At 70.4% G+C, this 55,823-nt stretch carries 53 protein-coding genes (2 of these 53 only partly in view); 34 read left to right on the forward strand and 19 right to left on the reverse strand.

The window, feature by feature from the left end; translation table 11 throughout:
• The 5 genes from ACT54X_RS03065 to ACT54X_RS03085 form a co-directional block, all read left to right on the forward strand.
• Positions 1–1,328, forward strand: the 3' portion of a protein-coding gene (locus ACT54X_RS03065; RefSeq protein ID WP_476344954.1) for a methyltransferase domain-containing protein. It extends 1,273 nt beyond the left edge of the window; only the last 1,328 of its 2,601 coding nucleotides appear in the window; its start codon lies off the left edge, out of view; its stop codon occupies positions 1,326–1,328.
• Positions 1,329–1,416: 88 nt separating this feature from the next.
• Entirely contained in the window at positions 1,417–2,583 is a 1,167-nt protein-coding gene (locus tag ACT54X_RS03070; RefSeq protein ID WP_294369654.1) for an EscU/YscU/HrcU family type III secretion system export apparatus switch protein, read from the forward strand.
• Positions 2,584–2,600: 17 nt separating this feature from the next.
• Positions 2,601–4,673, forward strand: a complete 2,073-nt coding sequence (gene flhA, locus ACT54X_RS03075) for a flagellar biosynthesis protein FlhA (RefSeq protein WP_476345105.1) — start codon at positions 2,601–2,603, stop codon at positions 4,671–4,673.
• Positions 4,674–4,734: 61 nt separating this feature from the next.
• Positions 4,735–6,249, forward strand: a complete 1,515-nt coding sequence (flhF, locus tag ACT54X_RS03080; protein WP_476344956.1) for a flagellar biosynthesis protein FlhF — start codon at positions 4,735–4,737, stop codon at positions 6,247–6,249.
• Between the two features lie 47 nt (positions 6,250–6,296).
• Positions 6,297–7,016, forward strand: coding sequence for an RNA polymerase sigma factor FliA (locus ACT54X_RS03085; protein ID WP_294369901.1), 720 nt, complete (start codon positions 6,297–6,299; stop codon positions 7,014–7,016).
• Positions 7,017–7,050: 34 nt separating this feature from the next.
• Here the strand turns inward: ACT54X_RS03085 and ACT54X_RS03090 are convergent, their stop codons facing one another.
• The 8 genes from ACT54X_RS03090 to ACT54X_RS03125 form a co-directional block, all read right to left on the reverse strand.
• Positions 7,051–8,259 (reverse strand): NADH:flavin oxidoreductase/NADH oxidase, encoded by a 1,209-nt coding sequence (locus tag ACT54X_RS03090; RefSeq protein WP_294369659.1) that lies wholly within the window; start codon positions 8,257–8,259, stop codon positions 7,051–7,053.
• Positions 8,256–9,215: an MBL fold metallo-hydrolase gene (locus tag ACT54X_RS03095; RefSeq protein ID WP_476344958.1), complete on the reverse strand. Its 960-nt coding sequence runs from the start codon at positions 9,213–9,215 to the stop codon at positions 8,256–8,258. Before ACT54X_RS03095 ends, ACT54X_RS03090 begins: the two co-directional genes overlap by 4 nt.
• Before the next feature lie 40 nt (positions 9,216–9,255).
• Positions 9,256–9,966 (reverse strand): ABC transporter ATP-binding protein, encoded by a 711-nt coding sequence (locus tag ACT54X_RS03100; protein ID WP_234192335.1) that lies wholly within the window; start codon positions 9,964–9,966, stop codon positions 9,256–9,258.
• 10 nt (positions 9,967–9,976) lie between these two features.
• Complete coding sequence (locus ACT54X_RS03105; protein WP_476344961.1) at positions 9,977–11,794, reverse strand: branched-chain amino acid ABC transporter ATP-binding protein/permease; 1,818 nt, start codon at positions 11,792–11,794, stop codon at positions 9,977–9,979.
• Positions 11,791–12,714: a branched-chain amino acid ABC transporter permease gene (locus tag ACT54X_RS03110; RefSeq protein WP_476344963.1), complete on the reverse strand. Its 924-nt coding sequence runs from the start codon at positions 12,712–12,714 to the stop codon at positions 11,791–11,793. The genes ACT54X_RS03105 and ACT54X_RS03110 overlap by 4 nt, the downstream gene beginning before the upstream one ends.
• A 66-nt stretch (positions 12,715–12,780) precedes the next feature.
• A complete protein-coding gene (locus ACT54X_RS03115; RefSeq protein WP_354318693.1) occupies positions 12,781–13,980 on the reverse strand; it encodes an ABC transporter substrate-binding protein in 1,200 nt (399 codons plus the stop codon).
• Positions 13,981–14,050: 70 nt separating this feature from the next.
• Complete coding sequence (locus ACT54X_RS03120) at positions 14,051–14,827, reverse strand: SDR family NAD(P)-dependent oxidoreductase (protein WP_354318694.1); 777 nt, start codon at positions 14,825–14,827, stop codon at positions 14,051–14,053.
• 44 nt (positions 14,828–14,871) lie between these two features.
• Positions 14,872–16,638 (reverse strand): FAD-dependent oxidoreductase, encoded by a 1,767-nt coding sequence (locus ACT54X_RS03125; RefSeq protein ID WP_476344965.1) that lies wholly within the window; start codon positions 16,636–16,638, stop codon positions 14,872–14,874.
• 139 nt (positions 16,639–16,777) lie between these two features.
• On the opposite strand from ACT54X_RS03125, the gene ACT54X_RS03130 reads away from it, so the two are divergent.
• Positions 16,778–17,599, forward strand: a complete 822-nt coding sequence (locus ACT54X_RS03130; protein ID WP_234192340.1) for an IclR family transcriptional regulator — start codon at positions 16,778–16,780, stop codon at positions 17,597–17,599.
• An 80-nt stretch (positions 17,600–17,679) separates the two neighbouring features.
• Here the strand turns inward: ACT54X_RS03130 and ACT54X_RS03135 are convergent, their stop codons facing one another.
• The 3 genes from ACT54X_RS03135 to flgA form a co-directional block, all read right to left on the reverse strand.
• Positions 17,680–18,081, reverse strand: a complete 402-nt coding sequence (locus tag ACT54X_RS03135) for a hypothetical protein (RefSeq protein ID WP_234192341.1) — start codon at positions 18,079–18,081, stop codon at positions 17,680–17,682.
• Between the two features lie 5 nt (positions 18,082–18,086).
• Positions 18,087–18,386, reverse strand: a complete 300-nt coding sequence (flgM, locus tag ACT54X_RS03140) for a flagellar biosynthesis anti-sigma factor FlgM (RefSeq protein WP_294369665.1) — start codon at positions 18,384–18,386, stop codon at positions 18,087–18,089.
• Positions 18,387–18,527: 141 nt separating this feature from the next.
• Positions 18,528–19,304: a flagellar basal body P-ring formation chaperone FlgA gene (gene flgA, locus ACT54X_RS03145; protein WP_234192343.1), complete on the reverse strand. Its 777-nt coding sequence runs from the start codon at positions 19,302–19,304 to the stop codon at positions 18,528–18,530.
• Positions 19,305–19,595: 291 nt separating this feature from the next.
• Here flgA and flgB point away from each other — a divergent pair, with 291 nt between their 5' ends.
• From flgB to ACT54X_RS03205, 12 genes are all read left to right on the forward strand, one after another.
• Positions 19,596–20,033, forward strand: coding sequence for a flagellar basal body rod protein FlgB (gene flgB, locus ACT54X_RS03150; protein ID WP_294369669.1), 438 nt, complete (start codon positions 19,596–19,598; stop codon positions 20,031–20,033).
• Positions 20,034–20,193: 160 nt separating this feature from the next.
• Positions 20,194–20,634 (forward strand): flagellar basal body rod protein FlgC, encoded by a 441-nt coding sequence (flgC, locus tag ACT54X_RS03155; protein WP_017757311.1) that lies wholly within the window; start codon positions 20,194–20,196, stop codon positions 20,632–20,634.
• 40 nt (positions 20,635–20,674) lie between these two features.
• Positions 20,675–21,340, forward strand: coding sequence for a flagellar hook assembly protein FlgD (locus ACT54X_RS03160; protein WP_294369674.1), 666 nt, complete (start codon positions 20,675–20,677; stop codon positions 21,338–21,340).
• A 14-nt stretch (positions 21,341–21,354) separates the two neighbouring features.
• Positions 21,355–22,554, forward strand: a complete 1,200-nt coding sequence (gene flgE / locus ACT54X_RS03165) for a flagellar hook protein FlgE (RefSeq protein ID WP_294369677.1) — start codon at positions 21,355–21,357, stop codon at positions 22,552–22,554.
• A 22-nt stretch (positions 22,555–22,576) separates the two neighbouring features.
• Positions 22,577–23,311 (forward strand): flagellar basal-body rod protein FlgF, encoded by a 735-nt coding sequence (flgF, locus tag ACT54X_RS03170; RefSeq protein ID WP_294369680.1) that lies wholly within the window; start codon positions 22,577–22,579, stop codon positions 23,309–23,311.
• Positions 23,312–23,339: 28 nt separating this feature from the next.
• Complete coding sequence (flgG, locus tag ACT54X_RS03175) at positions 23,340–24,122, forward strand: flagellar basal-body rod protein FlgG (RefSeq protein WP_294369682.1); 783 nt, start codon at positions 23,340–23,342, stop codon at positions 24,120–24,122.
• Positions 24,122–24,808 (forward strand): flagellar basal body L-ring protein FlgH, encoded by a 687-nt coding sequence (locus ACT54X_RS03180; protein WP_476344970.1) that lies wholly within the window; start codon positions 24,122–24,124, stop codon positions 24,806–24,808. Before flgG ends, ACT54X_RS03180 begins: the two co-directional genes overlap by 1 nt.
• Before the next feature lie 34 nt (positions 24,809–24,842).
• Positions 24,843–25,967 carry a flagellar basal body P-ring protein FlgI gene (locus ACT54X_RS03185; RefSeq protein WP_294369688.1) on the forward strand — a complete coding sequence of 375 codons (1,125 nt, stop codon included), beginning with the start codon at positions 24,843–24,845 and terminating at the stop codon, positions 25,965–25,967.
• A 16-nt stretch (positions 25,968–25,983) separates the two neighbouring features.
• A complete protein-coding gene (locus tag ACT54X_RS03190) occupies positions 25,984–26,838 on the forward strand; it encodes a glucosaminidase domain-containing protein (protein ID WP_295376576.1) in 855 nt (284 codons plus the stop codon).
• Positions 26,835–28,718 carry a flagellar hook-associated protein FlgK gene (gene flgK, locus ACT54X_RS03195; RefSeq protein WP_476344973.1) on the forward strand — a complete coding sequence of 628 codons (1,884 nt, stop codon included), beginning with the start codon at positions 26,835–26,837 and terminating at the stop codon, positions 28,716–28,718. Before ACT54X_RS03190 ends, flgK begins: the two co-directional genes overlap by 4 nt.
• Positions 28,719–28,735: 17 nt before the next feature.
• The gene (gene flgL / locus ACT54X_RS03200) at positions 28,736–29,932 is read left to right on the forward strand and encodes a flagellar hook-associated protein FlgL (RefSeq protein WP_476344975.1); all 1,197 of its coding nucleotides are present in this window, start codon (positions 28,736–28,738) and stop codon (positions 29,930–29,932) included.
• A gap of 34 nt (positions 29,933–29,966) precedes the next feature.
• The gene (locus tag ACT54X_RS03205; RefSeq protein WP_476344977.1) at positions 29,967–31,208 is read left to right on the forward strand and encodes an HDOD domain-containing protein; all 1,242 of its coding nucleotides are present in this window, start codon (positions 29,967–29,969) and stop codon (positions 31,206–31,208) included.
• 85 nt (positions 31,209–31,293) lie between these two features.
• Here ACT54X_RS03205 and ettA read toward each other — a convergent pair whose 3' ends face one another.
• Positions 31,294–32,955, reverse strand: a complete 1,662-nt coding sequence (gene ettA / locus ACT54X_RS03210) for an energy-dependent translational throttle protein EttA (RefSeq protein ID WP_476344979.1) — start codon at positions 32,953–32,955, stop codon at positions 31,294–31,296.
• 326 nt (positions 32,956–33,281) lie between these two features.
• Between ettA and ACT54X_RS03215 the strand changes: the two genes are divergently transcribed.
• The 4 genes from ACT54X_RS03215 to ACT54X_RS03230 all read left to right on the forward strand — a co-directional run bounded on the left by ACT54X_RS03215 (position 33,282) and on the right by ACT54X_RS03230 (position 37,838).
• The gene (locus tag ACT54X_RS03215) at positions 33,282–35,081 is read left to right on the forward strand and encodes a DEAD/DEAH box helicase (protein WP_294369701.1); all 1,800 of its coding nucleotides are present in this window, start codon (positions 33,282–33,284) and stop codon (positions 35,079–35,081) included.
• 125 nt (positions 35,082–35,206) lie between these two features.
• Positions 35,207–35,686 carry a MarR family winged helix-turn-helix transcriptional regulator gene (locus ACT54X_RS03220; RefSeq protein ID WP_294369702.1) on the forward strand — a complete coding sequence of 160 codons (480 nt, stop codon included), beginning with the start codon at positions 35,207–35,209 and terminating at the stop codon, positions 35,684–35,686.
• A 2-nt stretch (positions 35,687–35,688) separates the two neighbouring features.
• Positions 35,689–36,363 carry a GNAT family N-acetyltransferase gene (locus ACT54X_RS03225; RefSeq protein WP_294369704.1) on the forward strand — a complete coding sequence of 225 codons (675 nt, stop codon included), beginning with the start codon at positions 35,689–35,691 and terminating at the stop codon, positions 36,361–36,363.
• A 224-nt stretch (positions 36,364–36,587) separates the two neighbouring features.
• Entirely contained in the window at positions 36,588–37,838 is a 1,251-nt protein-coding gene (locus ACT54X_RS03230) for an MFS transporter (RefSeq protein WP_294369706.1), read from the forward strand.
• A 21-nt stretch (positions 37,839–37,859) separates the two neighbouring features.
• Here ACT54X_RS03230 and ACT54X_RS03235 read toward each other — a convergent pair whose 3' ends face one another.
• From ACT54X_RS03235 to ACT54X_RS03245, 3 genes are read right to left on the reverse strand one after another with little or no spacing between them, the layout of a single operon-like run.
• A complete protein-coding gene (locus ACT54X_RS03235) occupies positions 37,860–39,233 on the reverse strand; it encodes an L-serine ammonia-lyase (protein WP_476344982.1) in 1,374 nt (457 codons plus the stop codon).
• Positions 39,234–39,240: 7 nt separating this feature from the next.
• Complete coding sequence (locus ACT54X_RS03240; protein ID WP_294369710.1) at positions 39,241–40,410, reverse strand: M20 aminoacylase family protein; 1,170 nt, start codon at positions 40,408–40,410, stop codon at positions 39,241–39,243.
• Positions 40,411–40,424: 14 nt separating this feature from the next.
• Entirely contained in the window at positions 40,425–41,768 is a 1,344-nt protein-coding gene (locus ACT54X_RS03245; RefSeq protein ID WP_294369712.1) for a DUF3100 domain-containing protein, read from the reverse strand.
• Between ACT54X_RS03245 and ACT54X_RS03250 the strand changes: the two genes are divergently transcribed.
• The 4 genes from ACT54X_RS03250 to ACT54X_RS03265 all read left to right on the forward strand — a co-directional run bounded on the left by ACT54X_RS03250 (position 41,767) and on the right by ACT54X_RS03265 (position 44,221).
• Positions 41,767–41,940, forward strand: a complete 174-nt coding sequence (locus ACT54X_RS03250; protein ID WP_294369715.1) for a hypothetical protein — start codon at positions 41,767–41,769, stop codon at positions 41,938–41,940. The two genes, ACT54X_RS03245 and ACT54X_RS03250, sit on opposite strands and share 2 nt — an antisense overlap.
• A 5-nt stretch (positions 41,941–41,945) precedes the next feature.
• On the forward strand, positions 41,946–42,881 hold the full coding sequence (locus tag ACT54X_RS03255; RefSeq protein ID WP_476345107.1) for a LysR family transcriptional regulator: 936 nt from the start codon (positions 41,946–41,948) through the stop codon (positions 42,879–42,881).
• A gap of 99 nt (positions 42,882–42,980) precedes the next feature.
• Positions 42,981–43,742 carry an aldolase gene (locus ACT54X_RS03260; RefSeq protein ID WP_294369717.1) on the forward strand — a complete coding sequence of 254 codons (762 nt, stop codon included), beginning with the start codon at positions 42,981–42,983 and terminating at the stop codon, positions 43,740–43,742.
• A gap of 149 nt (positions 43,743–43,891) precedes the next feature.
• Positions 43,892–44,221: a hypothetical protein gene (locus ACT54X_RS03265; RefSeq protein ID WP_234192362.1), complete on the forward strand. Its 330-nt coding sequence runs from the start codon at positions 43,892–43,894 to the stop codon at positions 44,219–44,221.
• 4 nt (positions 44,222–44,225) lie between these two features.
• Here the strand turns inward: ACT54X_RS03265 and ACT54X_RS03270 are convergent, their stop codons facing one another.
• The 3 genes from ACT54X_RS03270 to ACT54X_RS03280 form a co-directional block, all read right to left on the reverse strand.
• Entirely contained in the window at positions 44,226–45,659 is a 1,434-nt protein-coding gene (locus ACT54X_RS03270) for an MATE family efflux transporter (RefSeq protein ID WP_294369719.1), read from the reverse strand.
• Between the two features lie 82 nt (positions 45,660–45,741).
• On the reverse strand, positions 45,742–46,989 hold the full coding sequence (locus ACT54X_RS03275; RefSeq protein ID WP_294369720.1) for an MFS transporter: 1,248 nt from the start codon (positions 46,987–46,989) through the stop codon (positions 45,742–45,744).
• The gene (locus ACT54X_RS03280) at positions 46,982–47,452 is read right to left on the reverse strand and encodes a MarR family winged helix-turn-helix transcriptional regulator (protein WP_294369721.1); all 471 of its coding nucleotides are present in this window, start codon (positions 47,450–47,452) and stop codon (positions 46,982–46,984) included. Before ACT54X_RS03280 ends, ACT54X_RS03275 begins: the two co-directional genes overlap by 8 nt.
• A gap of 50 nt (positions 47,453–47,502) precedes the next feature.
• Here ACT54X_RS03280 and ACT54X_RS03285 point away from each other — a divergent pair, with 50 nt between their 5' ends.
• The 5 genes from ACT54X_RS03285 (at position 47,503) to gloA (ending at position 52,162) form a co-directional block, all read left to right on the forward strand.
• Positions 47,503–48,048 (forward strand): PaaI family thioesterase, encoded by a 546-nt coding sequence (locus tag ACT54X_RS03285; RefSeq protein ID WP_294369724.1) that lies wholly within the window; start codon positions 47,503–47,505, stop codon positions 48,046–48,048.
• Between the two features lie 162 nt (positions 48,049–48,210).
• Positions 48,211–49,263, forward strand: coding sequence for a Fe(3+) ABC transporter substrate-binding protein (locus ACT54X_RS03290; RefSeq protein ID WP_294369725.1), 1,053 nt, complete (start codon positions 48,211–48,213; stop codon positions 49,261–49,263).
• A gap of 22 nt (positions 49,264–49,285) precedes the next feature.
• Positions 49,286–50,959 carry an ABC transporter permease gene (locus ACT54X_RS03295; RefSeq protein WP_294369909.1) on the forward strand — a complete coding sequence of 558 codons (1,674 nt, stop codon included), beginning with the start codon at positions 49,286–49,288 and terminating at the stop codon, positions 50,957–50,959.
• Complete coding sequence (locus ACT54X_RS03300; RefSeq protein WP_294369727.1) at positions 50,956–51,651, forward strand: ABC transporter ATP-binding protein; 696 nt, start codon at positions 50,956–50,958, stop codon at positions 51,649–51,651. Before ACT54X_RS03295 ends, ACT54X_RS03300 begins: the two co-directional genes overlap by 4 nt.
• 94 nt (positions 51,652–51,745) lie before the next feature.
• Positions 51,746–52,162 (forward strand): lactoylglutathione lyase, encoded by a 417-nt coding sequence (gloA, locus tag ACT54X_RS03305; RefSeq protein WP_114804430.1) that lies wholly within the window; start codon positions 51,746–51,748, stop codon positions 52,160–52,162.
• A gap of 45 nt (positions 52,163–52,207) precedes the next feature.
• Here the strand turns inward: gloA and ACT54X_RS03310 are convergent, their stop codons facing one another.
• A complete protein-coding gene (locus ACT54X_RS03310) occupies positions 52,208–53,161 on the reverse strand; it encodes a LysR family transcriptional regulator (RefSeq protein ID WP_294369728.1) in 954 nt (317 codons plus the stop codon).
• 127 nt (positions 53,162–53,288) lie between these two features.
• Between ACT54X_RS03310 and ACT54X_RS03315 the strand changes: the two genes are divergently transcribed.
• The 3 genes in view from ACT54X_RS03315 to ACT54X_RS03325 are tightly spaced (at most 48 nt apart) and all read left to right on the forward strand, a layout consistent with a single transcriptional unit that may run on beyond the window.
• Positions 53,289–54,227, forward strand: a complete 939-nt coding sequence (locus tag ACT54X_RS03315) for a dihydrodipicolinate synthase family protein (RefSeq protein ID WP_294369729.1) — start codon at positions 53,289–53,291, stop codon at positions 54,225–54,227.
• A gap of 48 nt (positions 54,228–54,275) precedes the next feature.
• Positions 54,276–55,241 carry a Bug family tripartite tricarboxylate transporter substrate binding protein gene (locus ACT54X_RS03320; RefSeq protein WP_294369912.1) on the forward strand — a complete coding sequence of 322 codons (966 nt, stop codon included), beginning with the start codon at positions 54,276–54,278 and terminating at the stop codon, positions 55,239–55,241.
• Positions 55,231–55,823, forward strand: the 5' portion of a protein-coding gene (locus ACT54X_RS03325) for an SDR family NAD(P)-dependent oxidoreductase (protein ID WP_476344989.1). 130 nt of this gene lie beyond the right edge of the window; the window shows 593 of its 723 coding nt (coding positions 1–593); it begins with the start codon at positions 55,231–55,233; its stop codon lies beyond the right edge, outside the window. The genes ACT54X_RS03320 and ACT54X_RS03325 overlap by 11 nt, the downstream gene beginning before the upstream one ends.

Below are 55,823 nucleotides of genomic sequence, written 5' to 3' on the forward strand. Positions count from 1 at the left end.
CCTGGCGGCGCGTGGCCGGCGCGGCCCAGGCCCCCATCGCCCGCGGCTTGGTGCTGGCCATGCACTGCGTGCCTGCCAGCGTGGACCCGCGCGTCGAAGCCTTCTGGCTGGCGCTGGCAGAGCAGTTGGCCAGCCAGGGCCTGCGCCTCGTGCTCCTGGCCACCACGGCCATCGAGACGCCAAGGCTGGACGCCCTGCCGATCCCCTTCGCGCTCACCGACTTCGCCCGCTGGCGCGGCCAGCCCTCTCAGGGCATCGCCATCGAAGAGCAGGACATCCTCGACACCGTGGCCTGGTACCGCTGCAGCTATGCCGAGGCCGAAGACGCGCAGCGCGTGGCCCATGAGTTCCTGGGCGATGTGCTGGACCAGCTGCGGCCCTGCGCCGTGCTGGGCTGGCAGAGCCTGAACCCGGTGACGCGCCGCCTGCGCCACCTGAGCCGTGCGCGCGACATCCCCTTCTGGTCGGTGGAGCGCGGTTGGCTCAAGTACACGCTCATGGTCGACACGGGCGAGAACAACGGCCTGAGCGAGCAGACCACCAGCCTGGCGCTGGGCCATGCCGCCGCCACCTGCGCCGAAGAGCCAGGCCAGGTTGCCGCACTGGTCGAGCGCATGCGGACCATCGACTCGCCCGACCGCTACGACGCGCCCGCCGAACTCGACCGGGCGGCCGCAAGAAGCGCCTGGGGCATCGGCGACGAGGACTGGGTGCTCGCCTTCTTCACGCACGGCGAGCCCAGCCTGCACGGCCGTGACCAGGACTGCCTGGCCGACCTGCACGATTGCAGCCACGCCAGCCTGCAGGCGCGCGTGGACGCCCTGTGCGAACGCGTGATGGCCGACGGTCACTGGCTGCTGGTGCAGGAGCATCCCTTCAACGTCGCCGCCGGACGCGTGCTGGCCTTGCCGGCCCATCCGCGCATCCTGCGCGTGCAGCAGAGCACGGCCACCGTATTCGGTGCGGCTGACGCCCTGCTCTTCACGCTCAGCACGCTGCAGTTCGACGCCGTCTTCACCGGCAAGCCCGTCGGCCTGCTGGCGCGCAGCCTGCTCGCCCCGGTGGAGGGCATGCCCTGGATGCGCGAGGCCGCACAGGCCCAGGACTTCCTGGGCCTGCTGCGCGACACCGCGGCCTGGCCGGCCACGCAACAGCGGCTGCTGCAGCGCCTGGCGCACTGGCAGGCGCAGGCGCTGCTCGATCTCCATGGCGACGCGCTGGCACCCGCGGCCGGCCGCCTTGCGGCGCACCTGTCGCAGTTCGAACGGCCGCTGGACGGCGGCTTCGACCAGCGCGTGGACCGGCTGCTCCAGCGCTGGGGCGGCTGAATAAGGGGCACGGGCCGCCCCTTATCCGGCTTTTGAAACATCACCCGCTGCCGAGAATGCCCCGAACCGCCCACCGCCGTTCGCGCCCATGTCATCCAGCAGCCAGGACAAGAAGCTCCCCGCCACGCAGCGGCGCCTGGACCAGGCCCGCCGCGACGGGCAGGTGCCCCGCTCGCGCGACCTGACCCACCTGGCCGTGGTGGGCACCGGCGCGGTGGCGCTGCTGCTGCTGGCCCCCACCGCCTTCGGTGCGCTGCGCGACGCGCTGGCCGCGGCCCTGCATTTCAATGCCGCCGATGCCATGCGCCCCGCCGCCATGGGCGAGCGGCTGACGCAGCTGGGCCTGCTCGGCATCGCGGCCTGCGTGGGCTTTGCCGCCATCGTCATCGCGGCCTCGGTGATCGCCACGCTGGCCACCGGCGGCTGGGTGATGAGCGCCAAGGCCATCACGCCGGACCTCGATCGGCTCAACCCCTTCTCCGGCCTCGGCCGCCTCTTCAGCAAGCAGCAGGCGAGCACCGTGCTCAAGCTGGTGCTGCTGTCGGCCATCCTGGCCTGCGTGGGCTTCGTGTACGTGCGCGGGTCCATGGACGCGCTGGCGCGCATGGTGCTGATGCCCGCCCCCGGTGCCCTGCCCTACTTCGCCGACTGGCTGGTGCAGGGCACCGCGCTGGCGATGCTGGTGCTGGTGGCCGCCGCCGTCGCCGACGTGCCGCTGCAGGGCTGGCTGCACCGCTCACGCCTGCGCATGTCGCACGAGGAGGTGAAGCAGGAGCACAAGGAGACCGACGGCAACCCGCACGTCAAGGGCCAGCAGCGCAAGGCCGCGCGCGCGATCCTCCAGCGCGCCAGCATCACGGCGGTGCCGCGCGCCGACTTCGTGGTGATGAACCCGACCCACTTCGCCGTGGCCTTGCGCTACGACGAGACCAACATGGCCGCGCCGCACGTGATCTCCAAGGGCTCAGACCTGCTGGCCATGAAGATCCGCGACATCGCCAAGTCGCACGACATCCCGGTCATCCAGTCGCCGATGCTGGCCCGCGCGCTGTATGCCCATGCCGAGATCGACCAGCCCATCCCCAGCCAGCTCTTCACCGCCGTGGCGCAGATCCTCGCCTATGTGTACCGCCTGAAGGCCGCCATCGCCGGCCGTGGCGCCTGGCCGCAGACCGTGCCCGAACCGGTGGTGCCGGCCGAGCTCGATCCGCTCAACGACCCCAAGGCCCTGGCCGACCTGGAGGATGAGGCATGAACGCCCTCCAGCGCACCATGCAGGGCCTGTTCGGCGACGGCCCCGACTCCGCCGGCCTGCAGCGACTGGCCGCGCCGCTGCTGGTCATCGCCATCCTGGCGCTGATGGTGCTGCCCATTCCGGCGTGGATGCTGGACGGCTTCTTCACCCTCAACATCGCCGCCGCCCTGATGGTGATGATGGTGGCGGCCTATATGACGAAGCCGCTGGACTTCGCCGCCTTCCCCACGGTGCTGCTGCTGACCACGCTGATGCGCCTGTCGCTCAACGTGGCTTCCACCCGCGTGGTACTGCTCGAAGGCCACACCGGCCCGGGCGCGGCCGGCGCGGTGATCGAGGCCTTCGGCCACTTCCTGATCGGCGGCAACTTCGCGGTCGGCCTGATCGTGTTCGCCATCCTGGTGGTCATCAACTTCGTGGTGGTGACCAAGGGCGCGGAGCGGATCGCCGAGGTGTCGGCCCGCTTCACGCTCGACGCCATGCCCGGCAAGCAGATGGCGGTGGATGCCGACCTCAATGCCGGCACGATCAACGAGAAGGAGGCCCGCCGCCGCCGCGCCGAAGTGGCGGAAGAGGCCAACTTCTTCGGCGCCATGGACGGCGCCTCCAAGTTCGTGCGCGGCGACGCGATGGCCGGCATCCTGATCCTGGTCATCAGCGTCGTGGGCGGCTTCACCGTCGGCGTGCTTCAGCACGGCATGCCGGCCGGCGAGGCGGCCAACAGCTATGTGCTGCTGGCCGTGGGCGACGCGCTGGTGGCGCAGATCCCGGGGCTCCTGATCTCGGTGGCCGCGGCCATGGTGGTCTCGCGCGTGGGCAAGGAAGACGACGTGGGCCGGCAGATCGTGCAGCAGGTCTTCACCTCGCCGCGCGCGCTGGGCCTGACGGCCGCCATCCTGCTGCTGCTGGGCAGCGTGCCCGGCATGCCGCATGTGGTGTTCCTGAGCATGGCCGCGCTGCTGGGCTGGGGCGCATGGACGATGGCGCGCCGCCGCCGCATCGAGGCCGAGACGCCCAAGCCCAGCGAGCCACCGCCCGAGGCCGACGCCACCTGGGCCGACCTGCAGCCGGTGTCGCTGCTGGGCCTGGAGCTGGGCTACCGCCTGATCACGCTGGTCGACAAGAACCGCCAGGGCGACCTGCTCACCCGCATCAAGGGCGTGCGCCGCAAGTTCGCGCAGGAGGTGGGCTTCCTGCCGCCGGCCGTGCATGTGCGCGACAACCTGGAGCTCAAGCCCAGCGCCTACCGCGTGACGCTGCGCGGCGTGGTGGTGGCCGAGGGCGAGGCCTTCCCGGGCATGTTCCTGGCCATCAACCCCGGCGGCATCGGCACGCCGCTGATCGGCACCGCCACCACCGACCCGGCCTTCGGCCTGCCGGCCACCTGGATCGAGGCCCGCTATCGCGACAGCGCACAAATGGCGGGTTTCACGGTCGTTGATCCAGAGACCGTGATGGCCACCCATCTGTCACATTTGATGCAGACCCAGGCAGGACGCCTGCTCAGCCGATCCGAAACACAGCAACTCGTGGAACACGTCAGCCAGTACAGCCCCAAGCTGATCGAGGAAGTGGTGCCCAAGCTCATCCCGATCGCCACCTTCCAGAAGGTGCTCCAGCTGCTGCTGGAGGAAGGCGTGCACATCCGCGACATCCGCACCATCGTCGAGACCCTGGCCGAGCATGCGGCCGTGGTGACCGATGCCGTGGAGCTGGCCCGCCGCGTGCGCGTGGCACTGGCACCGGCCATCGTGCAGCAGATCTACGGCCCGGTGAAGGAGCTGGACGTGATCGCCATCGAGCCCGGCTTCGAGCGCCTGCTGATGCAGGCCCTGGGCAACGCACAGGGCCCGGCACTGGACCCCGGCGTGGCCGACACCTTCACCCGCAGCGCGGCCGACATCGCCAACCGGCAGGAAGAGCGCGGCGTGCCCGCCTGCCTGCTGGTGCCCGACGCCATCCGCGGCGCCATCGCCCGCCTGGTACGCCGCACGGCGCCTCGGCTGGCGGTGCTCTCGCACAGCGAGATCCCCGAGACCCACACCATCCGCATCGGGCCCATCCTGCGCGGTGGCGGCGCGGCCGCCTGACGCGCGCCGTGCCCCCCGCATCGCCCCCATCGTCCGCCTTCAGCCGCTGCCCGCCTGAATCATGAACATCCAACGCTTTCTGGCCCCGACCGCACGCGAAGCCATGGCCATGGCCCGGGCTGCCTTCGGCGACGACGCGCTCATCCTGTCGAACAAGCAGACCGAGCAGGGCGTGGAGGTGATGGCCGCGTCCGAGGAGTCTCTGGCCGGCCTGCAGGAGGCCGCCTCCGCGCGTCCTGCGGCGGCGTCCGCGCCGGCCGCCCCGGTGACGCCTGCTGCAGCGGCCGTCGTGCCCCCACGCACGCCCAACCTCGCGGAGACCTCGGTCGAGGAAGACGCCAACCGCCTGGCGATGAGCACCCTCTCCTTCCAGGACTTCGTGCGCGAACGCATGCTGCGCAAGCAACTGGGCGACGCGGCCGCATCGACTGCCGCCGCCCTGCCCGCCGGCCCGGCCGCGGTGGCCGCGCCCAGCCAGGCCGCCGGCGCGCGTGCGGCAGCCCCCGTGGCCGCGATGCCCTGGAACCCCGCCGCCGCACAGCGACCCGCGCCGCTGACCGGCATGCCCTTGTCCGCGCAGCGCCCGGCAGTTGCTGCCGCCGCCGAACCCGCGCCGGCCGGGGCGATGGTTCCCGCCCAGGCCCTCTCCGAGGTGATGGCCGAACTGCGCGCCCTGCGCCAGATGGTCGAGACCCGCTTCGAGGCGCTCTCCTGGCTGGGCCGCGCGCGCCAGGACCCGGCGCTGGCCGATCTGATGCTGCGCCTGGTACGCGCGGGCTTCTCGGCACCGCTGGTGCGCGCCGTGCTGCAACCCATCGCTGCCGGCACCGACGCCGCCGCGGCCGAGGCCCATGTGCTGGCCACCTTCACGCGCCTGCTGGCCATCGACGAGCAGGCCGTGCCGCTGGAGGACGAAGGCGGCATCCTGGCGCTGGTGGGCGCGACCGGCGTGGGCAAGACCACCGCCATCGCCAAGCTCGCCACACTGTGCGCGCGCAACCATGGCGCCGCCAGCGTGGGCCTGATCACGCTCGACACCCAGCGCGCTGGCGCCCATGAGCAACTGCGCGCCTTCGGCCGCAGCATCGACGTGGTGGCCCACCGGGCCCATGACACCGCCGCGCTGCAGGAGCTGCTCGCCCTGCTGGCGCACAAGCGGCTGGTGCTGATCGACACCGCGGGCCATGCCTCGCACGATCCGCGCCGCCAGCAGCAGATGGCGCAACTGGACCTGCCCGGCGTGAAGCCGCTGGTCGTGCTCAACGCCGGCGCCCAGGGCGACGCACTGGACGAAGTGGCCCAGGCCTTCCGCGAAGATGGCGCGCGCCACGCGCTGCTCACCAAGGTCGACGAGGCGGTCAAGCTCGGCCCCGCGCTGGACGTGCTGATGCGCCATGGCCTGCAGTTGCGCGGCCTGGGCTGCGGCCAGGTGGTGCCGGACGACTGGCGCATGCCGCGCACGGCCGAACTGCTGCGCGAGACCTTCAACGCCCCGTTGCGTGGGGCCTTCGAGCCCCGCTGCGTGGACGACCTCGACCTTCTGCTTTCCCCGGCACAATGCAGCACTCGGCGCTGAACCACGGGGACCGACCCGCCATGCTCGCCGCCGCCGCTCTCCAGAAGATGTACACCGCCAAGGGCCGCCTCGACCGCGACGCATTGATCCGCCAGTATGTGCCGCTGGTGCAGCGCCTCGCCCACCACATGGTGGCCAAGCTGCCGCCCAACGTCGAGGTGGACGACCTGATCCAGGTCGGCATGATCGGGCTGGTCGACGCCCTCTCGCGCTTCGACGCCACGCAGGGCGTGCAGTTCGAGACCTTCGCCACGCAACGCATCCGCGGCGCCATGCTCGACGAACTGCGCGACGGCGACTGGATGTCGCGCGGCTCCCGCAAGAGCCAGAAGCAGATCGAGCAGGCCGTGGTGCGGCTGGAGCACAAGCTGGGCCGCGCCCCGCACGAATCCGAGATCGCCGCCGAGCTGAACATGCCGCTGGCCGAATACCAGTCGCTGCTGGGCCGCGTGCGCGGCACCCAGCTGCTGTACCTGGAGGACATGGGCGGCGAGGGCCGCGACGACGAGGAGGCCTTCCTCGAACGCCATGTGGCCGACAACGAGGCCGACCCCATGAGCGTGCTCAAGGACCAGCGCCTGCGCAGCGCGCTGGTCGCGGCCATCGAGTCGCTGCCCGAGCGCGAGCGCTACATCATGGGCATGTACTACGAACACGACATGAACCTCAAGGAGATCGCGGCCGTGCTCAGCATCACCGAATCGCGGGTGTGCCAGCTTCATAGTCAAGCCGTCGCGCGGTTGCGCGCCAAGATGCGCGGGCACTGACGACGCGAGCGCCTGAAGAGCGCCGCGTGGCCTCTCAGCCAGCGTGCTGAGATCCGGCAGCTTCCTCGGATCGCGCGCGCGCCAACGCTGGCGCGCGCTTGGCCAACCAGACGCCGTGCCGCACCGGCCAGCGCCGGAACTGCGGATCGGCCCCCAGGGCCTGGGCCGCGTGGTGGGCCCAGTACGGGTCCCACAGCGCCTCGCGGCCGAGCGCGACCAGGTCGGCCTGGCCGTCGCGCAGCACCGCCTCCGCCTGCTGTGCGTCCACGATCATGCCCACGGCCTGCGTCCTCACACCGGCAGCCTCGCGGATGCGTGCGGCGAAGGGCACCTGGAAGCCCAGCCCACGCGGCACGGGCAGCGCCTTCGTCTCTTCGGTGAGGCCACCCGAGGAGCAGTCGATCACGTCCACGCCACGCTCGGCCAGGGCGCGGGCGAGCAGGACCGAGTCCTCCAGCCCCCAGCCACCCACGCTGCCATCGACCGCCGACAGGCGGCAGAACAGGGGCTTGGCGGCGGGCCACACGGCGCGCACCCGCGCGGCGATGTCCAGGGCCAGCTTCATGCGCCCCTGCAGGCCGCCGCCCCAGGCGTCCTGCCGCTGGTTGGCGTGGGGCGAGAGGAAGGCGGCGACCAGATAGCCATGGCCGAAGTGCAGTTCCACCACATCGAAGCCCGCGCGGTCGGCGCGCACGGCGGCCTGCACGAAGGCCTCGACCACCGCCTCGATCTGCGCCTCGTCCATGGCCTCGGGCGCCGACCAGCCCGGTCCCGCCGGCAAGGCGCTCGGGCCCAGACGGGTCCAGGGCAGACGGTCGGCCTGCATCTGCGCATCGCCGAGCGCGGCGCCACCCTCCCACAGCGGCTGGCTGCCGGCCTTGCGGCCGGCATGGGCCAGCTGCACGCCGATGGCTGCGCCGTTGTCGTGCACGAAATCCACCACGGCCTGGAGGGGCGCGATCTGGCTGTCGGACCACAGCCCCAGGTCGGCCGTGCCGATGCGCCCGCGCGGGTCCACCGCCGTGCTCTCGGTCAGGATGAGGCCAGCACCGCCCAGCGCGAACTTGCCCAGGTGCACCAGATGCCAGGCCCCGGCCTGCCCGTCCTGGGCGGCGTGCTGGCACATGGGCGAGATCACCACCCGGTTGGCCAGGGTGAGGCCGCGCAGCTGGAGGGGCTGGAAGAGCCGAGGCCCCGACGCGTCCGGCGTCCCGGCACCAGCGTCCATGGTGGCGCCGGTCAACCTTCCAGCGCCTTCCACATCTCGAGGTCGCGCTCGGCGGTCCAGATGCGCGGGTCGGCGTACTGCGTGGCCTCGTCGTAGCAGCGGGTCACGTCGAAGGGCATGCAGTGGTCGAAGATCACCCAGTGCCCGTACTTGGGCTTGAGCGCGGCATAGGTGGCGCGGTAGACGGCATTCAGGTCCTGCCCCGCCGCCACGCCGGCCTGCACGCTGGCGTACACGTCGGCGATGAACTGCCGCGTCTCGGCCAGGCCCTGGGCCACTTCCTGCGGCGTGGTGAGCGCGGCGCCACGGCCCGGCACCAGCACCTGGGGCTTCAGTGCCTCCACGCGGCGCAGGGTTTCGGGCCAGTCCTTGAAATAGGCGTCGCCCGCATAGGGCGTGGCGCCGAACTCGACCAGGTCGCCCGACAGCAGCGCCCCCTCGCTCGGCAGCCAGGCGACGGTGTCGCCCTTGGTGTGGCCGCGGCCCAGCTGCAGCAGTTGCACCTCCAGCTTGCCCAGCCACAGGGTCATGCGGCCGGTGAAGGTCATCGTGGGCCAGGTCATGCCGGGCGGCACGGTCTCGACGTTGCTGAACAGGCGCGGGAAGCGGGCGATCTCGCTGGCCTTGTCGGCCTCGCCCCGCTCCACGATGAGGTCGTAGGTGTCCTGGCTGGCGATGATCTGCTCGGCCCCGTAGGCACTGGCGCCCAGCACACGCACCGCGTGGTAGTGGGTGAGCAGCACGTAGCGGATGGGCTTGTCGGTGACCTCGCGGATGCGACGGATCACGTCCTGCGCCATCGCGGGCGTGGCCTGGGTGTCGGCCACCAGCACGGCGTCGTCGCCGATGATCACGCCGGTGTTGGGGTCGCCCTCGGCGGTGTAGGCCCAGGCATGTTCGGAGATCTGGGTGAAGCTGATCTTCTTTTCTTCCAGGTCGGCCTGGCTGGCGAATGTCTTGGTGGCGGTCATGGGGGTCCTTGGATGAAGGGGAATGGGACGGGGCGGAAGGTCAGTGCGCGCCCAGGTAGGCGGCCCGCACCTTGGCGTCGCCCAGCAGCGCGCGGCCAGCGCCTTCGAGCGTGATGCGGCCGGTTTCCAGCACGTAGGCGCGGTCGGCCACGCCCAGCGCCTGCCGCGCCATCTGCTCGACCAGCAGGATGGTCAGGCCCGAGCGGCGCAGTTGCCGGATGGCCTCGAAGATGTCCTTGATGATCAGCGGCGCCAGGCCGAGCGAGGGCTCGTCCAGCAGCAGCAGGCGCGGCTCGCTCATCAGTGCGCGGGAGATGGCCAGCATCTGCTGCTCGCCGCCGGACAGCGTGCCCGACAGCTGGTGCTGCCGCTCGGCCAGCCGCGGAAAGCGCTGGAACTCGCGGGCGATGGCAGCCTCGACGGACACCGGGTCCTTGCGACGGCCATAGGCGCCCAGCATCAGGTTCTCGCGCACCGTCTGGTCGGCGAACACGCCCCGGCCTTCGGGCGACATGGCCACGCCCATGGCCACGCGCCGGTGCGGCGGCACGCGGGCCAGGTCCTCGCCGTCGAGCAGGATGCGGCCACCGGCCACGGGTTCCAGGCCGCAGATGCTCTTGAGCAGCGTGCTCTTGCCCGCGCCGTTGGCACCGATGATGGCCACGACCTCGCCGGCGCGTACCTCCATGCTGACGCCCTTGACGGCCTCGATGGCGCCGTAGGACACCTGGACGGATTCGATCTTCAACATGGCGGGCTCCTCAGGCGGCGCAGCGTTCCGGCGCGGGGACGGGCTCCGGCTGCGCCTCGGGTTCCGGTTCATCGGTGCCGAGGTAGGCCTCGACCACGCGCGGATTGCACTGCACCTCGGCCGGCGTGCCTTCGGCGATCTTGATACCGTAGTCCAGCACGATGACATGGTCCGACACGGCCATCACCAGGTCCATGTGGTGCTCCACCATCAGGATGCTGACGCCGCAGCGGCCGATGCGCAGCAGCAGCTGGCCCAGCTCGGCGGTCTCCTGCGGGTTGAGGCCCGCGGCCGGCTCGTCGAGCAGCAGCAGCTGCGGCTCGGTGGCCAGCGCCCGCGCCAGCTCGGCGCGCCGCTGCAGGCCGTAGGGCAGGCGGCCGGCCGGCTGGTGGGCCAGATGGGCCAGGTCCACCAGCGCCAGCAGCTGCAGGGCACGCTCGCGCGTGGCCGTCTCCTCGCGCCGTGCCGCCGGCATGCCCAGGAGCGAGGCGAAGAAGCCGTTGCGCATGCGGCTGTGCCGGCCCAGCATCACGTTGTCGAGCACCGAGAGCTCAGCGAACAGCCGCAGGTTCTGGAAGGTGCGGCCCATGCCGAGGCCGCAGATCTCGTGCACCGGGCGGCCCGCGATCTCGCGGCCCAGGAAGCGGATCGACCCCGCACTGGGCTCGACCACGCCGGTGAGCATGTTGATCATCGTGCTCTTGCCGGCGCCATTGGGCCCGATGAGGGCATGGATGTGGCCGCGCTGCAGCCGGAACGACACGTCCTGCGCCGGCTTGACGCCGCCATAGGCCTTGGTCAGCCCGTGCACCACCAGCAGCTCGCCGTCGGCCTGCGGCCCGATGCGTGGAACCGCCGCAGGGCCCGTCGGGGCGGGCGCCTGCGCCGGTGACAGTGCGGCACCGCGGCCGACCTTGCGCCGGAACAGGCCCGTGACCCCGCCCGGCATGGCATAGAGCGCGAAGAGCAGCAGGAAACCGTAGAGGAAATGCTGGGCCGACGGCCAGCGCGACAGCGCGGCATCCACTGCCGTCAGCACCACCGTGCCCACCAGCGGCCCATAGGTGGAGCCGGCCCCGCCGAACAGCACCAGCAGCAGGATGAAGATGGACAGGTGAAAGGTGATGAAGTCGGAGTTGATGTACTGGTTCTGCTGCGCCACGAGCGCACCCGCCACGCCGCAGGTGACCGCGGCCACCACGAAGGCGATCACCTTGGCCCGGTACACCCGCACACCCACCGACGACGACGCGATCTCGTCCGCCTGCAGCGACAGCAGCGCCCGGCCGAAGCGGCCCGCCAGCAGGTTGCGCAGCAGCAGGTGCGTCAGCGCGCACAGCACCACGCCGAACCCCACCCACTGCGCCGAGCTGAGCGGCTGACCGTTCCAGGTGACCGGGCGGATACCGTAGATGCCCTGCGCGCCGCCGAAGACGTCGGTCCACTCCCCCACCAGCTTCTCGACCACGATGCCGAAGGCCAGGGTCACCATCGCCAGGTAGGGGCCCTTGACGCGCAGCGACGGCAGCGCGATCAACACGCCGCACAGGGCCGAGACGGCCGCGGCGGCCAGCAGCGCCAGCCAGGGACTGATCTCGGTGCGGCTGGTGAGCAATGCCACGGCGTAGGCGCCCGCGGCGAACAGTCCAGCCTGGCCCAGCGACTTCTGCCCGGCAAAGCCGACCAGCACGTTCATGCCCGCCGCGCACAGGTAGTAGACGCACATCATGAACACGATGCGCAGGTAGTAGTCGTTGTCGACCAGTGCCGTGGCGCCGATGACGGCGGCGGCCGCCAGCAGCACGCCGACCAAATGCCGGGCGTTCATACCTTCTCCACCATCGGCTTGCCGAACAGGCCCGTGGGCCGGAAAGCCAGCACCAGGATGACCAGCGCGAACACCGCCACCTCGCGCCACTGCGCCTGCCACAGGTTGACCAGCGACTCCAGCACGCCCAGCGCAAAGCCGCCGATGACGCAGCCGCGCGGATTGCCCAGGCCGCCGATCATGGCGCCCGAAAAGCCCTTGAGTCCCACCGTCAGGCCCATGAAGAGCGAGGCCTGCGCGATGGGCGCCAGCAGGAAGCCCGACAGGCCCGCCAGCGCCGAGCTGGCGACGAAGGCGCCGATCATCACGGCCTGCGTATTGATGCCCATGAGGCTGGCGACGTTGCCGTTGGCCGCCACCGCGCGCATGGCCTTGCCGATCATGGTGCGGTTCATCACCCAGTCGAAGCCCAGCATCACCACCACCGCCACGCCCAGCGTGAGCAGCTCCTGCGGGCGCACGCCCACGCCCAGGATGCGGATCACCGAGTCGCCCACCGGGCCCGGCACCACCACCGGCTTGGGCCCCCAGATGGCCAGGCCGATGCTCTGCAGGATGACGCCGAAGCCCAGCGTGCTCATCACCCAGGCCATGCCCGGCCGGCCGGCAAAGGGCCGCACGCCCACCATGTACAGCAGCCACCCCAGCACGCCCATCACACCCAGTGCGCCGGCCAGGGCCAGCAGCTGCGCACTGGCCCCGGGCTGCGCGCTGCCGAAGCTGGTGGAGCTCACCGGCAGCCCCAGCACCAGGAAGAGCGCACTCATGCCGATGAAGGCGCCGGCGGAGACGAACTCTCCGTGCGAGAAATTGAGCGTCTTGGTGGTCGTGAACGTGATGCTGAAGCCCAGCGCCACCAGCGCGTAGGCACCGCCCACGGCCAGGCCGCTGAGAATCGCCTGCAGGAGCGCCTCTGTCATGTCTGCCTCCGAAGAAAGAGCCGGTCCGGCCGTGGCCGGACCGCGATGCCGCCCGACGGCAGCGCCTTACTGCTTGAAGTCCGCCTGGGCCAGGCCGCCGATCACGGGGTCGGTGTAGGGCATCAGCTTGCCGTCCTTCCAGCGGATCCAGACCAGGTCCTTGGCGGTCAGGGCCTCGTGGTTGGTCTTGCTGAAGGGCTTGTCGTAGGTCTTGAGCACGCCTTGAACCGGTGCCTTGAGATCCTCCAGCGCGGCGCGCACGGCCGGACCGTCGACGCTGCCGGCCTGCTTCGCCGCCGCGGCATACAGCATGACCGAGTCGTAGCCATGCAGCGCGAAGGAGAAGGAGCCCGGCGCCTTCAGCCGCGCACCGATGCGGTCGAACAGCTTCTGCTGCACCGGCGTGCGGGTTTCGCTCACCGTGCGCATGAAGATGGGCTTCTCGGCCAGCGCCTTGCCCGCCGCGTCGTAGAAGGTGATGTTGTCGGCCGCCCACGAGGTGAGCACCAGCGGGAAGTAGTCGATCTTCTCCATGCTGCGCACCAGCTGCGCGATGGGCGTGCCCTGGGCCCAGACCACGACGGTGTCCACGCCGGCCGACTTCATCTTGCCCAACTGCGAGGTCATGTCGGTGTCGCCGACGCCGAAGCGCTCGGTGGCCGCGACCTTGATGCCCTGCAGCTTGGCGATCTCCTCCATGTCCTTCAGGCCGCCCTGGCCGTAGCCGGTGGTCTCGGCCATCAGGCCCACCACCCTGGACTTCTCGGCGTTCTTCTTCACATAGGCCATCAGCGCCGCCACCTGCTCGCGGTCCACCATCGAGACGCGGAACATGTAGTTGTCGGCGCCGGGGCTCATGGGCTTGGTGATGTCGGTGCCCGAGCCCACGTTGCCGATCACCGGCACCTTCTTCTGGTTGGCGATGTGCTTCCAGGCCATGGCATTGCCGGAGTTGGTGGGGCCGAACACCGCCGCCACCTTCTCGTTGTCGACCAGCTCGCTCATGTTCTGGATGGACTTGGGTGGCGCCGAGGTGTCGTCGCGCGTCACCAGCACCAGCTTGCGGCCGAGCACGCCGCCGGCCGCGTTGATGTCGGCGATGGCCGCCTCCATGCCCAGCACCGCGGCCTGGCCGCTCTGCGCGGAGGGCGAGGCCGAGAGGTCGCCGTTGTAGCCCAGCTTGATGTCCTGCGCGCTGGCGGCCGCGGCAGCGGCGGCCAGGCCGGCGGCGAGCAAGGCCCGCTTGAAGAAGGTCGGAAGGCGCATGTCTGTCTCCTGCTGTGTTGTTCGAAGGGAAAGGGAACCCGGCGTGTTCCCGCGTGATGCCGGTGTGCGATCAGGCCGCGAGGAAGCCGCCGTCCACCGGCAGCGTGACGCCGGTGACGTAGCTGGCCATGGGCGAGGCCAGGAACACGACGGGCCCCACCAGTTCCTCGGGCTGCCCGACGCGGCCCATGGGCGTGCGCTGCATGAAGCGCTCGAGCCGCTCGGGCGCCTCGCGGGTGTAGGCCGTCATCGGCGTCTCGATGACACCGGGCGCGATGGCGTTCACGCGCACGCCGTCGCGCGCCAGTTCCACGGCCAGCGCCTGGGTCATGAGCCGTACCGCGCCCTTGGAGGGCGAATAGCCCACCACGCCCGGGATGCCGACGCTGGCGGCGATCGACGCCACGTTGATGACGACCCCGCGGGTGCGCCGCAACGCGGGCAGCCAGGCCTGGGTGGGATGGAAGGTGCCCATGACGTTCACGTCCAGCGTGCGCGACAGGTTCGACGCGGCCTGCGCGCTGTCCATGCCCTCGCGCACCAGGATGCCGGCGTTGTTGACCAGGATGTCCAGGTCCGCCACCTGGGCCGACACCGTGGCGGCCAGCGCGGCGCAGGCCTCGGGCGAGGTGACGTCGAGCCCATAGGCGCAGGCCCGGCCGCCTGCGGCCTCGATCTCGGCCGCGACGGCCTGCGCATTGCCTTCGTGCAGGTCGGTGACGACCACGGTGGCGCCGGCCCGGGCCAGGCCGCAGGCGATGGCCCGGCCGTTGCCCTGCCCGGCCCCGGTGACGAGCGCGGTCCGGCCCGCCAGCACACGCGGTGCCGTGAGTTCTGAGATGTCCATGGAGTGAAGGAAGGAAGCGTCGAGGGAAAGTGCAGCCGCCGTGCTCAGGCCGGCAGCGTGTCGAACTGTGCGAAGGCGGGCGCCAGCGCGGGCGTGGCGGCGGGCGCACCCAGCTCGCCCTGCCGGGCCAGCACATTGCCCACCACGTAGCCAAAGGTCAGCGCCGGGCCCAGCGTGATGCCCGCACCGGGGTAGTTGCCGCCCATGACGCTGGCCGCGTCGTTGCCGACTGCGAACAGGCCCGGAATCGGCCGGCCCTGCTGGCTCAGCACGCGGCAGCTGGCATCGGTGGCCAGCCCCGCGAAGGTGCCGATCTCGCCGACCACCAGCCGGATGGCGTAGAAGGGCCCGTTCTGGATCGGCGCCATGCAGGGATTGGGCTTGACCAGCGAGTCGCCCTGGTAGCGGTTGTAGGCGGTGCTGCCCTTCTGGAAGCGGCTGTCCTTGCCGCTGGCGGCGTCACGGTTGAAGGCCTGTACCTCCTCCTGCAGGGCCGCGGGCGGCACCTCGATGACACGGGCCAGTTCCTCCAGCGTGCGACCACGGCGCAGGTAGCCGTTGCGCAGGTATTTGCCGATGGGCAGCGGGAACGGCGCCACCGCACCCATGCCGTATTCGCGCAAGTGTTTGTGGTCGCAGACGAGCCAGCAGCTCACCGCCGGCAGGCCCGCGCAGGCCTTGACCAGGCGCTGCACGAAGTCGTGGTACGACAGCGCCTCGTTGGCGAAGCGGCGACCGTCGGGCGTGACGGCGATGACGCCCGGCTTGGCCCGGTCGATGAAGTGGGGCATTACGCCCTGCGAGCCGTCCTTGCGCTGCAGGACCGAGGTGGGGCACCAGGCCGCCGCATTCGGGATGGTCGGATCGACCCAGCCACCCACCGATTCGCCCAGGCGCAGGCCGTCGCCGGTGTTGAGCGGTGGCGAGGGCGTGAAATGCTCCCGCCCTGTGGGCGCATGCGGAAAGAGCTGCTTGCGGCGCTCCACGTCGTAGGGAAAGCCGCCGCAGGCCAGCACGACGCCACGGCGCACCCGCACCTCGGTAGGCACGCCGTCGCGCACGACGGTGGCGCCGACCACGGCGTCGCCCTCCACGAGCAGCTTGCTGACCGGCGCGTTCAGCCACACGGGAATGCCCAGGTCCATGCCGGCCTTGGCCAGCCGGCCGGCCAGCGCATTGCCGTTGGTCAGCGTCATGCCGCGGCCATGGCGCAGCACGTCCAGCAAGTGGCCGCCGAAGCGCCGTGCCACATACAGGAAGGATTCGAGCGACTTGAAGGCCCGCAGGAAGTGCCACAGCTCCTTGCCCGAGCCCAGCATCATCCCGAACACCGTGAGCTCGGGCACCGGCGGCGCCAGTTGCGCCACGCGCTCGCCCAGCTCGCGGGCGTCGAAGGGACGGGTGACCATGGAGCGCCCGCCCGGCTGGCCGCCGGGCGCCTCGGCGTGGTAGTCGGGGAACACCGGCGGCATGTCGAACTGCACGCAGGTGTTGCGGGTGAAGAAATCGATGGCCTTCGGGCCGTTCTCCAGGAAGGCGTCGACGCGGGCCGCGTCGAAATGGGTGGTCGCCTCGTGCTGCAGGTAGGTCCGTGCGGCGCCGGGCGGTTCGTGGATGCCCTGCTCCGTGGCCAGCCGGGTGCCGGGAATCCACAGCCAGCCTCCCGACCGTGCCGTGGTGCCGCCATACAGCGGGGCCTTGTCCACCACCAGCACCTTGAGCCCCTGGTGCGCCGCCGTCACTGCGGCGGACATGCCGGACGCGCCGGTGCCGACCACCAGCACGTCGTAGATCTCTTGTCCTTCAGTCATTCGCCATGTCTCCTCGGCCCACACGGTTCAGGAGGAACGCGTTGCCGTGCCGTTAGTATTGAGCTAACGCATCTTTCTCAATCTAATCGTTTACCCTGGGAGAATGGGTTTGATAAGATCGAAGCGTTAGGAGACATCCATGGGCCTTTCGGACAACGACCCGGGCGAATCGAACGCGGAAAAGGAACGGCGGGGCATCCAGTCGGTGGAGGCCGGCGGCCAGCTGTTGCTGGCGCTGGGCGCACATGGCCGGCCCATGCCGCTGCGCGAACTGGCCAAGGCGGCCGACATGGCGCCGGGCAAGGCGCACCCCTACCTCGTGAGCTTCTCCAAGCTGGGGCTGGTGACGCAGGAGGCCTCCACCGGCCATTACTGGCTGGGGCCCACGGCCATGCAGCTGGGTCTGGTGACGCTGCGCATGCTCAATCCGGTGCGCGAGGCGGTGCCCTTCGCCGAAGACCTGGCCCGCGAGACGGGGCACAGCGTGGCGCTGTCGGTATGGGGCAACCAGGGGCCGACCATCGTGTTCCTGTTCGACGCCATCTACCCGCTGCACACCAACATCCGCACCGGCACGGTGATGTCGCTGGCCTCCACGGCCACCGGCCGGCTGTTCGCGGCCTACCTGCCGGCGCGGCTGATCGAGGAATCGCTGCTGGAGGATGCGCGCCGCCTGGGCCCGGACATCGCCCAGCCCGCCGAACCCGACAACCTGCAGGCCCTGCTGCAGGAGGTGCGCGAGCACGGCGTCTCCCGCGCCGTCAACAACCCCACGCCGGGGGTGTGCTCTTTCGCGGCGCCGGTGTTCGACTATTCGGGCAACATCGTCCTGGGCATCACGCTGATGGGGCGCTCGCGCTCCTTCGACACCGACTGGAACGGCACCCAGGCCAAGGCTGCCAAGGCCTGCGGGGCCGCGGTGTCACGGCGGCTGGGCCACCAGTCGCTGCGGCCGACCTGAACCGGACGCCCATGAAAAAGCCCCGCGCCATCCGGCCGGGGCTTTTTCATGGGGCGCGCCGGACGGGCGCGCGGACCGGCTCAGTGCATGCCGGCCGAGGCACCGCGCGCCGCGGCGCCGAACATGGCGCGCTGGCCCAGGCCGGCGCCATAGGTGGGCATGTCCTGTGTGCCCAGCAGGGCCGACAGGCTGCGCTCCACGGCGGCGGCGCGGCGGGCGATGCCGGCACGCATCACGCGCAGCCGCTGGGCGACGCCTTCGATGCGGTCGCGGAAGTCGGCGTCGAACACCTCGGCCGACAGCGCCGACTCCAGCACGTTGCTGAAACCGCTGGCAACCTGGCGCATGCCGTTGCAGGCGGCCTCCAGCGCCGGGGCGTCGCCTTCGAGCAGGCGGGCATCCACGGCGTCGAGCTGGCGCTCGACTTCCTGCAACAGCTCTTCGGTGGACTCGCGGGTGTCGATCATCAGGGGGGCATGCATGGCGTTCAACCTCTTGTGCGGCTCAGCATTTCCTGAGCGTTGGCGAGCATCTTGTCGGCCACGGCGCCGGCATCGACGGTGAAAGTGCCGTTGGCGATGGCTTCGCGCATCGAGGCGACCTTGGCCTCGTCGATGCCCGAGCCCGAACCGGTGCGGCCGAGCGACTGCACCGTGGACGACACGTCGACCGACACCCCGGCCTCGGCCCGGGCGCCACCCGACTCCGCCGCGGTGGTGGCGGCGCGGTCCGACCGCACCGCACCGGTGGCGATCAGGCCGACTTCATTGCTTGCACCGACTTTCATGACTGGACTCCATGCGCCCTTGGAAGGGCAGCGTCACTGTTTTTCGGCGGCCTCCCGGGGAACTTGAGGACTTTTTTTCGACTTTCTTCGATCGCCCGCGTCCGCAGATGTCCACGACGCGCGCGTTCGTGAAGCGCATTCCTAGAGCGCCATGCGCACCGTCCCGGCGTCGACCACCTGTCCGGTGGCGATGCGTCCGTTGGGCATGCGCACGCGCACCGCCTCGCCCACCCCGCCCGCACTGAGGGCCTGGCCCTCGGTGCTGACCTCGAAGCCGCGCCCACCCGCCAGGATGCGGACCGAGGCGCCCGCCTGCAGCACCTGCTGCGTGCGCACCATGGCCTGGCGGATCGGCTGGCCGGCCGCCAGCGCCCGGGTGGCGACGCGCCCCACCCACTGGGCCGGATCGGCCACCACCGGCGACGCATCCGCGGCCCAGTCGGCCTCGGCCTGCACGGCGTCGCCCGCCTGCAGCACCGCCCCCGGCGCCACGCCGTCGCGCAGCACCCAGGCCGGGCCGATGGCCTTGACCGTCACGGGCAGGAAGACGTTCCAGCGCACGGCGCCGTCCACGCAGCGCAGGCCGAGCCGGCTGCGGCCCCACAGGCGCTGGCCGGGTGGCAGGTAGGGCTCGACGCTGGCGCAGGGCGCCAGGCGCAGCCGGCTGTCCAGCGTGCCAACGCTCACCTCCATGCGCAGGGGCGCCATGTCGGTGCCGGCGGCGCCGCGGCCCTGGGCCACGGCATCGTCCACCCAGTGCTGGGCGGCGGCCACGAAATCGGCGCCCATCTCGCCGCCGATGCCCGGCAGCGTACCGGCGCCGCCGGGGGTCTGGGCGAGCGCCGGAGCCAGGGCGGCCAGGGCGAGACCCAGGGCGGCGGCCAGGTTCTTCAGGAAGCAGCGGTGCGAGCGGGACATGGCAGGACGGCGGCAAGGGTCGGCCGGGGCCGGGGGCAAGAAAGGCGCCGACCGGGTGCACGGACACCGGCGGCATAGCGCCATGGCTAGGCGCGCAGGCCGGCCATTGGCGGGATGCGATGCACTGTAGACAGGGGCCCGCCGTGCCAAAGCCGGAAACAGCCCGGAAAAGCCGCCTTTGTTCCCGCCATTCGCCCCGGGGCCTCCCGCCCACAATTTCCGCACGGTGGCGTCCGTCCCTTCACGGGGTGGCACACCGCCCTCCTCCCTTCGCCACACCAAGGATCACGCATGCTGGACAAGCTGACGCAGTCGATGGACTTCCAGGGCCAGGCACTGATGCTGCGCGCCGAGCGCCAGCGCGTGATCGCCGGGAACATCGCCAATGCCGACACGCCCGGCTACGCCGCGCGCGAGCTGGACTTTGCCGCCGCGCTGTCCGAGGCCACCGCCGGCGACCGCAGCGGCGCCGCGGGCAGCCCGGCGCAGGCGACCGCGGCCGACGATGGCCGCAGCGACGGCCGGCACTTCCGGCTGGCGCCGCGCACCAGCGATGCCGGCGGCAGCCTGGCCTACACCGCCCAGGTGCAGCCCGCCATGGACGGCAACAGCGTGGACTTGGACCGCGAGCGCGCCGCCTTCGCCGACAACGCCGTGCGCTACGAGGCCACGCTGCGCTTCCTCAATGGCCAGGGCAAGACGCTTCTGTCCGCCATCCAGGGGCAATGACATGGAACACCCCCAATCTGCGCGCTTCGCGCTCCGCCGACCCCCTCGAAGGGGCGCGCCCGGCGGCCCGGCAAAGCCGGTTCCGCGGGCGCTCTGGCATGGCCTGCTCCGCGGCCGCTCGATCCACCCGACAGACCACGAAAGATAGGGCGCGGCCGCCATGTCCATGTTCTCCATCTTCGGCATCTCCGGCAGCGCGGTGAGCGCGCAGTCGCAGCGCCTGAACGTCGTGGCCAGCAACCTGGCCAATGCGGACGCCACGGCCGGGCCGGACGGCAAGGCCTACAAGGCGCGGCAGGTGGTCTTCCAGACCGTGGACCTGGGCGATGCCGGCGCCGAGGGCGACCCCACGACCGCGGGCAAGAGCTATTCGGCCGGCGTGCGCGTCGACGCCGTCACCGAACGGCAGGACCCGGGCCGGCGCGTGCACGAGCCCGGCAACCCGCTGGCCGACGCCGACGGCTATGTCACCTATTCCAACGTCAACGCGGTGGAGGAGATGGTCAACATGATCTCGGCCTCGCGCTCCTACCAGAACAACGTCGAAGTGATGAACACGGCCAAGAGCCTGCTGCTCAAGACGCTGCAACTGGGCCAGTGACCCGCATCCCCGACATCGCCACCGCCGCAGGAACCTCCGCATGAGCACCGTCACCGGCACCACCGCCAGCAACAGCACCACCGGCAGCACGGGCGGCGCCTCGTCGCTCGCCTCCACCTCGGCCGCGGACCTGCAGGACCGCTTCCTGAAGCTGCTGGTCGCCCAGCTGAGCAACCAGGACCCGATGAACCCGATGGACAACGCACAGCTGACCTCGCAGATCGCGCAGATCAACACCGTCACCGGCATCGAGAAGCTCAACAGCACCGTCAGCGGCCTGGCCACCCAGGCCTCGACCACGCAGACCCTGCAGGCCGCCGCCGTGGTGGGCAAGAACGTGCTCACCGAAGGCAAGACGCTGGCCTACAGCAGCGACGGCAAGACGGCCATGGGGGCCGTCGTGCTGGACGCGGCCGCCACCGAGGTCACGGTCAAGGTCACCAACGCCGCCGGCCAGGTGATCGATACCAAGTCGCTGGGCGCGCTGCCGGCCGGCGAGCACGACATCACGCTCGACGCCTCGGGCTATCCCAGCGACCAGGAGCTGAGCTTCAGCGTCACCGCCACCAACAAGGGCGATGCCGTGGGCAGCACCACGCTGATGTACGACAGCGTGACCTCGGTGAGCACCACCAGCGACGGGCTGACGCTCAACCTCAGCCGCAACGGCAGCAAGCCGTATTCCGCCATCTACTCGATTCTCTGACCCAGGAGCCTTCCATGAGCTTTCAGCAGGCCATCGCCGGACTCAACGCCGCCAGCCGCAGCCTCGACGTGATCGGGCACAACATCGCCAATGCCGGCACCACCGGCATGAAGTCCTCCCGGGTCGAGTTCGCCGAGGTGTATGCGGCCGCCGCGGCCGGCACCAACAGCGTGACCGGCGGCATGGGCGTGATGGTGGGCAACGTGTCCCAGCAGTTCACGCAGGGCAACATCAACGCCACCAACAACGCGCTCGACCTGGCCATCAACGGCAACGGCTTCTTCGAGGTGACGATGCCCGACGGCAGCGCCGCCTACACCCGCGCGGGCAACTTCAAGAAGGACGCCTCCGGCACCATCGTGACGGCCACCGGCGCCAAGCTGATGGGCTATCCGACGGATGCCAAGGGCAACCGCACCAGCTCCACCCTCCAGACGCTGGTGGTGCCCACCGGCACCGTGCCGGCCAAGCGCACCTCGGCCGTCAGCGCCGACATCACGCTGGACGCATCGGCCGCCGTGTCCACCAGCACCGCCGACCTGTCCAAGTACAGCACCTCGATGACCGCCTACGACGCCCAGGGCCTCAAGGTGGAGGTGGGCATGTATTTCCAGAAGACGGCGAACAACACCTGGAACGTCTACACCAGCGTCAACGGCAGCACGCCGTCGGCCTCCACCCCCTTCCAGATCGGCTTCGACGCCTCGGGCAACCTGACCAGCGGCGGCACGCAAACGCTCACGCTGTCGTCGCCCAACGATCCCACGCAAACCTTCACCGCCTCGCTGGACCTGAGCAAGCTCAAGCAGGTCAGCTCCAGCTTCACGGTCAACGACCTGACGCAGGACGGCTACACCGCCGGCCAGCTCACCAGCCTGACCATCGACGACACCGGCACGCTGATGGCGACCTATTCCAACAACCAGACGCAGGCGGCCGGCCAGGTCGCACTGGCGGACTTCCGCAATCCGCAGGGCCTGGGCATCACCGATTCCGGCTACTGGTTCGAGACCACCGCCTCGGGTCAGCCGCTGCTGGGCGCGCCGGGCGAAGGCGTGTTCGGCTCGATTCAGAGCAAGGCGCTGGAAGACTCCAACGTCGACCTGACCGCCGCGCTGGTCGACATGATGACCACGCAGCGCGCCTACCAGGCCAATGCCCAGACGATCAAGACGCAGGACCAGGTCCTGCAGACGCTGGTCAACCTCCGCTGATCGACGGACGGGCTGAGCACGCATGGACCGCCTGATCTACACCGCGATGACCGGCGCCAGCGCCGCGGCGCAGCGCCAGTCCGTGCTCGCGAACAACCTGGCCAATGCCTCGACGCCGGGCTTTCGCGCCGAACTGGCCAACTTCCGCGCGGTGCCGCTGCGCGGCGACGGCGCCACCACGCGCGTGTTCGCCATGGAGACCACCACCGGCTACGACAGCCGCCCCGGCGCGCTGCAGCGCACCGGCCGCGACCTGGATATGACGGCCCAGGGCAACGCCTGGTTCGCCGTGCAGGGCCTGGACGGCACTGAGGCCTACACCCGCAGCGGTGCCTTCCAGATCTCGCCCGAAGGCGCGCTGACCACGAGCAGCGGGCTGCTGGTGCTCTCGGACGGTGGCTCGCCCATCGACGTGCCGGCCGGCGCCAACCTCACCGTAGGCGCCGACGGCACGATCAGCGCGCAGCAGACCGGCCAGCCGGCCGCGGTGCTGGGCCGCATCAAGCTCGCCACGTCCGAGACGCCGCTCACCCGCGGCACCGACGGCCTGTTCCGCCCCGGCGAGGGCGATGTGCTGCCCGCCGATGCCAATGCGCGCCTGGAGACCGGCGCGCTCGAAGGCTCGAACGTGAACCCGGTCGAGACCATGGTCGGCATGATCGCCGCCGCCCGCCAGTTCGAGCAACAGATGCGCCTGCTGCAGACCACCGAAACCGCCGACAAGTCCGCCGCCCAGCTGCTGAGCGTGCAGGGCTGATTCCACTTCACACCGCAGGCACACCGCCATGATCAATTCGCTCTGGATCTCGAAGACCGGCATGGAGGCCCAGCAGACCCAGCTGGACGTCATCTCCCACAACCTGGCCAACGTCTCGACCACCGGCTACAAGCGCGCCAACGCGGTGTTCCAGGACCTGATGTACCAGAACCTGCGTCAGGTGGGCGCCAATGCCAACGAGCAGACGCAGCTGCCCACCGGCCTGCAGCTGGGCCTGGGCGTGCGCACCATCGCCACCAGCCGCTCCTTCACTCAGGGCAGCCTGCAGTCCACCACCAACCAGCTGGACATGGCGATCAAGGGCAACGGCTTCTTCCAGGTGACCATGCCCGACGGCAGCACCGGCTACACGCGCGACGGCTCGTTCCAGGTGGATGCGCAGGGCCGCATCGTGACCTCCTCGGGCCTGCCGATCGCCAACGGCATCACCGTGCCGACCACCGCCACCAGCGTGAGCGTGGCCACGGACGGCACCGTCACGGCAACGCTGCCCAACAACGCGACGCCGCAGAACATCGGCACCATCGCGCTGGTCAACTTCATCAACCCGGCCGGACTGGAGCCGCGTGGCGACAACCTCTTCGCCGAGACGGCGGCCTCGGGCCAGCCCAATGGCGGCACCGCGGGCACCAATGGCCTGGGCACGGTGGTGCAGGGCATGCTGGAGACCTCGAACGTCAACGTGGTCACCGAGCTGGTGTCGATGATCCAGACGCAGCGGGCCTACGAGATGAACTCGAAGGCGATCCAGACCAGCGACCAGATGCTGCAGAAATTAGGACAGCTCTGATGCACCGCCTGCTTGCCCTGATCGCCGCAGCGCTGGCCGTCGCCACACTGGTGGGCTGCTCGACCCTGGCCAACACGCCGCAGGTGGACATCCCCGACACGCGCCCGCAGATCACCTATCCCACGCAGTTGCAGACACCCCGCGCGGCCACGGGCAGCCTGTACCACAACGCGAGCTACCGGCCGCTGTTCGAGGACCGGCGCGCACGCATGGCCGGCGACACGGTCACCATCAACATCGTGGAGACGCTGACCGCCAGCCAGAAGTCCACGTCGACGGTGAACAAGAAGGACAGCCTGAGCGCGGGCGTCACCGCCCTGCCCTTCATCAGCGCCAACTCCTTCACCCGCGCCAGCGCGGCCGGCAACTCCGCCACCGACTTCGCCGGCAAGGGCGGCACCGAGGCCGCCAACACCTTCTACGGCACCATCACCTCGACGGTGGTGGATGTGCTGCCCAACGGGCATCTGGTGGTGGTGGGCGAAAAGCAGATCGGCGTGAACCAGAACGTGGACGTGCTGCGCTTCTCGGGCACGGTGGACCCGCGCGCCATCGGCCCGGGCAGCGTCGTCAACTCGACGCAGGTGGCCAATGTGCGCATCGAGTCGCGCGGCCGCGGCGCCCAGGGCGAGGCCCAGGTCATGCCCTGGCTCAGCCGCTTCTTCATGAACGTGATGCCCTTCTAGCGGCAGCCGCGACGCACGACAGGATCGAGGGGAAATGAACAACACGACGAAGACCATCCACCGCCTGCTGGCGGGTGCCGCACTGGGCCTGGCCCTGCTGGCGCCGGCGCAGGCGGTGCGCATCAAGGAAGTGGCCGCCGTGCAGGGCGTGCGCAGCAACCAGCTGACCGGCTACGGCCTGGTGGTGGGCCTGGATGGCACCGGCGACCAGACCACGCAGATGCCCTTCACCACGCAGAGCGTGGCCAACTACCTGCAGCAGTTGGGCATCACGCTGCCCGACAACCGGGCCAGCCAGCTGCAGCTCAAGAACGTGGCGGCCGTGATCGTCACGGCCCAGCTGCCGGCCTTCGCGCAGCCGGGCCAGGCGGTGGACGTGACGGTCGCCTCCATGGGCAATGCCCGCTCGCTCAAGGGCGGCATGCTGGTGGCCACGCCGCTGCGCGGTGCCGACGGCGAGATCTACGCCATCGCCCAGGGCAACGTGGTGGTGGGCGGTGCGGGTGCCGCGGCCGCCGGCAGCAAGGTGCAGATCAACCACCTGAGCGCCGGCCGCGTGCCCGAGGGCGCGCAGGTGGAACGGGCCGTGCCCACGCCCCTGCTCGATGGCGACACCATCAACCTGGGCCTGAACGCGGCCGACTTCCAGACCGCCAGCCGCGTGGCCGAGGCCATCAACCGCCGCATGGGCAGCGGCATGGCCCGCGCCATGGACGGCCGCACGGTGCAGGTGCGTGCGCCCGGCGACTCGGATGCACGCGTGAGCTTCATCGCCCAGCTCGAAGAGTTGACGCTGGAGCAGGCCGCGCCCGCGGCCAAGGTGGTGATCAACGCGCGCACGGGCTCCATCGTGCTGAACCAGGCGGTGACGCTCAACCCCTGCGCCATCGCCCATGGCAACCTGTCGGTGACCATCAGCTCGCAGCCGGTGGTGAGCCAGCCGGCGCCGCTGTCGGGCGGCCAGACGGTGGTGGCCCAGCAGGCCGCCATCCAGATCAAGCAGGAGCCGGGCATCCTCTACCAGGTGCCGGCCTCGCCGCAACTCGCCGACGTGGTGCGCGCGCTCAATGCACTGGGCGCCACGCCGCAGGACCTGCTGGCCATCCTGCAGGCCATCAAGGCCTCGGGCGCGCTCAATGCCGAGCTGGAAGTGATCTGACGCGGCCCGCATCGCCATGAGCATCGGCACCTCCACCTCCAACAGCCTGGCCGCCGACGCGCGCTCGCTGGACGCGTTGAAGTACGCCACGGGCAACGACCCGAAGGCGGTGCGCGAAGCCGCCAAGCAGTTCGAGTCCCTCTTCATGCGCGAGCTGATCAAGAGCATGCGCGAGGCGACCACCAAGTCGGGCCTGCTCGACAGCGACGGCGAGAAGCTGGGCACCGACCTGCTGGACCAGCAGCTGTCGGTGCAGCTGTCGGGCCTGCCGGGTGGCCTGTCGGACGCCATCACGCGGCAGCTGACGCAGCAGATCCAGGGCAGGCAGGCCCCCTCCACGCTTTCGCTGGCCGCCATGGGCGGCATCGGCAAGGCGCCGGTGTCGACGACGGCCAGCCAGAGCGGCTTCGTGGCCCGCCACCAGGACGCAGCCCAACGCGTGGCGCAGGAGACCGGCATCCCTGCCGCCTTCATGATCGGCCAGGCCGGCCACGAGACGGGCTGGGGCCGCAGCGAGATCCGCAACGCCGACGGCAGCAGCGCCAACAACCTGTTCGGCATCAAGGCCACGGCCGGCTGGACGGGCAAGGTCGCCACCGTGACCACCACCGAGTACATCCACGGCGAGCCGCGCAAGGTGAAGGCGAAGTTCCGCGCCTACGACTCGCCCGAGGAATCCTTCCGCGACTATGCGCGCCTGATCGGCGAGAACCCGCGCTACGCGCAGGCCCGCGCCAACACCCATTCCGCCCAGGCCTATGCGGCGCAGCTGCAGAAGGCCGGCTATGCCACCGACCCGGCCTATGCCCGCAAGCTGGGCCGCGCCATCCAGGCGACGCAGGCCCTTCAGCAGCGGCTGCAGACCACATGAGCTCCCTCCTCAACATCGGCCTGTCCGCGCTGCAGGCCAACCAGGCGGCGCTGACCACCACCGGCAACAACGTGGCCAACGCGGGCAGCGTGGGCTACTCGCGGCAGTCGGTGGTGCAGCAGCAGGCCATCACCACACCCACCGGCAGCGGCTACCTGGGCAACGGCGTGCGCGTCGTCACGGTGGAGCGCGCGTACAGCAGCTACCTCACGCAGCAGGCCAACCAGACGGCCGCCGTGTCGGCGGCGGATTCGGCCCGCTCGGGTCAGCTGGCCTCGCTCGAGTCGGTGTTCCAGACCGGCAGCGCCGGTCTGGGCTCGGCGATGAATTCACTGCTCAATGCCTTCACCAACGTCGCAAGCGCCCCCACCGATTTGTCGGCACGCACGGTGGTGCTGACCCAGGCGGGCGCGCTGGCGTCGCGCTTCTCCAGCGCGCAGAGCCAGCTCGACGAGATGGGCCAGTCCACGCTGGAACAGCTGGGCACGGCGGCCGACACGGTCAACCGCCTGGCCGCCTCCATCGCCAAGATCAACGGCCAGATCCAGCGCGCCCGCGGCACCGGCCAGGAGCCCAACGACCTGCTCGACCAGCGCGATACGCTCATCACGCAGCTCAACGCCCAGGTGCAGACCAGTACCGTGCAGGCCGACGACGGCACGCTGTCGGTCTTCGTCGGCAACCAGGCGCTGGTGCTGGGCAGCAGCACCGGGCAGGTGTCGGTGGGCACGGCGGCCGACGGCAGCACCACGCTCGACATCGCGCGCGGCAGCGTGGTGGCCCACCTGGACGCCGACGCGCTCGGCGGCGGCGCCGCAGCGGGCCAACTGCGCTTCCTGAACGAGGACCTCCCGGACACCCGCAACCTGCTGGGCCGGCTGGCCCTGACCATGACGACCACGGTCAACGCCCAGCATTCGCTGGGCGTGGGCCTGAACGGGGAGACGGGCAACAAGCTCTTCGGCGACATCGGCCTGCCGACCTCGACGCCGGCCGCCACCAACACCGGCAACGCGGTGTTCGCGGCCACGGTGAGCGACGTATCGGCGCTCGTGCCCTCGTCCTATGCGCTGAGCGTGCAGCCCGACGGCAGCTACCAGGTGCGGCGCCTGTCGGACAACACGGTGAGCAGTTTCGCCAGCCTGCCCGCGCAGATCGATGGCCTGTCGCTCAATCTGCAGTCCGGTGCCGGCGCACCGGGCGACGTCTATCGCATCGAACCCTTCGCGCAGGCCGCGGGCAAGGTGGCGGTGGCGCTCGGCTCGGCCAGCGCGGTGGCGGCCGGCAGCCCGGTGCAGGCCAGCACCGGCACCACCAACACCGGCAGCCTGGCCGTGTCGGGCGTGTACGCCAGCGCGCAGAACGCCAACCTCACCGCCACGGCCACCCTGACCTTCAATGCCGACGGCACCTACAACATCAGCGGCACCGGCACGGGCAACCTGAGCAACCAGCCCTACACCGCGGGCGAGGCGATCTCGGTCAACGGCTGGTCGCTGACGCTCACCGGCGTGCCCAAGGCGGGCGACACCGTGACCGTGCAGGCGGCCACCGCGTCGATGACGGCGCAGAACAGCGGCAATGCCAAGGCCCTGCAGGGGCTGGCCGACCAGAAGGTGATCGACGGCTCGCCGCTGTCGGACGGTTATGCCGGCCTGATCGCGCGCGTGGGCGTGCGGGCCCAGGGCGCCAAGTACGCGGCGCAGGTGTCCTCGGCCATCGCCACGAGCACCGAGACGGCACGGGCCAACAGCACCGGCGTGAACCTGGACGAGGAAGCCACCAAGCTGCTGGCCTACCAGCAGGCCTACCAGGCCTCGGCACGGGTGATCCAGATCGCGCAGAACATCTTCGACTCGCTGCTGTCCAGCGTGCGCTGAGGGCAAGGGGCCACCGCATGACCATCCAACGCATCTCCACCCCCAACCTGCGCGAGACGGCCATCCAGCGCCTGGCCGAACGCCAGGCCCAACTGGCCGACCTGCAGGAGCAGGTCAACACCGGCAAGAAGATCAACCGCCTCAGCGACGACCCGCTGGCCGCGGCGCAGGCCGAGCGCGCCACCACCCGCGTGGCACGCGTCGAGACGCAGCAGCGCGCGCTGCAGGCCCAGACGGCCTCGATGACCAGCGTGGAGTCGACGCTCGGCGATTCGGTGACCGCCCTGCAGTCCTTCCGCTCGCTGCTGGTGCAGGCTGGCGGCGGCGCGCTCTCGGAGACCGACCGCCAGTCCATCGCCCAGCAGATGACGGCGCTGCGCGACCAGTTGCTGTCGTATGCCAACACCACCAATGCCGACGGCCTGCCGCTCTTCGGCGGCCTGGGCAGCACCGCCCGGCCCTTCACCGATGCCGGCGGCACGGTGAGCTACCAGGGCGTGTCGGGCCAGGCCGCCGCCTCGGACAGCAGCGTGCCCGGCGTGCTCGATGGCTTCGCGACCTGGATGGATGTGCCCACCGGCAACGGCGTGTTCGAGGTGAACCAGGCCACCGGCACGACCCAGGTGCACACCGACACCGGCCAGGTGCTGGACCCGGGCGCGCTCACCGGCCATGCCTACCAGGTGAAGTTCTCCGTCGCCACCGACGGCACGACCACCTACGACGTGCTCGACACCAACACCCAGCAGGCGGTGGTCTCCGGCGCCGCGTACAAAAGCGGCCAGGCGATCAGCTTCGGCGGCATGTCCTTCACGGCCAGCGGCACGCCGGCCAGTGGCGACACGCTGGAGGTCAAACCCTCGGGCAGCCAAAGCCTCTTCGCGATCATGGACCAGGCCATCGCGGGTGTGCGCAGCGCGGCCAATGGCCAGGTCACGCAGGCCGTCTCGCGCGGGCTGGCGCAGGTGGATTCGGGCCTGGCCAAGCTGTCCGCCGCGCGCAGCCAGGCCGGCGAGTTGCTCAACCGGGCCGATACCATCGGCGACCGGCTGACCACCCGCAGCGACCAGCTCGAGAAGGTGCGTGCCGACGCCGAGGATGCCGACCCTGTCAAGGTTCTCTCGGATATCAGCAGCCAGCAGACGATGTACTCTGCCGCCCTGGGCACCTATGCCCAGATCCAGAAGCTCTCTCTCTTCAACTACCTGAGCTGAGGCCTGTCGCCAGGCTTCCTCCCTCTTCCGCATCGTGGCCCAATCCGTTCTCGGCAGTCTCACCCTTTGCTACCAGCTTCTTTGGAATCGCAGGCGCGACATGGCGGGGATACGGCTGCTGGCCTACGAGGACGGTGAACATGCCGACGGCGGCCATCTGCTGCGCAGCCTCACCGAGATGTGGATGGCCGAATCGCCCAAGCTGCTGGTGGCGCCGCGCTCGCCCCGGCTGCTGCACGGCGTGCTGGAGCAGGCCGATGGCGAGTCGCCGATGGTCGAGGTGCCGGTCGACTGGCTGGCCGACGAAGCCCTGGCCCTGGCCGCCACCGAGGCCCGCCGCCGCGGCGCCGCACTCATCGCCTCGGCCGGTCCCGGACCGCGGCGCACGGACTTCCCGGGCCGCAGCTCGCCCCGCGTGATGGAGCTGGAGGTCGACCATGCGGCCGCCGCCCTGCAGGCCGTGCTGCGCGCGCGCGAGGCCGATCCGCGCCATCCCGCGCAGCGGGCGGCGGCACAGGCGCAACTGGCCGCCAGCCCCATCGAGCCCGAGCAGATCGTGGTGGGTGCCGCCAGCATGGCGCTGGTCGAACATGCGCTGGACCAGCGCGCGGCCTGGGCCGTGGCCGGCTGGCCCATCGAGGACGTGCTCCACCGCAACAAGGGCCAGCCGCTGCCGCCCACGCGCCGCGGCGTGGTGCGCACCATGCAGGCGCTCGAATCCGAACAGTCGCTGGATCAGCTGGAGCTGCAGTTCGGCCAGGAGCCGGCACTGGCCTATCGCCTGCTGCTGCATCTCAACTCGGCGAGCCTGGGCCTGCGGCGCCGCATCACCTCACTGCGCCACGGCGTGATGATGCTCGGCTACCGCACGCTCGACGCCTGGCTGGCCGAGCAGTTGCCCCACACCAGCGACGACCGCAACCTGCAGCCCGCCAATGCCAGCATGGTGCTGCGGGCGCACCTCACCTCGCAGCTGATGGAGGCGGGGGTGGAGGAGGAACTGCGGCGGGAGGTCTACCTGTGCGGGCTCTTCGCCCAGCTCGACCTGGTGATGGACGAGCCCATGCGCACGGCCGTCGGCCGGGTGGCCCTGCCCGAGCGGGTGGTGGAGGCGGTGCTGCGTGGCACCGGGCCCTACGCCAGCGTGCTGCAGGTGGCCCAGGCCCTCGGCCAGGACAACCCGGCCGTGGTGCGCGCCACCCGCGCGCGCTTCGACATGGGTGCCGAGGAAATCAACCGCTCGCTGCTGCGCACGCTGGCGGTGGCGACGGTCTGAGCGTCGACGCGGATACGGGCACGCCCGGCCCGCAGCATGCCAACGGGCCCGCCAGGCCGCAGGGCCCGGCGAGCGGGGCGCCAGCTTACTTGAGCGCCTTGAAGCGCACCCGCTTGGGGGCAGCGCCCTCTTCGCCCAGGCGCTTCTTCTTGTCGGCCTCGTACTCCTGGTAGTTGCCGTCGAAGAACACCCACTGCGAGTCGCCTTCGGCGGCCAGGATGTGGGTGGCGATGCGGTCCAGGAACCAGCGGTCGTGGCTGATGACCAGCACGGTGCCGGCGTATTCCAGGAGGGCGTCTTCCAGCGCGCGCAGGGTTTCCACGTCCAGGTCGTTCGACGGTTCGTCCAGCAGCAGCACGTTGCCGCCCTGGATCAGCGTCTTGGCCAGGTGCAGGCGGCCGCGTTCGCCGCCCGACAGGTTGCCGACCTTCTTCTGCTGGTCCTGGCCGTTGAAGTTGAAGCGGCCCGCGTAGGCGCGGCTGGCCATCTGGAACTTGCCGACGTTGATGATGTCGAGGCCGCCGGAGATGTCTTCCCACACGGTCGCCTCGTTGGCCAGCGCGTCGCGCGACTGGTCGACGAAGGCCATCTTGACGGTCTGGCCGATCACGACCTCGCCGCTATCCGGCTGCTCGCGGCCAGCGATCAGCTTGAACAGCGTCGATTTACCCGCACCGTTCGGGCCGATGATCCCGACGATGGCGCCGGCCGGGACGTTGAAGGACAGGTTGTCGATCAGCACGCGGTCGCCGAAGCTCTTGCTGACACCCTTGAACTCGATGACCTGGCTGCCCAGGCGGTCGGCCACAGGGATGAAGATTTCCTGCGTCTCGTTGCGGCGCTGGTATTCGTAGTCGCTCAGCTCCTCGAAGCGCTGGATGCGGGCCTTGCTCTTGGCTTGGCGGCCCTTGGCGTTCTGGCGCACCCACTCCAGTTCCTTCTTCAGGGCCTTGGCGCGGGCTTCCTCGCCCTTCTGCTCGGCCTCCAGGCGGCTCTGCTTCTGCAGCAGCCACTCGGAGTAGTTGCCCTTGTAGGGAATGCCACGACCGCGGTCCAGTTCAAGAATCCACTCGGCGGCGTTGTCGAGGAAGTAGCGATCGTGGGTGATGGCCACCACGGTGCCGGTGAAGCGCTGCAGGAAGATCTCCAGCCACTCGACCGATTCGGCGTCCAGGTGGTTGGTGGGTTCGTCGAGCAGCAGCATGTCGGGCTTGGACAGCAGCAGCTGGCACAGCGCCACGCGACGCTTCTCGCCGCCGGAGAGCATGCCCACCTTGGCGTCCCAGGCCGGCAGGCGCAGGGCGTCGGCGGCGATCTCGATCTGGTGCTCGCTGTCGGTGCCCGCGGCGGCGATCACGGCCTCCAGCTGGCCCTGCTCGGCGGCCAGGGCGTCGAAGTCGGCATCGGGCTCGGCGTAGGCGGCGTAGATCTCGTCGAGGCGCTTCTTGGCGTTGTTGACCTCGCTCATCGCCTCTTCGATGGCCTCGCGCACGGTGTGCTCGGGGTTGAGCTTGGGTTCCTGCTCGAGGTAGCCGATGGACAGGCCAGGCATCGGCAGGGCCTCGCCCTCGATCTCCTTGTCCACGCCGGCCATGATCTTCAGCAGCGAGGATTTGCCCGAGCCGTTGAGGCCGAGCACGCCGATCTTGGCGCCGGGAAAGAACGAGAGGGAGATGTCCTTCAAGATCTGCCGCTTGGGCGGCACGGTCTTGGAGACATGATTCATGGTGTAGACGTACTGGGCCATGGCTTCGTGTCGGTGCGGGGTGGGGGAACGCGCTCGGATGAAGAGGGGCCCGGTGCCGGGCGAGCGCGAAAACCATCGATTATCCCTCCTCGACGCGGCCGACGGGCGCGCCAGCGCTGAACTCATGCCACAATCGGGGCGTTGCCGGGCACAGTCACCCGCAACACGGCTCTTCGCCGGGGACGACGGATTCGCATCCTTCCAGGCTCCCGCCTTACCTCCCTTTCCACCTCGACTGGCCCGGTTCGCGCCCAAGCAGCGCCATCGCGGCGGGTGGACGCAAGACGAACACCGCGCCGTGCATGGCGCCCGTAAGTAACTACCGAATGAACTTCGACGAACTGAAGCTGGCCCCCGCCATCCTCAAGGCCGTGCGCGAGCAAGGCTACGAAACCCCCACCCCCATCCAGGCGCAGGCCATCCCGGCCGTCCTCGAAGGCCATGACCTCCTCGCCGGCGCGCAGACCGGCACCGGCAAGACCGCCGCCTTCACCCTGCCCATGCTGCACCGCCTGTCCAAGGGCGAGGGCAAAACCAACAAGTTCGGCAAGGACGGCATCGCCGCCCTGGTGCTGACCCCCACGCGCGAACTCGCCGCCCAGGTCGAGGAATCCGTGCGTACCTACGGCAAGTACCTGCCGCTGAGCTCCACCGTCATCTTCGGCGGCGTGGGCATGAACCCCCAGATCGAGCGCATCAAGCGCGGCGTGGACATCCTGGTGGCCACGCCCGGCCGCCTGCTCGACCTGCAGCAGCAGGGCCATCTGGACCTGTCCACGGTCGAGATCCTGGTGCTGGACGAAGCCGACCGCATGCTCGACATGGGCTTCATCCACGACGTGAAGAAGGTGCTGGCCCTGGTGCCCAAGGACAAGCAGAGCCTGCTGTTCTCGGCCACCTTCAGCGACGACATCCGCGAGCTGGCCAACAGTCTGCTGCGCAATCCGCAGAGCATCCAGGTCACGCCGCGCAACACCACGGTGCAGCGCATCACGCAGGTGGTCCACCCGGTGGGCCGTGGCAAGAAGAAGCAGCTGCTGGCGCACATCATCCAGCAGCACGACTGGAGCCAGGTGCTGGTGTTCACGCGCACCAAGTTCGGCGCCAACCATGTGGCCGAGTTCCTCGAGAAGAACGGCATCACCGCCATGGCGCTGCACGGCAACAAGAGCCAGAGCGCCCGCACGCAGGCGCTGGCCGGCTTCAAGAGCGGCGAGATCCGCGCCCTGGTGGCCACCGACATCGCGGCCCGCGGCATCGACATCGACGACCTGCCGCACGTGGTGAACTACGAGATCCCCAACGTGCCCGAGGACTATGTCCACCGCATCGGCCGCACCGGCCGCGCGGGCAAGGAAGGCCAGGCCGTGAGCCTGGTCTGCCTGGACGAGGAAGGCTTCATGCAGGAGATCGAGCGCTTCACCAAGCAGCAGATCCCCTCTGAAACGCTCGAAGGCTTCGGCCCCGACGAAGGCGAGATCGCCGAGCCCATCGCCATGGGTCGCCAGACCCTGTGGGGCGGCGCCGGCAAGCCGCCGAGCCGCGAGGTGATGGCCGCCGCGGCACGTGCTGCGCGCCAGGAGATGATGACCCGCATCCGCGAGAACAAGGCGGGCCAGGGCGGCGAGCGCGGCGGCCAGAAGAAGGCCGGTGGCGGTCAGGGCCAGGGCGGCCGTGGCCAGCAACCCCAGCAGCAACGCGCCGGCGGCCAGCCCTCGGGTGGCGGCAATGGCGGTCCGCGCCCGCCGCGTCAGAACAACGGGCCCAAGCGTCACCATGGCGGCGCGGGCGGCCACGGCGGCGGCAACGCGCCGGCCCATGCCCTGTACGAGGACCGTCCGGAGCGCCAGCCCAAGCACTACGGCAACACGACCAGCCCCTCGCATGCCGACGTGGTCGCGCATCGCCGCGCCGAGGCCTATGGCGGACCGTCGGGCCAGCCCGATCCGCTGCGCACCAGCGTCGAGGCGACCTTCGGCCGTGGCCGTCGCAATGGCGGCGGCGGCGGTGGTGGTGGCAACGGCGGCGGCGGCGGTGGTGGTGGCAATCGCCGTCGTGGCGGCGGTGGCGGTGGCTACTCCGGCGGTGGCGGTGGCGGCTACTCCGGCGGCGGCAAGCGCTACTGAGCGAATCCTGCCTGCACAAGCGAAGAACGAAGCGGCCCATCGGGCCGCTTTTTCTTTGGCTGCTCGATTGACGCGGCCAAGCCGTTTGCATAGCATGATATGGAAATAGCCATGATGGAGACCGCATGATCGAGGACGTCGTCAAGGAGCTGGGCCATCTGACGCTCGGCACCCGCCTGAAGCGAACCGGCGAGTTGCTGCAGGCGCAGACGCAGGCCGTTCTCGCCAGCTACGGTTTCGAACAGCCGGCCGCGCACTTCCCGCTGCTGGCGGCGCTGGACCGGTTGGGCGCCCTGAGCGTCGGCGAGCTGAGCCAGGCCGTGGGCGTGAGCCAGCCCGTGGTCACCCGATCGCTCAAGGGGCTGGAGGACGAAGGCCTCGTGCAGTCGGAGACGGGCGACGAAGACCGCCGCGTGCGCCGCGTGACCTTGAGCCGCAAGGGCAGAAGCCTGGTGCAGCGTGCCCGGCGCGAAGCCTGGCCGGCCATCGAGTCCGCTGTCGCGCAGGCCTGCGCCCGAAGCCGGGGCGATCTGCTCTCGCAGCTCGCTGCACTTGAGGACGCGCTGGCCACCACCCCTCTGTTGCAGCGCATCCAGGAGGCCTGACCATGTCCGCACTCGACCGGCCCGTCTGGGCCAGCCTGCAGCATCAACCGCATTGGGCACTCGGGGGTGAGCGTGCACGACGCTTCGTGCCCGATCTCCACGGCTTTGCCGCCACGGCGGATGAAAGTGCGGCCAGCCTCGACGCACTCGTCGGCCTTCTCGGCCCCGCTGGCGACAGCGTGTATCTGCTGCAGGTGCCGGCCATCGCCGTTCCTCCGGGCCTTGAAGTCGTGAAAGCAGCCGCAGGCGTGCAGATGGTGGCCACACGCCGCCTCCACGCCGATGACAACGTGGTGGTGCTGGGCGATGCGGATGTTGACGAGATGCTGGCCCTGGCCCGGCTCACCGAGCCCGGCCCCTTCTTCGCCCGCACGCACACGCTGGGGCGTTTCATCGGCGTGCGCATCGGCGGCCGTCTGGCCGCAATGGCCGGCGAGCGCATGCGCTTTCCCGGGCATGTGGAGATCAGTGGCGTCTGCACGCATCCGGACTTCCGCGGACAGGGCCTGGCGCGCCGCCTGTCTGCCGCCGTGGCAGCCGACATCCAGCAGCGCGGCGACCTGCCCTTCCTGCACGCGTGGACGACGAACACCGCCGCGATCTCGCTGTACGAAGACCTCGGCTTCGTCGTGCGCACGCCGGTCCATGTCGCCGTGCTTCGGCGAAAGCCGTCCTGAGGCCTTCCACGCGGTCGAGACGATCGACCTCCGCACAGGAAGGCTTTCCCCGGCGACACGGGGCGCATCCTTAGGCCAGCCTTAAGCGGCCCACCACAAGACCGCGTCCGACTGGCATCGCCCGCGCCATCGGCCTAGAGTGGCTCCACGCTGCACACCGACACCGGCGGTCGTTCCTCCTCCGTGCCAGGCGCAACGCTTGCACAACCCAAGGAGAACACACCATGACCTGGACCCGCGAGCAGATCCACGTGACCACCGCCAGCTATCTCGGCTGGACGCTGGACGCCTTCGACTTCTTCCTGATGGTGTTCATCCTGAAGGACATCGCGGCCGAGTTCCACGCGCCGCTGCCTTCCGTGGCGCTCGCCATCACGCTCACGCTGGCCATGCGGCCGGTGGGCGCGCTGATCTTCGGGCGGCTGGCCGACCGTTTCGGGCGCCGGCCCACCATGATGGCCAACATCCTCTGCTATGCCGTGCTGGAGCTGCTGTCGGGCTTCTCGCCCAACCTGGCGACGCTGGTCGTGCTGCGGGCGCTGTTCGGCATCGCCATGGGCGGCGAATGGGGCGTGGGCTCGGCCCTCACCATGGAGACGGTGCCGGCGCGATCGCGCGGCTTCGTCTCCGGGTTGCTGCAGGCCGGCTATCCCACGGGCTTTCTGCTGGCGTCGCTCGTGTTCGGCCTGTTCTATTCACACATCGGCTGGCGCGGCATGTTCTTCGTCGGCATCCTGCCGGCGCTGCTGGTGATCTACGTGCGCTCGCATGTGCCCGAATCGCCCGCGTGGAAGCAGATGGCCAGCCAGCCCCGGCCCAGTCTGCTGGCCGGCCTGCGCCAGCAGTGGAAGCTCGCCCTCTACGCCGTGGTGCTGATGACGGCCTTCAACTTCTTCTCGCACGGCACGCAGGACCTGTACCCGACCTTCCTGCGCGTGCAGCATGGCTTCGACGCGCACACCGTGTCGATGGTGACCATCGTGCTCAACATCGGCGCCATCGTGGGTGGCCTGGCCTGCGGCACGCTCTCCGAGCGCATCGGCCGCCGGTGGACCATCTTCGGCGCCGCCCTCTTCGCGCTGCCCGTGCTGCCGCTGTGGGCCTATTCGCACTCGGCGGCCGCGCTGGCGGCGGGCGCCTTCCTCATGCAGCTGAGCGTGCAAGGCGCCTGGGGCGTGATCCCGGTGCACCTCAACGAGATCTCGCCACCCGCACTGCGGGCCACCTTCCCGGGCCTTGTCTACCAGCTGGGCAACCTGCTGGCTTCGGTCAACGCGACCATGCAAGCATCGCTCGCGACCTCACGCGGCAACGACTATGCGTTTGCGATGGCCGTGGTGGCCGGCACGGTCGCGGTGGTCATCGCGGGCCTGATCCTGTTCAGCCGCGAGCACCGCGGCGTGGACATGGGCGTGCAGGCGCCCCTCACTCCGGCCAGCGGCGGTGGCGTGCATCCCGCCCTCGCCCACCGCTGACGACTGCACGGTGGCTGGCGGTCAGCACTCGACCACATTCACCGCCAGACCGCCCAGCGAGGTTTCCTTGTAGGTGGACTTCATGTCCTCGCCGGTCTGCTTCATGGTGCGGATGACGGTGTCGAGCGACACGCAGTGCTGGCCGTCGCCGCACAGTGCCATGCGCGCCGCGTTGATGGCCTTGACCGCCCCCATGGCGTTGCGCTCCACGCAGGGGATCTGCACCCGCCCCCCCACCGGGTCGCAGGTGAGGCCCAGGTTGTGCTCCATGCCGATCTCGGCCGCGTTCTCCACCTGCTGGGGCGTGCCGCCCTGGACCGCTGCCAGTGCACCGGCGGCCATCGAGCAGGCGACGCCCACTTCGCCCTGGCAACCGACCTCCGCCCCGGAGATCGAGGCATTGGTCTTGTAGAGCATGCCGATGGCTGCCGCGGTGAGCAGGAAGTCGATGACGCCCTGCTCCGTCGCCCGCGGCACGAAGCGCCAGTAGTAGTGCAGCACGGCGGGCACGATGCCGGCCGCTCCGTTGGTGGGCGCCGTCACCACGCGGCCGCCTGCGGCGTTCTCTTCGTTGACGGCCATGGCGAAGGCATTGACCCAGTCGATGGCAGCGAGTGGATCCTGGTCGCCCTGCTCCTGCATGAGGCGCCGGTAGAGCTCCGGCGCCCGACGGCGCAGGCGCAGAGGTCCGGGCAGCGGCTGGCCGGCTGACTCGTGGCCGATGCCCAGGCCGCGGGCCACGCAGTCCTGCATCACGCGCCAGATGCGCAGCAGCCCCTTGCGCACCTCGGCCTCCGGCCGCCAGGCACATTCGTTGGCCATGACCAGGGCGGCGATGCTCTGCGACCGTGCCTGCCCCAGCAGTTGCTCCGCGCTGGCGAAGGGATGCGGCACGGGCGCCAGCGCGTCCGCACGCGGACCATCCGCCCCAGCCTCGACCACGAAGCCGCCGCCCACCGAAAAGTAGTGCGCATCGCGCAGCAGGCCGCCATGGGCGTCGAAGGCCGCCAGACGCAGGGCATTGGGATGCTCGGGCAGCGACCGCTCGCCCAGGAAGGCGATGTCCTGCAAGGCGTCGAAGCGGATCGGCTGCAGGCCGAGCACATGCAGCAGGCCCTCGCGCCGCACTGCGGCCAGACGTGGGGCGACCTGTTGCGGCTCGACCGAGTCGGGCGCCTCGCCCATCAGGCCGAGCATGACGCCGATGTCGGTGTCATGCCCTCGGCCGGTGGCACCGAGCGAGCCATAGAGATCGACCTGCAACCGCGCCAGCGCATTCAGCAGCCCGGCGGCCTGCAGTCCGCGCGCGAACAGAAGCGCCGCACGCATGGGCCCGACGGTGTGCGAGCTGGAGGGACCGATCCCGATCTTGAAGATGTCGAAGACGGAAAGCATCGGCCGATCATGCCGCGGGCAATTGCTGCCGCACCAGGGCAACCCAGTAGGCGGCGCCCAGCGGCAGGATGTTGTCGTTGAAATCGTAGTAAGGGTTGTGCACCGGCGGATCGTCGGCGCCCTCGCCCGCGCCGATGCCGATGTAGGCGCCGGGTCGCTTCTGCAGCATGAAGGCGAAGTCCTCCGAGCCCATGGCCGGCGCAATGTCCGTGTGCACCTGCCCCTCACCGACCAGGCTGGCTGCGGCGGCGATGGCCGCCTGCGTCTCGGCCGGCGTGTTGACCACGCCGGGATAGCCGCGCATGTACTTGAGCGACACCGTCGCGCCGTGCGTACGGGCCACGCCCTCGCAGATCTGGCGCATGGCGGCCTCGGTGCGGTCCTGCACGGCCGCGTCCAGCGTGCGCACGGTGCCGCGCAGCACGACCTCTTCGGGGATCACGTTCCACGTGTCGCCGCCATGGATCTGCGTGACGCTGACCACGGCCGACTGGGTGGCGGCGGTGCGGCGGCTCACGATGGTCTGCAATGCATTGATCAGCTGGGCCGCCACCACCACCGAGTCGATGCCGGTCTCGGGCATGGCGCCGTGGCTGCCCTTGCCGGTGACGACGATCTCGAAAGTGTCGAGAAAGGCCGTCATGGTGCCGCTGCGGATGGCGAAGTGCCCGCGCGGCAGTTGCGGAAAGTTGTGCATGCCGTAGACGGCGTCGGCCGGGAACTGGTCGAACAGCCCCTCCTCCACCATCACGCGGCCGCCGCCCTCGTTTTCCTCGCCGGGCTGGAAGACGAAGTGCACCGTCCCGCGGAAGGGCTTGTGCCGTGCCAGATGGGCCGCCGCGCCCAGCAGCATGGCGGTGTGGCCGTCATGGCCGCAAGCGTGCATCTTGCCGTTGCAGCGCGAGGCATGCGGCTGGCGGCCCAGCTCCTGCATGTTGAGTGCGTCCAGGTCGGCACGCAGCGCGATGCTGGGGCCATCGCCGTTACGGAGCGTGGCGACCACACCCGTCACGGCCAGGCCACGATGCACGGGCAGGCCCATCAGCGCCAAAGCCTGCGCCACCACGTTGGCGGTGCGGTGCTCCTCGAAGGCGGTCTCGGGATTGGCATGGATGTCGCGGCGCCAGGCGACCATGCTCTGGCGGATGTCGTCGGCGATCTCGGGATTTCGGTACATGGTGGGAGCGTGGGTCAGTGGAAGAGCTCGGCGATCAGCGTCGCGCCGAGGAAGGTGCCGGCCGTCGCCGTCAGCGACACCACCACGATGCGCCAGCCCAGCTGGCGGAACAGCGGCAGGTCCTTCGCAACCGAGAAGCCGGCCATGGCCAGCACGGGCGTGGTGAAGGCCAGGAAGTTGAGCTTGCCGGTCAGGGCCAGCACGGTGTCGGAAAAGGGAAAGAGTCCGGGCACGCCGATCACGGTGGCCAGCACCGACAGCGCGAGAACCATGGGCAACCGCGGCATCAGGCGCTTGAGCGCTTCGACGACGGCGACGATCAGCACCACCACCAGCATGCCCTCCAGCGAAGTCAGCAACGGCACTTTGTACGACAGCAGGTTGCCCACCATCACACCGCCGGTCATCACCACCCAGGCCAGTGCGGTGTCGCGCAGGCCAAGTGCGGCGTGGGCCGGCATGGCGGCTTGCGCGGGATCTGCCTGCGCTTCCACGGCCGGGCGGCGCCCGCGCGCCGTCGCACGACCGAGCAGCGGTTCGAGCCGCCCATAGAGCCAGGAACAGGCCGGCAGCGACAGGAAGAGCGTGAAGTAGAAGCCCACCACCGAGGTCAGCAAATTGGAGGCGGCGGCAATGGCGGTGAGCTGGGGCACCAGCTCGGCCGGTTGCTGCGCTGTGATCGCGCCCAGCGCCGCCGCCATCAGGCTGCCCGAACCCACGCCTGCCCCCATGGCCAGCGAGCGCGGATCGAAGATGTGCAGGCTGGCGATGAACCCCGCCAGCACCGCGATGAACACCGCGCCGAGCACGGTGCCGGTGACGTATTCGGCCAGCACACCGCGGCCCTCGGGCGAGGCCATGCCGTATTTCTCCCCGATGATGACCAGGTTGCCTTCGCGGCCCACCGAGAAGGTGGCGCCCACGGCTTCACGCTTGATGCCCAGCAGCAGCGCCAACGGCAATCCCAGCACGAGGGTGCCGAAGGCATGACCGAACTCCTGGAAGAGCAAGGCCCAGCCAGCCTGCCGCACCATCGGCAGCGCGGCACCCACGGTAAGGCCCAGCTTGACAACGAAGAGCAGCAGGCCCGCGTTGAGCAGTCCGCTCGCCAGCCCCTGCAGGCCGCGGTCCACACGCATCAGCCGGGGCAGTCGGGCCTGCGCGATGCCGAGTGCCGCGGCGATGAGCAGCGCCCACAGCATGGGCAGCAACACCACCTTGCCCGGTCCCAGCTTGAACTGTGCCGCACCGATCCACTCGGCCGCGGCCACGACGGCCAGGATGACGACCACCAGGCGCAGCTTGTCGCTCGCGGTGGATATGAAGACAGCGGCCGGCATGGCCGTGGAAGGTGGCATGGCTGGATTCATCGGCTTCGACGCCCTCGCCGGGGTCGGATATGGGTTGAAGAAAACACCGCTCCTCCAGCGGCGGCCGCCAGTCTCCGCACTTGCCGCCGTTGCATCAATGACCGGCGAATGGGATATTCGTTGCATGGAATGCAACACTTGGAAGGCGGTCGCCCGATGAATGCGATGGACGACCGCCTCGACGCCCGTCGCATGCGCTACTTCATGCAGGTGCTCGACAGCGGTTCGGTCCGCGGTGCGGCCGAGGTGCTGGGCATGGACCCGTCGGCCGTCAGCCGCGCCATCGGCGTGCTGGAGGAGGAATGCGGCGTCCGCCTGCTGGACCGTCGGGGCCGGGGCGTCGTGCCCACCGATGCGGGCGAGCTATTGGCCACCTACGTGCGCCGCCAGCACACCCAGAAGCAGCAACTGCTGGCGCAGCTCGACGACATCCAGAAGGTGGAGCGGGGCCACATCGACATCGTGGCCGGCGAAGGCTTCGTCGACTGGCTCATGCGCCACAGCCTGCAGCGCTTCATGGCGGCGCATCCGGGCATCACGGTGGACCTGTCGGTGGGCAGCACCGACGCCGTCGTGCGAGAGATCGTGGAGGAGCGGGCCCACATCGGCATGCTCTTCCAGCCGCCGCGCGACGAGCGGCTGCGCTCGCACCATTCGCACCCGGAGCCGATCCTCACGCTGGTGCTGCAGACGCATCCGCTCGCGCAACTCGGCCGGCCGCTGCGGCTGGCGGACCTGCTGCCCTACCGCGGCGCCACGCTGCATCGCGACTTCGGCGTTCGCCAGCACATCGAGGCCACCGAGATCAGCGAAGGCGTGCGGCTGCCCACGCAGCTGAGCACCACCTCCTTCCATGCGCTGGGCCAGTTCGTGATGGCGGGCCTGGGTTACGCGCTGTCGGCTCGCCTGCCCATGCCCGCGGCACCGGATGGCAGCCGCGTGGCGGCCTTGCCGATGCGCAATGCCCTGCTGTCGCAGGGGCGGGTGCATGTGGTGTCGCGCCACGGGCGTGTGCTGCCGCCGGCGGCGGCCCTTCTGCTGCGGATGATCCTGGAGGATTTCCCGCCCGCGTCAGCGCGTGCCGCGCCAGCGGTTGGTTGAAGGCAGTGGCGCACCCCGCGGTTGCAACCGTCTGCGCGCCACAATGCCCGCGGGCCGCCCGGCCTGCCTTCCTGCCCCCTCCTGCACCAAGCTTTTCAGATGACCCTCGACGCCCACACCGACTTCCACAGCCCCGCCGTGCGCCAGCTGCGCGAGGACCTCGCCCTGGCCCTGCGCGCCGCGGCGCACCACGGCCTGGGCGAAGGCGTCTGCAACCACTTCAGCGTGATGCTGCCCGGCGAGCCGGCGCGCTACCTCATCAACCCGCGCGGCCTGCACTGGAGCGAGGTCGGCCCGGACGACATCGTGATGATCGACGTGCACGGCCAGGTGCTGGCGGGCAGCCATCGCGTGGAGCCCACGGCCCTGTTCATCCACGGTGCCATCCATCGGCTGACCGGCCATGCGGTGGTCATGCATGTGCACGCACCCTATGCCACCGCCCTCACGCTCACGGCCGACCGCGCGCTCGACCCGACGCTGAGCCAGAACGCGATGCGCTACATGGACCGCATCGCCATCGATCCACACTACAACGGCCTGGCGCTGGACGATGCCGAAGGCGAGCGCATCGCGCGCACCATGGCCGCCGACCAGGGCAAGGACGTCGCCTTCCTGGCCAACCACGGCGTCATCGTGGCGGGCGCCACGGTGGCCCATGCCTACGACGACCTCTATTACCTGGAGCGCGCCTGCCTGCACCAGGTGCTGGCGCAGAGCACCGGCCGGCCCCTGGCGCCGGTGGCACCCGGGATCGCTGCGCGCGTCGCGGCCCAGGTGCAGGGCGAAAGGGAGCAGTCCGACCTGTTCTTCGAGGCGCTGCGGCGCATGCTGCCGGCGCCCGCGACCGTCACACCCTGACACGGCTGTCGCATTCGGCAGGCCTTCGTTTCACGAGGGCAGCCAAATGCTCACAACTTCTTTCCACGCTTCTCGGGCCGCTTACATGGCATTGACAAGCGGCGGCGACCATTGCTTCACCAACAACCGACAGGAAGCAAGGAGTCGTGATGAACAAGTTGACCATGGCCTTCTCGGCAGGTGCGCTGGCGCTGGCCGGACTCGCCGTCCCGGCCCTCGCGCAAGCCAGCGGCCCGAGCATCCAGGCGCAGGTGTACCTGGGAGGCCCGCCGCCGGCCCCCGCCTACGTGCCGGTGCCCGCACCGGTGTACTACCCGCCGCCGCCGCGCCATTACTACGGCCCGCCGCCGCGGTATTACGGTCCGCCGCCGCACCACTATCACCGCCCCCCGCACCACCGTCGCGGCTGGGGTGATGCCGACCGGGACGGCGTGCCCAACCGCTACGACCGCCGGCCGCACAACCCCTATCGTTACTGACCGGTCAACGGTCTGAGCGAAGCGCCATCCCACCCAGGGTGGCGTTTTCACGTCCGGGCCAGCGTGGCCATCCCACCCGGCCGAACCAGGCGCCGCCAGCGATGCTCCAGGCGATAACCAGGCCGTAGACGACCAGGGCGGCCGCCTGCGCCGCGAACACCTGGGCCAGCGTGCCACCCGATGCGACCACGACCAGCCCGCCAACGCCCGCCACCAGCAGGCGCAGCAGGTTGCCCAGCACGGGCCACATCAACCGGCCCGCGCCCTGCGAGGCGAAATACAGCACCAGCCCGACCCCGAAGAAGCCGTAGAAGGGCCCCACGGCGCGCAGGTACGAGGTGCCCGCCTCCAGCATCGCCGCGTCTTGGCCGAACAGCCGCAGCCAGGCCAGCGGCCAGAGCGCAGCCGCCACGCCGATCACCGTCGTCATGCCGAAGGCCAGGGCGGCGCCGATGGCCGCCGCGCGCAGTGCACGCTCCGGGCGACCGGCGCCCATGCTCGTGCCCACCATCGCGACCAGCGGCGCGCCCAGGCCGAAGACCAGCGGCACCAGCAGGTACTCCAGTCGCGCACCGGTGCCATAGCCGGCGATGGCGCCCGCGCCCCAGTGGCCCGCCAGTCCGGTGGCGATGCCGATGCTGAGGTTGGTCGCTGCGGTCGATACCGCGCCCAGCAGGCCCACGCGCAGCACGCCGCGCATCAGGGGCCAGCTCCATTGCGCCTGCGACCATGCCGGTTGCAGCAGGCTGCGCCTCGAACGCAGGTACAGCGCCAGCGCCACCGTGCCGCCCAGGTAGTACAGCAGCAGCGCGATGGCCCCGCCCGCGATGCCCAGCGCCGGAATCGGGCCCCAGCCGGAAATGAGCATGGGCGACAGCGGCACGGCCACCACCACGCCCACGATGGTCACCAGCGCCGGCAGCGCCATGTTGCCGGTGCCGCGCACCACCGCCGCCAGCGAGTTGAACAGCCACACCAGCACGGCGCCGCCGAAGACCCAGTGCGAATAGGTCAGCGCCGCGGCCAGCACCGGGCCCTCCCCGCCCATGCGGGCATAGAGCCAGCCGCCCGCGAGCCACATGACCCCCATGCAGGCCAAGCCGAAGCCCAGCGCGATGGCCACCGCCTGCCAAACCAGCCGATGCGCGTCGTCGCGCCGGCCCGCGCCCAGGGCGCGTGCAATGGCCGAAGCGATGCCGCCGCCCATCGCGCCGGCCGAGCTCATCTGCATCAGCATCACCAGCGGAAAGACCAGCGCCATGCCAGCCAGCGCATCGGTGCCGAGACGGCCGACGAAGTAGGTCTCCACCAGGCCGATGGCCGCCTGCGCGAACATCACGGCGATGTTGGGCACGGCCAGGCGCAGCAGCGTGGGCGTGATGGGCGCCTCCAGCAGCATGCGGGTGCGCGGGTCGAGCCGGGGAGTCGATGAGGTCATGGCGAGGTCCTGGATGCGGCAAGCGGCGGCGGCGCATTGCTGCGGCCGCCGTGACGCGGTGGGGTGCGAAGAAGACGGAGGCTCAGGCCGGCGCCATGGCGCGCGCGGGTGGCGACTCGCGGATCGGCAGGTTGACCAGCGCGGCGCCGGCCGCCAGCGCGATGTCGATCCACCACATGAGGTCGTAGCTGCCGGTGCGCTCGAACACCCAGCCGCCCATCCACGCACCCAGGAAGCCGCCGATCTGATGCGACAGCATCACGAGGCCGAAGAGCATGGCCATGTTGGCCGGCCCGAACATCTTGGCGACCAGTCCCGCTGTCGGCGGCACGGTGGAGAGAAAGCTCACGCCCATCACTGCCGCAAAGACCAGCATCACGGCCACGGTCTTGGGCGCCAGCAGGAAGACCAGCACCGCCACCGCCCGCGTCGCATACACCAGCGACAGCAGCGACTTCATGCGCCAGCGCCCCAGGGCCCAGCCCATGGCCAGGCTGCCGACGATGTTGAACAGGCCGATCACCGCCAGCGACCAGCCGCCCACCGCCGGCGGCAGGCCGCAGGCCGCCACCACGCTGGGCAGATGCGTGGCCAGGAAGGCCACATGGAAGCCGCAGACCAGAAAGCCCGCGGCCAGGTAGCGGTAGCTGGGGGTGGCCAGCGCCTGGCCGATGGCCTCGCGCACCGTCAGGGCGCGAGGCCCACCGGCCGCCGCCTGCTGCGCCACCAGCGCGCGCGAATTGCCCCGAAGCACCCAGGCCGCCGGCAGGGCCAGCAGCACCAGCACGCCCAGCCACTGCATCGACGCGGCCCACCCCACCGCCGCCGTCAAACCGATGGCCACCGGCGCCAGCGCGAACTGGCCGAAGGAGCCGCCCGCATTCACCACGCCGGTCGCCAACCCGCGACGGGCCGGGGGCACCAGCCGCATGGTCGCGCCCATCATGACCGAGGGACCCGCCATGCCCGCCCCGCCCGCCGCCAGCACACCCACGGCCAGGATCAGCCCCAGCGTGCTCGTCATGTACGGCGTGATGAAGGTGCCGATGGCCACCAGCACCACGCCGAGCAAGACGGTGCGCGCGGTGCCGACGCGGTCGGCCAGGGCGCCGGCGAAGGGCTGCGTCAGGCCCCACCACAGCTGGCCGAAGGCGAAGGCCAGGCTGATGCTGCCCAGCCCCAGATGCGTGGCGGTGTTGAGCGAGGGCAGGTACAGGCCCATGGTCTGGCGCACGCCCATCGTCAGCGCGAAAGTGCCGGCGGCGGCCAGCAGCACCAGCCACAGGGCGGGCAGGCGCACCGCGCCGGCGGCCGGGGTGGAATCACTCATGCTCTTCTCCTTCGTCGGCATCGCCGTCCTCGTTGGCGCGCAGCAGGTCGATGGCCTCGTCGAGCAGCGCATGCAGGGCCAGCACCCGGTCCAGGCCCAGCAGATCGTTCAATCGTTCCTGCGCGGCGCGCCAGCGGCGCTGCGCCTCGGTCCGCTTCTCGCGGCCGGCGTCGGTGATGTGCAGCAGCCGGCTGCGCGCATCGGGCCCCTCGGCCTGCTCGATCCAGCCGGCGGCCAGCAGCGGCTGCAGGTTGCGCGTCAGCGTCGAGGCGGTGAGGCCCATGGCACGCGCCAGGTCGACCGGGCGCAACGGCCCCAGCTTGAGCACATGCGACAGCAGCGAGTACTGCGTGGTCTTGAGGCCGACCTGCGCCAGCTCGGCGTCGTACAGGCGCGAAACGCGCCGCCCTAGCTGGCGCAGCTTGAAGTTGGTGCAGCCCTTCGGCTTGACGATGGTGTTCATGGCCTATGATTGTAGATGCAACTATTGCATATGCAATCAAAGGAGATGCGATGAGCGACAGCACGAACGAACTGCAGCGCTGGCTGGACGACGAGGCCACGGTCCGCGCGCGGATGGATGCCGGTGCCGGCCCCGGCGTGGCAAGGCCTGAACAGGTGATGGGCCGCAGCGGGCTGGAGGTGATGCAGGCGATGCTGGCCGGCGAGCTGCCCTATGCCGAGATCGCCCGCACGCTGGACTTCGTGCTGATCGAGGCCGTGGCCGGCCGTGCCGTCTTCCAGGGCCAGCCGCAGGTGCGCCACCTGAACCCGCTGGGCACGGTGCATGGCGGCTGGTTCGCCACCCTGCTCGACTCCGCCCTGGGCTGCGCCGTGCACACCAGCCTGCCGGCCGGCCGCAGCTACACGACCGCGGAGCTGGGCATCAACATGGTCCGCGCGATCACGCCGCAGGTGCCGCGCGTGCGGGCCATCGGCCAGGTCATCCACTGCGGCCGGCAATTGGCCACGGCCGAGGCACGGCTGGTGGGCCCCGACGGCACGCTCTACGCGCATGCCACGACCACTTGCCTCGTGTTCGACCTGCGTCCGCGCTGAGCTCAGCGCCGGAGCAACCCGACGTTCCATCCAGGTTTGATGAAGACACCGCAGGCCGGCGTTGATAATGCTTCTCAGCCCGCAAGCACAACAACGACGAGAAGCGCGGCGCCCGTCGGCTGACCGGTCGACCTGTTCAAAAAACCTGGAGTGGGAATCCCAATGAAAGCATCGATCGCGCCCCGTGGCGCCTGGGCGCGCCGCGCCTTGCTCGCCGGCCTCGTCGGCACCGCAGCCGTCGCTGCGCAGGCCCAGGGCGAAGTCACCGTCTACACCACCCGCGAGCCCGGGCTGATCCAGCCGCTGCTGGCCGCCTTCACGCAGCAGACGCAGATCCAGGTCAAGACCGTGTTCGTCAAGGACGGCCTGGTCGAGCGCGTCAAGGCGGAGGGCCAGCGCTCGCCGGCCGATGTGCTGATGACGGTGGATGTGGGCAACCTGCTGGATCTGGTCGAGGCCGGCACCACGCAGCCCGTGCAGTCGGCCGCGCTGAATGCCGCCATTCCGGCCAACCTGCGCGGCAGCGACGGCCAGTGGTATGCGCTGTCGATGCGCGCCCGCGTGCTGTATGCGGACAAGGGCCTGAAGCTGCCCACCTTCCGCTACGAGGATCTGGCCGACGCCAAGTGGAAGGGCAAGGTCTGCATCCGCGCCGGCCAGCATCCCTACAACACAGCCCTGGTGGCGGCCATGATCGCCCACCACGGCGAGGCGAAGACCGAGCAGTGGCTCAGCGGCGTCAAGGCCAATCTGGCGCGCAAGCCCACCGGAGGCGATCGCGACGTGGCCCGCGACATCCTGGGCGGCATCTGCGACGTGGGCCTGGCCAACTCCTACTACGTGGGCCAGATGAAGGGCTCCAAGGAAGGCAGCGACGCCCGCAAGTGGGGTGACGGCATCCAGGTCGTGCGGCCGGTGTTCGGCGGCACGCAGCCGGGCGGCACGCACGTCAACATCAGTGGCGCCGCCGTGGCCAAGCATGCGCCGCAGAAGGCCAATGCGGTCAAGCTGCTGGAGTTCCTCGTCTCCGAGCCCGCGCAGGCCATGTACGCCCAGGCCAACTACGAGTACCCGGTCCGCAAGGGTGTGGCACTCGACCCGATCATCGGCCAGACGATCGGCGAGTTGAAGGTCGACCCGCTGCCGCTGACCGAGATCGCCAAGCACCGCAAGCAGGCCAGCCTGCTGGTGGACAAGGTTGGCTTCGACAAGTAAGCCGCTGCGCTTCGCGCCCTTCATGCGCCGCCCCGCGGGCCTGCGTCCCGTCGGGCGGCTTTGGCATGCGGCCACGGTCGCCATCGCCCTGGGCGTGCTGGCGCCGGTGGCCAGCCTCGTCTGGCTGGCCCTGGGCGCCGACCTGACGCACTGGGCGCATCTGGCCACCCATGTGCTGCCTGAAGCAGCCCTCAACACCGCGCTGCTGCTGGCGGGCGTGGGCGCCCTCACCCTGGGGGTGGGCACCGGCTGCGCCTGGCTGGTCGCCACCTGCGACTTTCCGGGCCATCGCTGGCTGCAATGGGCACTGCTGCTGCCGCTGGCCATGCCGACCTACATCGTGGCCTTCGCCTACCTGGACCTGCTGCATCCGCTCGGGCCGGTGCAGGGCGCCATCCGATGGGCCCTTGGCTACGACAGCCCGCGGCAGTTCCGCCTGCCCGACCTGCGCTCCATGGGCGGCGCGGTCTTCGTGCTGGGCATGGTGCTGTACCCCTATGTCTACATGACGGCGCGGGCCATGTTCGTGACCCAGCCCGCGCACCTGATGGAGGCCGCGCGCCTGCTGGGCGAAGGCCGCTGGGGCGCCTTCCGACGCGTGGCGCTGCCGCTGGCCCGCCCGGCCCTGGCGGTGGGCCTGAGCCTGGCGCTGCTGGAGACGCTCAACGACATCGGCGCCTCGGAATTCCTGGGCGTCAACACGCTCACTGTGGCGGTCTACACCACCTGGATCACCCGCTCCGACCTGGCCGGCGCCGCACAGATCGCCTGCGCCATGCTGGCGATGGTGGTCGCGCTGGTGCTGCTGGAGCGCCACGGCCGCCGGCACCAGCGCTTCGGCTCCGCGCAGCGCATGCGCGCGGTGACGCCGCGGCGCCTGCAGGGGCCGGCCGCCCTGGGCGCCACGCTGGCCGCGCTGTTGCCGGTGCTGATCGGCTTCGCGGCACCGGCCACCTACCTGGTGTGGGAAACCATCAAGCGCCTGCGGCTGGGCGGCGGCGTCTCGCCGGCGCTCATCGGCAGCCTGGGCAACACGCTGGCGGTCGCGCTGGGCGTGACGGTGCTGGCCGTGGCCGCCGGCCTGGTGGTGGCCTGGGCTACGCGCCAGCCGCCCGGCGCCATGACGCCGCGCCGCTGGCCGGCCCGCGCCGCCAGCCTGGGCTATGCGCTGCCCGGCACCGTGCTGGCCATCGGCCTGCTCACGCCGGCACTGGCGGCCGATGCCGGCATCGCCACCCTGTTCGGCCTTCCCGGCCTGCCGCTGATGAGCCTGGGCGTGACGCTGGTCGTCGCCTGCACGATCCGCTTCCTGGCCATGCCGGTGGGCGGCATCGAGGCTGGGCTGTCTCGCATTCCCGCCTCGCTCGAACAGGCCTCGCGCCTGCTGGGCGAAAGCCCGCTGGGCACGTTGCGCCGCGTGCACCTGCCACTGCTGCGCCCTGCCCTGTCGGCCGGCGCGTTGCTGGTCTTCGTGGACGCCATGAAGGAGCTGCCCGCCACGCTGCTGCTGCGCCCCGCCGACTTCGACACCCTGGCCACCTGGCTCTATGCCGAGGCCGCCCGCGGCACCTACGAGGAAGGCGCCATCGCCGCCCTGCTGATCGTGCTGGCCGGCCTGCTGCCCGTGGCCCTGCTGGCCCGCACGCCCGTCAGCGGCACGGCGGTGCAGGCCGACGACATCACGCCCCATCCATGACGACCGCTGCCGCCCTGCACATCGACCACCTTCGCCTCGGCTACGACACGCCGCGGGGCCTGCACACCGTGGTGGACGGCTTCTCTCTGACGCTCGAGGGCGGCCACATCGGCTGCCTGCTCGGTCCCTCGGGCTGCGGCAAGACGACCGTGCTGCGCGCCGTGGCCGGCTTCGAGCCGGTGCGCGCCGGGCACATCCGGCTCGGCGGGCAACTGCTCTCCGGACCGGGCGTGCATCTGGCGCCGGAGCGGCGGCAGGTGGGCATGGTGTTCCAGGAATACGCGCTCTTTCCGCACCTCACGGCCGCACAGAACGTGGCCTTCGGCCTGCGCCGGCAACCGCGGCCCGCGCAGGAGGCGCGCGTGCGCGAGCTGCTGGGTGTGGTGGGACTGGCTGAGGCTGCCAGCCGCTATCCGCATGAACTGTCCGGCGGCCAGCAGCAGCGCATCGCCCTGGCCCGCGCGCTGGCGCCTGCGCCCGCGCTGCTGCTGATGGACGAACCCTTCTCCAACCTCGACGGCGCCACCCGCCAGCACCTGACGGTGCAGGTGCGCGACATCCTGCGCGCCGCGGGGCAGACCGCCATCCTCGTCACGCACCACGAGGCCGAGGCCCACACCATGGCCGACCGCATCGGCGTGATGCACAACGGCCGGTTGGCGCAGTGGCGGGAGATGGCGCGGCCCGTCTGAGCGCCGGCGGTGACAGCGGGCTTTTGCTGCGAGCCGCGACGAGGAACCGATCACACCGGAGAATCCGGGCTTTCGTTCCCTCCCCCACGACACCATGCGACTGCTGCACACCATGCTGCGCGTTGGCAACCTCCAGCGCTCCATCGACTTCTACACCCAGGTGCTCGGCATGAACCTGCTGCGCACCAGCGAGAACCCCGAATACAAGTACAGCCTGGCCTTCCTGGGCTTCGGCAACGGCAACCCCGAGCAGGCCGAGATCGAGCTGACCTACAACTGGGGCACCGACAGCTACGAGATGGGCACCGCCTACGGCCACATCGCCCTGGGCGTGCCGGACGCCTACGCGGCCTGCGACAAGATCAAGGCGGCGGGCGGCAACGTGACGCGCGAACCGGGGCCGGTGAAGGGCGGCACGACGGTCATCGCGTTCGTGACGGATCCGGATGGCTACAAGATCGAACTGATCCAACGCAAGGACGACGCCGGCACCGGCCAGGGCCTGCGCTGACCGATGTGCGATGCGGCGCCCCGTCGCATCGCGTTGCCCACCGACTCACTGCCCCGCTGCGTCCCCAGGCAGGCTCACCAGCCGCCACAGCGACTCCGCCAGCGCCGACATCGCCGCCGGCTGGCGGTACAGCCGGATCTCGACCGGCACCCGCCATCCCCCGCCGCCCGCATCCACCAACGCGCCGCTGCGCAGCTCATCCTGCACCAGGCTGGCCGGCAACCAGGCCACGCCCTTGCCTTCGCGCACCATGGCCTTGAGCAGGATGGCGTGGTGGGCCGTGAAGACAATGGAGGCGCGGGGTTCAACGGCGGCCTGAGCCTCGTCGCCGAACAGTTCGCGCAGTTGGGCACGCAGGATGCGCCCCAGGCCCGAAGCCTCGCTGTAGGCCAGCACGGGCAGCGGGCCACCCGCAACCAGGTCGTGCATTGGCCGCCCCTGCGCATCCGGCGCCGACAGCGGCAGCAGCACATCGCCATCCAGCCGCAGCCACGGATGCTGCGCCTCGTCCAGCCGGCCCGCCACCTCGGCATGGCCATGGCACAGCACGAACTGCACGCGCCGCTGAAGCGCCAGGTCCTCGCAGGCCAGGGAGCTGTCCGACAGCGTTTGCACCGGGCCGATGCGCAGCCGCCCTTCCAGTCCGGCCAGCCAGGCCGGGAACCAGGTCAACGACAGCACATGCGTGGCCGCGAAGCGCAGGCTGGCTGCGGCCGACTCGTGGGCGGCGCGGGCCTTCTGGCGTGCAGCCTCCAGTCCAGCCAGCACGCCGCGCAGCAACGGTAGGAACCGCTGCCCCGCCGCCGTGAGCGCCACCGGATGGGCGCTGCGGTCGCACAGCTCCACGCCCACCCATTCCTCCAGCGACCGGATGTGGCGGCTGAAGGCGGGCTGCGCGATGTGCCGCACCTCGGCCGCGCGCGAGAAGCTGCCGGTGTCGGCCAGCGCGACGAAGTCTTCCAGCCAGTCGAGGTCGAGGGGGCGGTTGCCCGGGCCCATGGGCGTCTCCTGCGGGGCCGCACGGCCCGCGATAGTTGTATGCGATTCGAGTATTGGACGGTCCGGGGGCCGGCGCGGAATCATCCGCTCCGCTTCCTTCACCCATCGCACCGCACGGAGACCTGCAATGCCGTCCATCGAAAATTATCGGGGGATCATCCCCGCCATCGCCTGCCCCTTCACCCCCGACCATCGCATCGACGAGCCGGCCCTGCGCCAGCTTGCCAGCTGGCTCGCCGGCCATGAGGGCGTGGTGGCCGTGATGACCAACGGCCACACGGGCGAGGTCTTCTCGCTCACCCCCGCCGAGCGGGCCGAGGTCACGCGCATCGTGGCCGACGAACTGCGCGGCCGTCTGCCGGTGATCTCGTCCATCGTCTGCGAAGGCCTGGCCGAGGCGGCAGAACACGCACGCGCCGCCCAGGCCGCCGGCGCCGCGGCGCTGGACGTGATGCCGCCCCACCACTGGCTGCGCTTCGGCTTCACGCCGGGTCATGCGCTGCAGTACTTCGAGGCCATCCACCGCGCCGCGCCCGAGCTGGACCTGGTCTGCCACGTCTACCCCGCCTGGACGCGCGCCTCGTACAGCTCGCAGCTGCTGGCCGAGCTGGCCCGCCTGCCGTACCTGCAGGCCTTCAAGGTCGGCCAGCGGGACATGAACAAGTACGCCCGGGACATCCAGGCCATCCGCGAGGCCAACCCGGCAAAGGCGATCCTGACCTGCCACGACGAATACCTGCTGGCCTCGATGGTGCAGGGCGTGGACGGCGCGCTGGTGGGTTTCGCCACCTTCATCCCGCAACTCATCATCGACCTGTGGGCCGCGGTGAAGGCCGGCGACCTGAAGAAGGCGATGGCCATCCAGGCCGTGATCACCCCGCTGAAGGACGCCGTCTACGGCGGCGGCGAGCCCACGGGCGAGGCCCATGCGCGCATGAAGGGCGGCATGTACCTGGCCGGCGTGCTGGAGCGCGCCACCGCGCGCCCGCCCACCGAGGCGCCCAATCCGCAGGAGATGGACGCCCTGCGCGCCGCCTGCCGCCAGGCCGGCCTGCTGCGCCGCTGAGCCGTCCGCACGGCTCCTCGGAACAACGACACCGGAGACAACACCATGCTGCAACGCAGACGCTTTTTGCACGGCGCCCTGGGCGCCGCCACGCTGGCCGCCGCCGCGCCCGTGATGGCGCAGGGCTGGCCCAACCGGGTGGTGCGGGTGATCATTCCCTTCCCGCCCGGCGGCACGCTCGACACGGTCGGCCGCATGCTGGCCCAGAAGCTGGGCGAGCAGATGGGCCAGACCTTCCTGGTCGAGAACCGTCCGGGCGGCAATGGCGCCATCGGTGCCGAGGTGGTGGCCAAGGCCGGCAACGACGGCTACACGCTGCTGTTCAACGCCTCGACCTTCACCACGGCGCCGATGACCATGAAGTCGGTGCGCTACGACGTGGTGCGCGACTTCGCGCCGGTGGCGCTGGTGGCCAAGGCGCCGCTGTCGGTGGCGGTCAACAAGAACCTGCCGATCACCGACGTGCGCTCGCTGATGGCCTACGCCAAGTCCAACCCCGGCAAGATGACCTTCGCGGTCGGCTCCATCGGCTCGGCCGGCCACCTGGCGACCGAGCTGTTGCGCCGCGCCGGCAATCTGGACTACCTGATCGTGCCCTACAAGGGCACAGCGCCCGCCTTCCAGGACCTGATCGGCGGGCAGATCGACGGCTTCATCGACCCGATCCTCGGCTCGCTGCAGTACCACAAGAGCGGCATGCTGCGCGTGGTGGCGGTCACCTCGGCCCAGCGCGCGGCCAGCCTGCCCGACGTGCCCACGGTGGCCGAGACGCTGCCGGGCTACGAGTTCTACAGCTGGTACGGCCTGTGGGCGCCGGCCGGAACGCCGGCCGACATCACCCGCCGCCTCAATGCCGAGACCAACAAGGCCCTGGCGGGCGAGATGAAGACGCTGCTGGGCTCGCAGGGCCTGCTGCTCACGCCCGGCACGGCGGAGGAATTCGCCGCCTTCCAGCAGGCCGACATGGAGCGCTCGCGCAAGATCATCACGGAGGGCAACATCCGTGTCGATTGAGGGCAGCACCGCAGTGCCGCAGCCCCAGCCGCATGCCGTCGTCAGCGGCAGCAGCAGCGGCATCGGGCGTGCCATCGCCATGGCGCTGCTCGATGCCGGCTGGCAGGTCAGCGGGCTCGACGCCGCGCCCGCCTCGATCGTGCATGCCGCCTTCACGGGCCACGCCATCGACCTGCGCGACGGCGCCGCCATCGCCCGTCTGTGCGCCACGCTGCCGCCGGCCCAGGCCCTGGTGCATGCGGCCGGCGTGCTGCGCGTCGGCCCGCTGGGCCAGCTCGATGCCGAGGCCGGCGAGCTGATGTGGCGCCTGCATGTGGACGCCGCCAGCCGCCTGGCCGACGCGCTGGTGCCCGGCATGGCCGAGCGCCGCAAGGGCCGGGTCGTCTTCATCGGCAGCCGGGTAGCGCAGGGCATGCCGGGCCGCAGCCAGTACGCGGCCACCAAGGCGGCGCTGGTCGCGCTGGCCCGCAGTTGGGGCGCCGAGGTGGCGGCGCAGGGCGTGACGGTCAACGTCATCTCGCCCGCCGCCACGGCCACCGGCATGCTTCAGGACCCGGCCCGCGCCGGCAGTGCACCGCGGCT

This window comes from Pseudacidovorax sp. DMC4 (assembly GCF_056314265.1).

Excerpts from the sequence above, each read along its gene's own strand:
- ACT54X_RS03245 (WP_294369712.1), bottom strand. The coding sequence starts at position 41,768 with ATGCCACCTTCCACGGCCATGCCGGCCGCTGTCTTCATATCCACCGCG.
- ACT54X_RS03185 (WP_294369688.1), top strand. The coding sequence starts at position 24,843 with ATGAACAACACGACGAAGACCATCCACCGCCTGCTGGCGGGTGCCGCA.
- flgE (WP_294369677.1), top strand. The coding sequence starts at position 21,355 with ATGAGCTTTCAGCAGGCCATCGCCGGACTCAACGCCGCCAGCCGCAGC.
- ACT54X_RS03135 (WP_234192341.1), bottom strand. The coding sequence starts at position 18,081 with ATGCATGCCCCCCTGATGATCGACACCCGCGAGTCCACCGAAGAGCTG.
- ACT54X_RS03220 (WP_294369702.1), top strand. The coding sequence starts at position 35,207 with ATGATCGAGGACGTCGTCAAGGAGCTGGGCCATCTGACGCTCGGCACC.
- ACT54X_RS03275 (WP_294369720.1), bottom strand. The coding sequence starts at position 46,989 with ATGAGTGATTCCACCCCGGCCGCCGGCGCGGTGCGCCTGCCCGCCCTG.
- flgB (WP_294369669.1), top strand. The coding sequence starts at position 19,596 with ATGCTGGACAAGCTGACGCAGTCGATGGACTTCCAGGGCCAGGCACTG.
- flgG (WP_294369682.1), top strand. The coding sequence starts at position 23,340 with ATGATCAATTCGCTCTGGATCTCGAAGACCGGCATGGAGGCCCAGCAG.
- ACT54X_RS03285 (WP_294369724.1), top strand. The coding sequence starts at position 47,503 with ATGAGCGACAGCACGAACGAACTGCAGCGCTGGCTGGACGACGAGGCC.
- ACT54X_RS03125 (WP_476344965.1), bottom strand. The coding sequence starts at position 16,638 with ATGACTGAAGGACAAGAGATCTACGACGTGCTGGTGGTCGGCACCGGC.
- flgC (WP_017757311.1), top strand. The coding sequence starts at position 20,194 with ATGTCCATGTTCTCCATCTTCGGCATCTCCGGCAGCGCGGTGAGCGCG.
- flgM (WP_294369665.1), bottom strand. The coding sequence starts at position 18,386 with ATGAAAGTCGGTGCAAGCAATGAAGTCGGCCTGATCGCCACCGGTGCG.
- ACT54X_RS03290 (WP_294369725.1), top strand. The coding sequence starts at position 48,211 with ATGAAAGCATCGATCGCGCCCCGTGGCGCCTGGGCGCGCCGCGCCTTG.
- ACT54X_RS03105 (WP_476344961.1), bottom strand. The coding sequence starts at position 11,794 with ATGAACGCCCGGCATTTGGTCGGCGTGCTGCTGGCGGCCGCCGCCGTC.
- ACT54X_RS03160 (WP_294369674.1), top strand. The coding sequence starts at position 20,675 with ATGAGCACCGTCACCGGCACCACCGCCAGCAACAGCACCACCGGCAGC.
- ettA (WP_476344979.1), bottom strand. The coding sequence starts at position 32,955 with ATGGCCCAGTACGTCTACACCATGAATCATGTCTCCAAGACCGTGCCG.
- ACT54X_RS03120 (WP_354318694.1), bottom strand. The coding sequence starts at position 14,827 with ATGGACATCTCAGAACTCACGGCACCGCGTGTGCTGGCGGGCCGGACC.
- ACT54X_RS03130 (WP_234192340.1), top strand. The coding sequence starts at position 16,778 with ATGGGCCTTTCGGACAACGACCCGGGCGAATCGAACGCGGAAAAGGAA.
- ACT54X_RS03270 (WP_294369719.1), bottom strand. The coding sequence starts at position 45,659 with ATGACCTCATCGACTCCCCGGCTCGACCCGCGCACCCGCATGCTGCTG.
- flgF (WP_294369680.1), top strand. The coding sequence starts at position 22,577 with ATGGACCGCCTGATCTACACCGCGATGACCGGCGCCAGCGCCGCGGCG.
- ACT54X_RS03235 (WP_476344982.1), bottom strand. The coding sequence starts at position 39,233 with ATGCTTTCCGTCTTCGACATCTTCAAGATCGGGATCGGTCCCTCCAGC.
- ACT54X_RS03225 (WP_294369704.1), top strand. The coding sequence starts at position 35,689 with ATGTCCGCACTCGACCGGCCCGTCTGGGCCAGCCTGCAGCATCAACCG.
- ACT54X_RS03085 (WP_294369901.1), top strand. The coding sequence starts at position 6,297 with ATGTACACCGCCAAGGGCCGCCTCGACCGCGACGCATTGATCCGCCAG.
- ACT54X_RS03310 (WP_294369728.1), bottom strand. The coding sequence starts at position 53,161 with ATGGGCCCGGGCAACCGCCCCCTCGACCTCGACTGGCTGGAAGACTTC.
- gloA (WP_114804430.1), top strand. The coding sequence starts at position 51,746 with ATGCGACTGCTGCACACCATGCTGCGCGTTGGCAACCTCCAGCGCTCC.
- ACT54X_RS03230 (WP_294369706.1), top strand. The coding sequence starts at position 36,588 with ATGACCTGGACCCGCGAGCAGATCCACGTGACCACCGCCAGCTATCTC.
- ACT54X_RS03315 (WP_294369729.1), top strand. The coding sequence starts at position 53,289 with ATGCCGTCCATCGAAAATTATCGGGGGATCATCCCCGCCATCGCCTGC.
- ACT54X_RS03180 (WP_476344970.1), top strand. The coding sequence starts at position 24,122 with ATGCACCGCCTGCTTGCCCTGATCGCCGCAGCGCTGGCCGTCGCCACA.
- ACT54X_RS03100 (WP_234192335.1), bottom strand. The coding sequence starts at position 9,966 with ATGTTGAAGATCGAATCCGTCCAGGTGTCCTACGGCGCCATCGAGGCC.
- ACT54X_RS03110 (WP_476344963.1), bottom strand. The coding sequence starts at position 12,714 with ATGACAGAGGCGCTCCTGCAGGCGATTCTCAGCGGCCTGGCCGTGGGC.
- ACT54X_RS03260 (WP_294369717.1), top strand. The coding sequence starts at position 42,981 with ATGACCCTCGACGCCCACACCGACTTCCACAGCCCCGCCGTGCGCCAG.
- flgL (WP_476344975.1), top strand. The coding sequence starts at position 28,736 with ATGACCATCCAACGCATCTCCACCCCCAACCTGCGCGAGACGGCCATC.
- ACT54X_RS03215 (WP_294369701.1), top strand. The coding sequence starts at position 33,282 with ATGAACTTCGACGAACTGAAGCTGGCCCCCGCCATCCTCAAGGCCGTG.
- ACT54X_RS03250 (WP_294369715.1), top strand. The coding sequence starts at position 41,767 with ATGGCTGGATTCATCGGCTTCGACGCCCTCGCCGGGGTCGGATATGGG.
- flhA (WP_476345105.1), top strand. The coding sequence starts at position 2,601 with ATGCAGGGCCTGTTCGGCGACGGCCCCGACTCCGCCGGCCTGCAGCGA.
- ACT54X_RS03115 (WP_354318693.1), bottom strand. The coding sequence starts at position 13,980 with ATGCGCCTTCCGACCTTCTTCAAGCGGGCCTTGCTCGCCGCCGGCCTG.
- ACT54X_RS03300 (WP_294369727.1), top strand. The coding sequence starts at position 50,956 with ATGACGACCGCTGCCGCCCTGCACATCGACCACCTTCGCCTCGGCTAC.
- ACT54X_RS03095 (WP_476344958.1), bottom strand. The coding sequence starts at position 9,215 with ATGACCGCCACCAAGACATTCGCCAGCCAGGCCGACCTGGAAGAAAAG.
- ACT54X_RS03280 (WP_294369721.1), bottom strand. The coding sequence starts at position 47,452 with ATGAACACCATCGTCAAGCCGAAGGGCTGCACCAACTTCAAGCTGCGC.
- ACT54X_RS03190 (WP_295376576.1), top strand. The coding sequence starts at position 25,984 with ATGAGCATCGGCACCTCCACCTCCAACAGCCTGGCCGCCGACGCGCGC.
- ACT54X_RS03240 (WP_294369710.1), bottom strand. The coding sequence starts at position 40,410 with ATGTACCGAAATCCCGAGATCGCCGACGACATCCGCCAGAGCATGGTC.
- ACT54X_RS03070 (WP_294369654.1), top strand. The coding sequence starts at position 1,417 with ATGTCATCCAGCAGCCAGGACAAGAAGCTCCCCGCCACGCAGCGGCGC.
- ACT54X_RS03265 (WP_234192362.1), top strand. The coding sequence starts at position 43,892 with ATGAACAAGTTGACCATGGCCTTCTCGGCAGGTGCGCTGGCGCTGGCC.
- flgA (WP_234192343.1), bottom strand. The coding sequence starts at position 19,304 with ATGTCCCGCTCGCACCGCTGCTTCCTGAAGAACCTGGCCGCCGCCCTG.
- flgK (WP_476344973.1), top strand. The coding sequence starts at position 26,835 with ATGAGCTCCCTCCTCAACATCGGCCTGTCCGCGCTGCAGGCCAACCAG.
- flhF (WP_476344956.1), top strand. The coding sequence starts at position 4,735 with ATGAACATCCAACGCTTTCTGGCCCCGACCGCACGCGAAGCCATGGCC.
- ACT54X_RS03255 (WP_476345107.1), top strand. The coding sequence starts at position 41,946 with ATGGACGACCGCCTCGACGCCCGTCGCATGCGCTACTTCATGCAGGTG.
- ACT54X_RS03295 (WP_294369909.1), top strand. The coding sequence starts at position 49,286 with ATGCGCCGCCCCGCGGGCCTGCGTCCCGTCGGGCGGCTTTGGCATGCG.